General features: G+C 70.6%; 53 protein-coding genes and 1 tRNA gene (1 of these 54 only partly in view). 19 read left to right on the forward strand and 35 right to left on the reverse strand.

Features of this window, described 5'->3' with window-relative positions; translation table 11 throughout:
- On the reverse strand, window positions 1-402 hold the 5' portion of the coding sequence (gene arc / locus IE241_RS25925; protein ID WP_190024238.1) for a proteasome ATPase. The gene continues 1,365 nt to the left of window position 1, outside the view; only the first 402 of its 1,767 coding nucleotides appear in the window; its start codon is at window positions 400-402; its stop codon lies beyond the left edge, outside the window.
- A gap of 243 nt (window positions 403-645) precedes the next feature.
- Between arc and IE241_RS25930 the strand changes: the two genes are divergently transcribed.
- Complete coding sequence (locus tag IE241_RS25930; RefSeq protein ID WP_229899807.1) at window positions 646-1,005, forward strand: ferredoxin; 360 nt, start codon at window positions 646-648, stop codon at window positions 1,003-1,005.
- Between the two features lie 4 nt (window positions 1,006-1,009).
- Here IE241_RS25930 and IE241_RS25935 read toward each other — a convergent pair whose 3' ends face one another.
- The 3 genes from IE241_RS25935 to IE241_RS25945 all read right to left on the reverse strand — a co-directional run bounded on the left by IE241_RS25935 (window position 1,010) and on the right by IE241_RS25945 (window position 4,109).
- A complete protein-coding gene (locus IE241_RS25935) occupies window positions 1,010-1,555 on the reverse strand; it encodes a hypothetical protein (protein ID WP_229899809.1) in 546 nt (181 codons plus the stop codon).
- Between the two features lie 272 nt (window positions 1,556-1,827).
- Window positions 1,828-2,715, reverse strand: coding sequence for a tRNA (adenine-N1)-methyltransferase (locus IE241_RS25940; RefSeq protein WP_190024240.1), 888 nt, complete (start codon window positions 2,713-2,715; stop codon window positions 1,828-1,830).
- Between the two features lie 101 nt (window positions 2,716-2,816).
- Window positions 2,817-4,109 carry a site-2 protease family protein gene (locus IE241_RS25945; RefSeq protein WP_190024241.1) on the reverse strand — a complete coding sequence of 431 codons (1,293 nt, stop codon included), beginning with the start codon at window positions 4,107-4,109 and terminating at the stop codon, window positions 2,817-2,819.
- Window positions 4,110-4,185: 76 nt separating this feature from the next.
- Between IE241_RS25945 and IE241_RS25950 the strand changes: the two genes are divergently transcribed.
- Window positions 4,186-5,133 carry a RecB family exonuclease gene (locus tag IE241_RS25950; RefSeq protein ID WP_373300768.1) on the forward strand — a complete coding sequence of 316 codons (948 nt, stop codon included), beginning with the start codon at window positions 4,186-4,188 and terminating at the stop codon, window positions 5,131-5,133.
- Between the two features lie 13 nt (window positions 5,134-5,146).
- Window positions 5,147-5,818 carry a response regulator gene (locus tag IE241_RS25955; protein WP_190024243.1) on the forward strand — a complete coding sequence of 224 codons (672 nt, stop codon included), beginning with the start codon at window positions 5,147-5,149 and terminating at the stop codon, window positions 5,816-5,818.
- 107 nt (window positions 5,819-5,925) lie between these two features.
- Here the strand turns inward: IE241_RS25955 and IE241_RS25960 are convergent, their stop codons facing one another.
- The 9 genes from IE241_RS25960 to IE241_RS26000 form a co-directional block, all read right to left on the reverse strand.
- The gene (locus IE241_RS25960; RefSeq protein WP_190024244.1) at window positions 5,926-7,518 is read right to left on the reverse strand and encodes an ABC transporter substrate-binding protein; all 1,593 of its coding nucleotides are present in this window, start codon (window positions 7,516-7,518) and stop codon (window positions 5,926-5,928) included.
- A gap of 85 nt (window positions 7,519-7,603) precedes the next feature.
- Entirely contained in the window at window positions 7,604-9,202 is a 1,599-nt protein-coding gene (locus tag IE241_RS25965) for an ABC transporter substrate-binding protein (RefSeq protein WP_190024245.1), read from the reverse strand.
- Between the two features lie 414 nt (window positions 9,203-9,616).
- The gene (locus tag IE241_RS25970; RefSeq protein ID WP_190024246.1) at window positions 9,617-10,330 is read right to left on the reverse strand and encodes an HAD family hydrolase; all 714 of its coding nucleotides are present in this window, start codon (window positions 10,328-10,330) and stop codon (window positions 9,617-9,619) included.
- Window positions 10,331-10,503: 173 nt separating this feature from the next.
- Window positions 10,504-11,535 carry a PAC2 family protein gene (locus tag IE241_RS25975; RefSeq protein ID WP_190024247.1) on the reverse strand — a complete coding sequence of 344 codons (1,032 nt, stop codon included), beginning with the start codon at window positions 11,533-11,535 and terminating at the stop codon, window positions 10,504-10,506.
- Between the two features lie 153 nt (window positions 11,536-11,688).
- Window positions 11,689-12,753 (reverse strand): glycoside hydrolase family 18 protein, encoded by a 1,065-nt coding sequence (locus IE241_RS25980; protein WP_190024248.1) that lies wholly within the window; start codon window positions 12,751-12,753, stop codon window positions 11,689-11,691.
- A 127-nt stretch (window positions 12,754-12,880) separates the two neighbouring features.
- Window positions 12,881-14,488: a glycerol-3-phosphate dehydrogenase/oxidase gene (locus IE241_RS25985; RefSeq protein WP_179080207.1), complete on the reverse strand. Its 1,608-nt coding sequence runs from the start codon at window positions 14,486-14,488 to the stop codon at window positions 12,881-12,883.
- Window positions 14,489-14,490: 2 nt separating this feature from the next.
- Window positions 14,491-16,017 (reverse strand): glycerol kinase GlpK, encoded by a 1,527-nt coding sequence (gene glpK, locus IE241_RS25990; RefSeq protein WP_190024249.1) that lies wholly within the window; start codon window positions 16,015-16,017, stop codon window positions 14,491-14,493.
- 42 nt (window positions 16,018-16,059) lie between these two features.
- On the reverse strand, window positions 16,060-16,842 hold the full coding sequence (locus tag IE241_RS25995; RefSeq protein WP_190024250.1) for an MIP/aquaporin family protein: 783 nt from the start codon (window positions 16,840-16,842) through the stop codon (window positions 16,060-16,062).
- A 300-nt stretch (window positions 16,843-17,142) separates the two neighbouring features.
- The gene (locus IE241_RS26000) at window positions 17,143-17,907 is read right to left on the reverse strand and encodes an IclR family transcriptional regulator (protein WP_190024251.1); all 765 of its coding nucleotides are present in this window, start codon (window positions 17,905-17,907) and stop codon (window positions 17,143-17,145) included.
- Between the two features lie 262 nt (window positions 17,908-18,169).
- Here IE241_RS26000 and metH point away from each other — a divergent pair, with 262 nt between their 5' ends.
- From metH to IE241_RS26020, 4 genes are all read left to right on the forward strand, one after another.
- Window positions 18,170-21,676: a methionine synthase gene (metH, locus tag IE241_RS26005; protein ID WP_190024252.1), complete on the forward strand. Its 3,507-nt coding sequence runs from the start codon at window positions 18,170-18,172 to the stop codon at window positions 21,674-21,676.
- Window positions 21,677-21,790: 114 nt separating this feature from the next.
- Window positions 21,791-22,261, forward strand: coding sequence for a nuclear transport factor 2 family protein (locus tag IE241_RS26010; protein ID WP_190024253.1), 471 nt, complete (start codon window positions 21,791-21,793; stop codon window positions 22,259-22,261).
- Between the two features lie 67 nt (window positions 22,262-22,328).
- Window positions 22,329-22,931 (forward strand): TetR/AcrR family transcriptional regulator, encoded by a 603-nt coding sequence (locus IE241_RS26015; protein ID WP_190024254.1) that lies wholly within the window; start codon window positions 22,329-22,331, stop codon window positions 22,929-22,931.
- Window positions 22,928-23,626 carry a VC0807 family protein gene (locus tag IE241_RS26020; protein WP_190024255.1) on the forward strand — a complete coding sequence of 233 codons (699 nt, stop codon included), beginning with the start codon at window positions 22,928-22,930 and terminating at the stop codon, window positions 23,624-23,626. Before IE241_RS26015 ends, IE241_RS26020 begins: the two co-directional genes overlap by 4 nt.
- Before the next feature lie 37 nt (window positions 23,627-23,663).
- On the opposite strand, the gene IE241_RS26025 is transcribed toward IE241_RS26020, so the two are convergent.
- The 5 genes from IE241_RS26025 to IE241_RS26045 all read right to left on the reverse strand — a co-directional run bounded on the left by IE241_RS26025 (window position 23,664) and on the right by IE241_RS26045 (window position 28,386).
- Complete coding sequence (locus IE241_RS26025; protein ID WP_190024256.1) at window positions 23,664-24,644, reverse strand: NHL repeat-containing protein; 981 nt, start codon at window positions 24,642-24,644, stop codon at window positions 23,664-23,666.
- Window positions 24,645-24,799: 155 nt separating this feature from the next.
- Window positions 24,800-26,029 carry a cysteine--1-D-myo-inosityl 2-amino-2-deoxy-alpha-D-glucopyranoside ligase gene (gene mshC / locus IE241_RS26030; RefSeq protein ID WP_190024257.1) on the reverse strand — a complete coding sequence of 410 codons (1,230 nt, stop codon included), beginning with the start codon at window positions 26,027-26,029 and terminating at the stop codon, window positions 24,800-24,802.
- Window positions 26,030-26,167: 138 nt separating this feature from the next.
- Window positions 26,168-27,019 (reverse strand): SCO1664 family protein, encoded by an 852-nt coding sequence (locus tag IE241_RS26035; RefSeq protein ID WP_190024258.1) that lies wholly within the window; start codon window positions 27,017-27,019, stop codon window positions 26,168-26,170.
- Window positions 26,983-27,573, reverse strand: coding sequence for a DUF3090 domain-containing protein (locus IE241_RS26040; RefSeq protein ID WP_190024259.1), 591 nt, complete (start codon window positions 27,571-27,573; stop codon window positions 26,983-26,985). The genes IE241_RS26035 and IE241_RS26040 overlap by 37 nt, the downstream gene beginning before the upstream one ends.
- 111 nt (window positions 27,574-27,684) lie before the next feature.
- The gene (locus IE241_RS26045; protein ID WP_190024260.1) at window positions 27,685-28,386 is read right to left on the reverse strand and encodes a histidine phosphatase family protein; all 702 of its coding nucleotides are present in this window, start codon (window positions 28,384-28,386) and stop codon (window positions 27,685-27,687) included.
- Window positions 28,387-28,490: 104 nt separating this feature from the next.
- On the opposite strand from IE241_RS26045, the gene corA reads away from it, so the two are divergent.
- Entirely contained in the window at window positions 28,491-29,483 is a 993-nt protein-coding gene (gene corA, locus IE241_RS26050; RefSeq protein WP_190024261.1) for a magnesium/cobalt transporter CorA, read from the forward strand.
- Between the two features lie 63 nt (window positions 29,484-29,546).
- On the opposite strand, the gene IE241_RS26055 is transcribed toward corA, so the two are convergent.
- Entirely contained in the window at window positions 29,547-30,335 is a 789-nt protein-coding gene (locus tag IE241_RS26055) for a ferritin-like domain-containing protein (RefSeq protein ID WP_190024262.1), read from the reverse strand.
- Window positions 30,336-30,589: 254 nt separating this feature from the next.
- Window positions 30,590-31,639 carry an LLM class F420-dependent oxidoreductase gene (locus IE241_RS26060; protein WP_190024359.1) on the reverse strand — a complete coding sequence of 350 codons (1,050 nt, stop codon included), beginning with the start codon at window positions 31,637-31,639 and terminating at the stop codon, window positions 30,590-30,592.
- A gap of 195 nt (window positions 31,640-31,834) precedes the next feature.
- On the opposite strand from IE241_RS26060, the gene IE241_RS26065 reads away from it, so the two are divergent.
- Entirely contained in the window at window positions 31,835-32,818 is a 984-nt protein-coding gene (locus IE241_RS26065) for an aldo/keto reductase (RefSeq protein WP_190024263.1), read from the forward strand.
- A complete protein-coding gene (locus IE241_RS26070) occupies window positions 32,815-35,169 on the forward strand; it encodes a helix-hairpin-helix domain-containing protein (RefSeq protein ID WP_190024264.1) in 2,355 nt (784 codons plus the stop codon). The genes IE241_RS26065 and IE241_RS26070 overlap by 4 nt, the downstream gene beginning before the upstream one ends.
- 45 nt (window positions 35,170-35,214) lie before the next feature.
- Here IE241_RS26070 and IE241_RS26075 read toward each other — a convergent pair whose 3' ends face one another.
- Window positions 35,215-36,006, reverse strand: coding sequence for a hypothetical protein (locus IE241_RS26075; protein WP_190024265.1), 792 nt, complete (start codon window positions 36,004-36,006; stop codon window positions 35,215-35,217).
- Between the two features lie 47 nt (window positions 36,007-36,053).
- Here IE241_RS26075 and IE241_RS26080 point away from each other — a divergent pair, with 47 nt between their 5' ends.
- Window positions 36,054-36,242, forward strand: a complete 189-nt coding sequence (locus tag IE241_RS26080) for a DUF5703 family protein (RefSeq protein ID WP_058045136.1) — start codon at window positions 36,054-36,056, stop codon at window positions 36,240-36,242.
- A gap of 87 nt (window positions 36,243-36,329) precedes the next feature.
- Here IE241_RS26080 and IE241_RS26085 read toward each other — a convergent pair whose 3' ends face one another.
- From IE241_RS26085 to IE241_RS26095, 3 genes are all read right to left on the reverse strand, one after another.
- Window positions 36,330-37,247 (reverse strand): chaplin, encoded by a 918-nt coding sequence (locus IE241_RS26085; RefSeq protein WP_190024266.1) that lies wholly within the window; start codon window positions 37,245-37,247, stop codon window positions 36,330-36,332.
- Between the two features lie 155 nt (window positions 37,248-37,402).
- Complete coding sequence (locus tag IE241_RS26090; RefSeq protein ID WP_190024267.1) at window positions 37,403-37,636, reverse strand: chaplin; 234 nt, start codon at window positions 37,634-37,636, stop codon at window positions 37,403-37,405.
- A 140-nt stretch (window positions 37,637-37,776) separates the two neighbouring features.
- Window positions 37,777-39,120: a M20/M25/M40 family metallo-hydrolase gene (locus IE241_RS26095; RefSeq protein ID WP_179080225.1), complete on the reverse strand. Its 1,344-nt coding sequence runs from the start codon at window positions 39,118-39,120 to the stop codon at window positions 37,777-37,779.
- A gap of 238 nt (window positions 39,121-39,358) precedes the next feature.
- On the opposite strand from IE241_RS26095, the gene IE241_RS26100 reads away from it, so the two are divergent.
- Window positions 39,359-39,446, forward strand: a tRNA-Leu gene (locus tag IE241_RS26100).
- Window positions 39,447-39,534: 88 nt separating this feature from the next.
- On the opposite strand, the gene IE241_RS26105 is transcribed toward IE241_RS26100, so the two are convergent.
- Together IE241_RS26105 and IE241_RS26110 are read right to left on the reverse strand one after the other, a co-directional pair.
- Window positions 39,535-40,770: a tyrosine-type recombinase/integrase gene (locus IE241_RS26105; protein ID WP_190024268.1), complete on the reverse strand. Its 1,236-nt coding sequence runs from the start codon at window positions 40,768-40,770 to the stop codon at window positions 39,535-39,537.
- A 76-nt stretch (window positions 40,771-40,846) separates the two neighbouring features.
- The gene (locus tag IE241_RS26110) at window positions 40,847-41,413 is read right to left on the reverse strand and encodes a hypothetical protein (protein ID WP_190024269.1); all 567 of its coding nucleotides are present in this window, start codon (window positions 41,411-41,413) and stop codon (window positions 40,847-40,849) included.
- Window positions 41,414-41,556: 143 nt separating this feature from the next.
- Here IE241_RS26110 and IE241_RS26115 point away from each other — a divergent pair, with 143 nt between their 5' ends.
- Together IE241_RS26115 and IE241_RS26120 are read left to right on the forward strand one after the other, a co-directional pair.
- The gene (locus IE241_RS26115) at window positions 41,557-41,739 is read left to right on the forward strand and encodes a helix-turn-helix domain-containing protein (protein ID WP_190024270.1); all 183 of its coding nucleotides are present in this window, start codon (window positions 41,557-41,559) and stop codon (window positions 41,737-41,739) included.
- 129 nt (window positions 41,740-41,868) lie between these two features.
- Window positions 41,869-42,240 (forward strand): hypothetical protein, encoded by a 372-nt coding sequence (locus IE241_RS26120; RefSeq protein WP_190024271.1) that lies wholly within the window; start codon window positions 41,869-41,871, stop codon window positions 42,238-42,240.
- 515 nt (window positions 42,241-42,755) lie between these two features.
- Here the strand turns inward: IE241_RS26120 and IE241_RS26125 are convergent.
- On the reverse strand, window positions 42,756-44,330 hold the full coding sequence (locus IE241_RS26125; RefSeq protein WP_190024272.1) for a HEPN domain-containing protein: 1,575 nt from the start codon (window positions 44,328-44,330) through the stop codon (window positions 42,756-42,758).
- 320 nt (window positions 44,331-44,650) lie between these two features.
- Here IE241_RS26125 and IE241_RS26130 point away from each other — a divergent pair, with 320 nt between their 5' ends.
- A complete protein-coding gene (locus tag IE241_RS26130) occupies window positions 44,651-44,989 on the forward strand; it encodes a hypothetical protein (protein ID WP_190024273.1) in 339 nt (112 codons plus the stop codon).
- Between the two features lie 196 nt (window positions 44,990-45,185).
- On the opposite strand, the gene IE241_RS26135 is transcribed toward IE241_RS26130, so the two are convergent.
- Window positions 45,186-45,887 carry a TRADD-N-associated membrane domain-containing protein gene (locus IE241_RS26135; protein WP_190024274.1) on the reverse strand — a complete coding sequence of 234 codons (702 nt, stop codon included), beginning with the start codon at window positions 45,885-45,887 and terminating at the stop codon, window positions 45,186-45,188.
- Between the two features lie 302 nt (window positions 45,888-46,189).
- Here IE241_RS26135 and IE241_RS26140 point away from each other — a divergent pair, with 302 nt between their 5' ends.
- Window positions 46,190-47,023 (forward strand): recombinase family protein, encoded by an 834-nt coding sequence (locus IE241_RS26140; protein ID WP_190024275.1) that lies wholly within the window; start codon window positions 46,190-46,192, stop codon window positions 47,021-47,023.
- 68 nt (window positions 47,024-47,091) lie between these two features.
- Here the strand turns inward: IE241_RS26140 and IE241_RS26145 are convergent, their stop codons facing one another.
- The 5 genes from IE241_RS26145 to IE241_RS34675 all read right to left on the reverse strand — a co-directional run bounded on the left by IE241_RS26145 (window position 47,092) and on the right by IE241_RS34675 (window position 50,368).
- The gene (locus IE241_RS26145) at window positions 47,092-47,742 is read right to left on the reverse strand and encodes a hypothetical protein (RefSeq protein ID WP_229899813.1); all 651 of its coding nucleotides are present in this window, start codon (window positions 47,740-47,742) and stop codon (window positions 47,092-47,094) included.
- Window positions 47,743-47,926: 184 nt separating this feature from the next.
- On the reverse strand, window positions 47,927-48,799 hold the full coding sequence (locus IE241_RS26150; protein ID WP_229899815.1) for an aldo/keto reductase: 873 nt from the start codon (window positions 48,797-48,799) through the stop codon (window positions 47,927-47,929).
- Between the two features lie 29 nt (window positions 48,800-48,828).
- A complete protein-coding gene (locus IE241_RS26155; RefSeq protein ID WP_190024278.1) occupies window positions 48,829-50,016 on the reverse strand; it encodes a JmjC domain-containing protein in 1,188 nt (395 codons plus the stop codon).
- A gap of 14 nt (window positions 50,017-50,030) precedes the next feature.
- Window positions 50,031-50,168: a hypothetical protein gene (locus IE241_RS26160; protein WP_165289379.1), complete on the reverse strand. Its 138-nt coding sequence runs from the start codon at window positions 50,166-50,168 to the stop codon at window positions 50,031-50,033.
- Between the two features lie 77 nt (window positions 50,169-50,245).
- Window positions 50,246-50,368, reverse strand: coding sequence for a hypothetical protein (locus tag IE241_RS34675; RefSeq protein WP_268254429.1), 123 nt, complete (start codon window positions 50,366-50,368; stop codon window positions 50,246-50,248).
- A gap of 425 nt (window positions 50,369-50,793) precedes the next feature.
- Between IE241_RS34675 and IE241_RS26165 the strand changes: the two genes are divergently transcribed.
- The 3 genes from IE241_RS26165 to IE241_RS26175 all read left to right on the forward strand — a co-directional run bounded on the left by IE241_RS26165 (window position 50,794) and on the right by IE241_RS26175 (window position 53,127).
- Window positions 50,794-52,050, forward strand: a complete 1,257-nt coding sequence (locus IE241_RS26165; protein ID WP_190024279.1) for a helix-turn-helix transcriptional regulator — start codon at window positions 50,794-50,796, stop codon at window positions 52,048-52,050.
- A gap of 14 nt (window positions 52,051-52,064) precedes the next feature.
- Window positions 52,065-52,424 carry a hypothetical protein gene (locus tag IE241_RS26170; protein ID WP_161290195.1) on the forward strand — a complete coding sequence of 120 codons (360 nt, stop codon included), beginning with the start codon at window positions 52,065-52,067 and terminating at the stop codon, window positions 52,422-52,424.
- A gap of 292 nt (window positions 52,425-52,716) precedes the next feature.
- Window positions 52,717-53,127, forward strand: coding sequence for a (2Fe-2S) ferredoxin domain-containing protein (locus IE241_RS26175; protein WP_190024280.1), 411 nt, complete (start codon window positions 52,717-52,719; stop codon window positions 53,125-53,127).
- Between the two features lie 49 nt (window positions 53,128-53,176).
- On the opposite strand, the gene IE241_RS26180 is transcribed toward IE241_RS26175, so the two are convergent.
- Window positions 53,177-54,709, reverse strand: coding sequence for an APC family permease (locus IE241_RS26180; protein ID WP_190024281.1), 1,533 nt, complete (start codon window positions 54,707-54,709; stop codon window positions 53,177-53,179).
- Between the two features lie 68 nt (window positions 54,710-54,777).
- Entirely contained in the window at window positions 54,778-55,764 is a 987-nt protein-coding gene (locus IE241_RS26185) for a hypothetical protein (RefSeq protein WP_190024282.1), read from the reverse strand.
- Window positions 55,765-56,147: the final 383 nt, after the last annotated feature.

Consider the following 56,147-nt stretch of genomic DNA (forward strand, 5'->3'; position numbering starts at 1 on the left):
CCGCCGGAGATCCTCCGCCTCGACGCCGGGGCTGACGTTCACCCGGAGCTTGCGGCCCCCGGTGAAGATGTCGGCCGTGCCGTCGTCGTTGGCCTTGAGGAAGACTCCGAAGCCGGCCGGCGGCTGAGCGAGCCGGTCGACCTCCTCCTTGAGGGCGACGATCTGGTCGCGCGCCTCGCGGAGGGTGTTGGCGAGCCGCTCGTTCTGAGCGGACACTCCGGCCAGGTTGGTCTGGAGCTCGACGATCCGCTCTTCGAGAATCCTCGTGTGACGCGGAGAGTCGGCGAGCTTGCGCCGCAGGACGGCGATCTCCTGCTCGTAATAGGCAACCTGGCTCGCGAGGTCGTCGGACGCTCGTCCCGGCCGGATGCCGCGGTTCATGTCGTCGTCGTGGGCTGCCACGGTCCTCACCTCCTCCAAGGGGAGCTGGACGCTTCCTGACCCTACCTGGGCCGGTGCAGGTTGAAACCCCTAGATCACAAACCCGGTCGGAGTGTGTCCGATCTTCACCCTTGCGCACGTCCCCACAGCAGGGGAATACCCACCCATCAACATCGGAAAGCGGGCGGTTGTATCGTCGAGTCGGTCAACACCCGTCAGGGCTGGCTCCAATTGATTCACGTACGCAGGAAACGGCAGGGCGAGATGACCGTGCAGAACGACGACCGCGCGGAGGCGGCCGGGGCTCCGGTGGCCCTGGAGGCCCCGGCGACCGGCCCGGAGGCGGGCGGCGAGGCCCTTGAGGTCTGGATCGACCAGGACCTGTGCACGGGGGACGGGATCTGCGCCCAGTACGCGCCCGAGGTCTTCGAGCTGGACATCGACGGCCTGGCGTATGTGAAGAGCGCCGACGACGAGCTGCTGCAGGAGCCCGGCGCGACGACGCCCGTGCCGCTGCCCCTGCTCACGGATGTCCGTGACTCCGCCAAGGAGTGCCCGGGCGACTGCATTCATGTCCGCCGCATTTCGGACAAGGTGGAGATCTACGGCCCCGACGCCGAGTAACGGTTCACACACTCCCTGCGACGGGCATCGGCCGGAGGGCGAACTTGCCGTTCTTCCAGTGCCATTCGACCGTCCGGCTCATGTCGGGACAGCAACGCGGCACGCTCGGGGCGGAGTAGCCGACCAGAGTGGCCGAAACGGTGCCCTGAGTGACGGCGAGAGCGGTGACGGACATCTTCTCCCGGGGGTCCACGAGCGTGGCCAGGAGGCGGGGCCGCTCGCCCTCCTTGCGGGGCGCGGCGAGGACGTAGACGCCGCTGGGCGGAGTGCCGCCGCCGGCGCGGCAGCGCACGACGGCCACCGTCTCCGGCCGCCCGTCGGCGTCGAGGTCGCTCGTGATCTGCTGGACGACGTCGGGCCCGCCGCCGGGGCCGCAGCGCAGGGGGAAGCGGGCCGCGAGCGGGCCGGGGTCCCCGGCCGTCACGGTCGAGGTCGCGACCGGGGCGGGATCCTCGCTCGGGCCGGCGAGGGCCGCGGCCGCGACGACGGCGGCCAGGGCCACGGCGGTGGCCAGCCAGTGGCCGGGCCCGGAGCGGGTGTGTGGCTGCACGCGCGCTGACTCCTGAGGCGATGGCTGCGGGAGATGCAAGAGATGCGGAATTGATCAGCATCGTGCCACAACCCCGCGTACCGGAGAACAGCGGGCACGCCGGTGAAGGGCGTGCGAAAAAAGCCGGGCGGGTGAGCCTGCCGGCGACGTGCGAGCGCGTCCGGCGAAGACGTGCGGGGACGCCTAACGAAGAGGCGCCGCCCCCGAGTTCCCCGCGGTGCGGGGTCCCGGTGACGGCGCCTCGGCGTGCTGTGCACGCGCGCTGACGGGGGTCAGCCCTTGTTGGGGCCCTCGTAGTCGTCGCCGTAGGCGCCCTTGGCGGGGCGGCGGCGGCGCATCGGCGGCTCGACGCCGTCCGCCAGGCGGCGGGCGGTGACGAGGAAGCCGGTGTGGCCGATCATGCGGTGGTCCGGCCGGACGGCCAGGCCCTCGACGTGCCAGTTGCGGATCATCGACTCCCACGGCTGCGGCTCGGCGAAGCAGCCGATCTCGCGGATCGACTCGACGGTCCGGGCGAGCTGGGTGGTCGTCGCCACGTAGCAGCAGAGGATGCCGCCGGGGACGAGCGCCTTGGAGACGGCCTCCAGGCACTCCCAGGGGGCGAGCATGTCGAGGACGACGCGGTCGACGTCGGTGTCGGACAGGTTGTCCTGCAGGTCGCCGACCGTGAGCTGCCAGGCGGGGTGCGGGCCGCCGAAGTAGCGCTCGACGTTCGCCTGGGCGATCTCGGCGAAGTCCGCGCGGCGCTCGTAGGAGTGCAGCATGCCCTGGTCACCGATGGCGCGCAGCAGGAAGGCGCTGAGCGAGCCGGAGCCCACTCCCGCCTCGACGACGCGCGCGCCGGCGAAGATGTCGGCGAAGGCCAGGATCTGCCCCGCGTCCTTGGGGTAGACCACGGCTGCGCCGCGGGGCATGGACAGGACGTAGTCGGGGAGCAGGGGGCGCAGCGCGAGGTAGGCGACGTTTCCCGTGGTACGGACAACACTGCCTTCGGGGGCACCGATCAGCTCGTCGTGGGGGAAGGCACCCTTGTGGGTGTGGAACTGCTTCCCGGCTTCGAGCGTGAAGGTGTAGTGGCGTCCCTTGGGGTCGGTGAGCTGGACCTGATCCCCGACCTGGAAGGGGCCGCGACGGCGGGCGGCACCGGTCGGTTCGGACATGTGACCAGCCTACCCGCCATCCGGCGGGGGTACGGACACGGCGGCGCCCGCCGGGGCGCGGCGCGCGGCACCGGGCCGGCGGGGCGTGCGGCCGGGAGCGGTCAGGAGGGCGTACGGGCCATCGCGGCCACGAAGGCGCGCTCGACGTCGGTGGTGGCGAGGACGCCGTAGACCTCTCCCGTCTCCTCCACCACCAGGTACTCCGTGGCGGGCGTGGCGCGCAGGGTGTCGAGGAGCTCCTCGCCGGAGAGGTCGGCGGAGACGCGCATGCCGTCCTTGAGGTCCTGGGCCAGGGCGCTGACCGCGACCCAGGGGCGGCGGTGCTCGGGAACGCCGACGATGGCGGCTTCCCGCACGAGGGCGGTGGGGTTGCCGAGGCCGTCGACGACGACCAGGGCGCGGGCTCCGGCCTCGCCGGCGCGGCGCAGGGCCTCGGACAGGGGCGTGGCCGCCTGGACGGGGACGGCGCGGCGGGTGAGGGTGCGGGCGCGCAGGCCGGGGAGGCGTTCACGCAGGCGGGCCATGCGGAGGCTGTTGCCGGCGCCGGTCCAGATGATGGCGGCGAGGATGGCCGCGAGCAGGGCGTCGGTGAGGGAGTCGAGGCCGCCCAGGTCGTTGCCGGAGGCGCCGAGGCCGCCGGCGCGGGCGAGCAGGGGCAGGCCGATGAGGACGGCGACCGCGAGGGCGCGGCCGATCCAGGCGGCGGCGACCGTGCCGGTCATGGGCTTGCCGCTGATCTTCCAGACGACGGCGCGGAGCATGCGGCCGCCGTCGAGCGGAAGCCCGGGCAGCAGGTTGAAGGCCGCCACGAGGAGGTTGGAGACCATCAGGCCGGCGAGCAGGACGCCGGGGACGGTGCCCGGCTCGACGACGAGCATGCCGAGGTAGAACACGCCCGCGAGGACGAGCGAGAGCAGCGGGCCGACGAAGGCGAGGACGAACTCGCGGCCGGGGGTCTCGGTCTCCTTCTCGATCTCGGAGACGCCGCCGAAGAACTGCAGCTGGATGCGGCGCACGGGGAGCTTGAAGCGCAGCGCGGCGACGGTGTGGGCGAGCTCGTGGATGAGGACCGAGGCGTAGAAGGCGACGGCGAAGAAGAGGGAGACCAGGTAGCGGGCCCGGCCCAGCTCGGGCAGGACGCGGTCGAGCTGGCCGCCGAAGACCCAGGTGATGAGGGCGGCGACGAGGAACCAGCTGGGGGCCACGTAGACGGGCACGCCGAAGGGGCGCCCCATGAGGATGCCGCCGCCGCTCTCGCGGGGGCGCTTGGGGCGGTCCCCGGGCTCTTGCCGGTCACCGGCGCCCCCGCCGCCGGACCTGCTCTGCCCGCTGTTGTCCACGGTGTCCCCTCGTCGGATGCGGCCCTCGCAGGTGACCGGCGGTCTCCCGATCATGCAGTGCGAAGGGGTCTGTGGTCGATGGTATGACGCCGGCTGTCGGTGGCGGGCCTTAGGGTTTTCTGTCATGGGTATGGACAGTGGGGCCCCTGCGGGGCAGGCCGGGCCGGGCGTGGGCCGCGGGCCTGCGGAGACGGGCACGGGGGCGGTGCGGCCGAAGGCGCTCTCCCCGTCGCGGGCGGGCGATTTTATGCAGTGCCCGCTGCTGTACCGGTTCCGGGTGATCGACAAGCTGCCGGAGAAGCCGAGCGCGGCGGCCACCCGCGGCACGGTGGTGCACGCGGTGCTGGAGCGGCTCTTCGACGCTCCCGCGGCGGAGCGCACGGCGGCGCGGGCCAAGGGGCTGGTGCCGGGCGAGTGGGAGCGGCTGCTGGCCTCCCGCCCCGAGCTCGCGGAGCTCTTCCACGGTGAGGACGGCGCGCACGACCCCAAGCTGCTGGCGAAGTGGCTGGGGGATGCCGAGCGGCTGGTCGAGCGCTGGTTCACGCTGGAGGACCCCACGCGCCTGGAGCCCGCCGAGCGCGAGCTGTACGTGGAGACGGCGCTGGAGTCGGGCCCGCTGCTGCGCGGCTTCATCGACCGGGTGGACGTCGCGCCGACGGGCGACGTGCGCATCGTGGACTACAAGACGGGCAAGGCCCCGGCTCCGCGGTTCCGCTCCGAGGCCCTCTTCCAGATGACGTTCTACGCGCTGGTGCTGTGGAAGCTGCAGGGCCGGGTGCCGCGCCGGCTCCAGCTGGTCTACCTGGGCAGCGGCGACGTCCTCACCTACGACCCGGTGGAGGAGGAGCTGCGGGCCGTCGAGCGCAAGCTGCGGGCCCTGTGGGACGCGATCGTGCTGGCCACGGAGACGGGCGAGTGGCGCCCGCGGCCCACGAAGCTGTGCGGCTGGTGCGATCACCAGGCGGTCTGCCCGGAGTTCGGGGGCACTCCCCCGCCGTATCCGCTGCCCGTCGTGGCCCGGGGGGACGGCCGGGTGCCCGCCCAGGGGGCGGCTCAGGGCAGAATGGACCCGGTCTAGCGAAGGAGTTCCTGTGGCGATCCGCGTCCTACTGGTCGACGACCAGCCGCTGCTGCGCACCGGCTTCCGGATGATTCTCGAAGCGGAACAGGACCTCGCGGTGGTGGGCGAGGCGGGGGACGGTCTGCAGGCACTGGATCAGGTGCGGGCGCTGCAGCCGGATGTGGTCCTGATGGACATCCGGATGCCCCGGATGGACGGCGTGGAGGCCACGCGCCAGATCACCGGCCCGGACCGCGACGGCCCGGCGAAGGTCCTGGTGCTGACCACCTTCGACCTCGACGAGTACGTGGTGGAGGCGCTGCGCGCGGGCGCGAGCGGCTTCCTCCTCAAGGACGCGCCGGCCAATGAGCTGGTCCAGGCGATCCGGGTGGTGGCGGGCGGCGAGGCGATGCTCGCGCCGAGCATCACCCGGCGCCTGCTGGACAAGTACGCAGGTCACCTGCCGTCCGGCGAGGAGCCCCTGCCGGACACCCTGCACACGCTGACCGACCGTGAGGTCGAGGTGCTGAAGCTGGTGGCGCGCGGCCTGTCGAACGCCGAGATCGCGGCGGATCTGTTCGTCAGCGAGACCACGGTGAAGACGCACGTGGGGCACGTCCTGACGAAGCTGGGGCTGCGCGACCGCGTCCAGGCGGCGGTGTACGCGTACGAGAGCGGCCTGGTCCGCCCCGGCGCCCAGTAGAACCCGCTGGAACCCGCTGCAACCCGCGCCGGTCATCGTCATACGGCAAGTGCCCTCCTCCGAAGGCTTTCGGAGGAGGGCACTGTGTTGTGGGCACCGCCCGGGCGTCAGCCCTTCGAGGCCTTGCTGATCTCCCAGAAGCGGAAGACGGTGGAGGCGTCGAGGGACCACTGCAGACCCGAGACGCGCTCGTTGGCCACGGCGTACTGCTTGCCCTGCCACAGCGGGAGGATCGGCACGTCCTGGGCGACGGTGCTCTGCACCTTGGCGTAGTCGCCGATGGTGGAGGGCCGGCTGCCGTTGGCGGCGGTGGCCAGGATGCGGCTGGTGATCTCCTTGGACTCGTAGTTGTTGGAGAGCACGTTGTCCTCGCCGAAGAAGGGCGCGGTGAAGTTGTCCGGGTCCGGGTAGTCAGGCACCCAGCCCTTGACGTAGACGCCGTACCGGCCGGCGGCCACACCCTCCTCGTACTCCTTGAGCGGGACGGACTTCACGTCCGCCTCGAAGAGGCCGCTCTTGTTGAGCTGCTGCGCGATCGCCTGGAACTCCGGGACGGTGCCGGGGCCGTAGCGGATCGGGGTGGCGTACAGGGTCAGCTTGACCTTGTCCTTGATGCCCGCGGAGTTCAGGGCGGCGGCGGCCTTGTCGGGCTGCGGCCGGTCCCCGTAGGTGTCGTAGAACGGGGTCTTGTGACCGGTGATGCCGCTGGGGACGATCGAGTACAGCGGCTCGGCGGTGCGCTTGTAGACGTCGCGGACCAGGGCGCTGCGGTCGATCAGGTAGGCGATGGCCTTGCGGACGCCGACCTTGCCGACGACCGGGTCCTTGGTGTTGAACACCAGGTGCTGGACCTCGGCGCTGGTGCCCTCGACCACCTTGACGTTGTTCTTGCCGACGGCCGCCGAGTCGAGGCTGGCGATGTCCTTCATGGCCAGACCACGGTAGGCGAGGTCGATGTCGCCCTTCTGGACGGCGTCCCGCAGCGAGTCCTGCTCGCCGTGGAAGAACTTCATGGTCACGCCGCGGTTCTGGACGACCGCACTGCCCTTGTAGTCCTTGTTGACCGAGAACTTGGCCTGCTTCTCGTCGTACGAGTCCAGCTTGTAGACGCCGGAGCCGACCGCCTTGCCATCGGTGCGGAGCTTGTCCAGGGGGTATTCCTGGTGGTCCACGATCGAGCCGGCGCCCGAGGCGATCTTCTGCGGGAAGGTGGCGTCGGAGCGCTTGAGCTCGAAGACGACGTTCAGCTTGTCCGGCGTCCTGATGTTCTTGATCGTGGACAGCAGGGACTTGGCCGGACCCTTGTCGTCGTTGATCTTCAGGGTGCGGTTGAAGGAGTGGGCGACGTCCTCGGAGGTGAGGGCGTGGCCGTTGCTGAACTTCAGCCCCTCCTTGAGGGTGCACTGGTAGACGGTGCTGCTCTCGTCCTTGAAGCTGCACTTGTCCGCGGCGTCCGGCTGCGGGATGGTGCTCCCCTTGGGGAAGCTCATCAGCGACTGGAAGATGTTGTTGAACACCACCCAGGAGCCCGGGTCGTAACCGGATGCCGGGTCGGTCGACACGACCTCGTCGGACATCCCCATGACCACCGACTCACCGGTGCCGCCGGCGTTGCCGTCTTCCGAACCGCACCCGGTGAGCAGGGCGGCGGCGAGCCCCGCACCGAGCGGGGCGGCAAGCCACTGGTCACGTTTCCTCACGTGCACATTCCTCACAGTTTCCTTGTTCGTCTCTGAACAAATCGTGAACAGGTCGTCGGCAGAACCGGTCTGACGGCTGGGTGCCTCACACGCCGCGGGCCAGTTCCCACGGCTGCATCTCGGAGGCGGAGTTGAGCGCCCACTCGGCACCGGTCACGTTCTCCCGGGCGGCCAGGTACTGCTTGCCCTGCCACAGCGGCAGCACCGGCACCTCCTCGGCGACGATGTCCTGTGCCTGCTGGAAGTACTTCGTGGCCGCCTCGCGCTGCGCGGCCTCGCGGGAGTCCGGGATCAGCTCGTTGCTGATCTTGCTGTTGCGGTAGGGCGAGCGGAGGAAGTTGTCCCTGCCGACGAAGGGGGCGACGAAGTTGTCGGGGTCCGGGAAGTCGGGGAACCAGCCCATGCCGTAGACGGAGTACTTGCCCGCCGCGGCCTCGGGCCGGAAGTCGGCCCACTTCACGCCCTGGAGCTTGACGTTGAACAGCCCGCTGCCGTTCAGCTGCTTCTGCAGGGCCTTGAAGGACTTCTCGGTCGCCTCACCGTAGTGGTCGGTGGTGTAGGTGAGGGTCAGCGGCACCGGGGTGCTCACATTGCCGGCGCGCAGCAGGGTGCGGGCCTTCTCGGCACTGGGGTCGCCGTACTTGTTGGAGAAGGAGTTCTGGTGCCCGGTGATGCCCATGGGCACGAGCGAGTACAGCGGGTCGTTCGTGCGGCCGTAGGAGTCGCGGGCCAGCGCCGCGCGGTCGACGACCTGGGCCATCGCCTGGCGGACCGCCTTGTTCTTCACCGCCGGGTCGTCGGTGTTGAAGGCGAGGTAGCTGATCTCCTGGCCGGGGGCCTCCAGCAGGCGCACGTCCTTGCCGGCTTCCGTGCGCAGGCGGTTGACCTGCTCGGGCGACAGGGTGCGGTTCATGACGTCGATGTCCCCGGCCTTGAGGGCCTTCTCCATCGCCGTGGCGTCGTCGTAGAACCGCATCTCGACCTTGTCGTTCTTCGGCTCGACGACGCCCTGGTAGTTCTTGTTGCGGTGGAGCACGGCCTTGACGACGCGGCCGTCCTTCTCCTCGGTCTGCAGCGTGTACGGGCCGGAGCCGACGACCTTGAAGCCGTTGTCGAGCTTGTTCTTGTCGTAGGACTCGGCGTCGACGATGGCGGCGGCCGGGGTGGCGATCTTCTGCGGGAACGTCGCGTCGGGCGACTTCAGCTGGAAGACGACCTCGAGCTCGCTCGGCGTCTCCACCCGGTCGATGTTGCCGAGCAGCGAGACCGGGCCGTTCTCGAAGTTGATGGCGCGGGCGCGGTCGACGGAGAACTTGACGTCCTCGGCGGTGAGCGCGTGGCCGTTGGAGAACTCCAGGCCGCTGCGCAGGGTGCAGCGGAACTGCTCGTTCTTGCGGTCGCCCCAGGTGCACTTGGAGGCGGCGTCGGCGACCGGGCTGGTGCCGGAGCGGGGCAGGCGCAGCAGTGTCTGGAAAGTGCTGTGGAGAACGTTCCAGGCGCCGATGTCGTACGCGGCGGCGGGATCGAAGGGCGCGGGGGCGTCCGTGGTCTCCTCGAACCGGTCGGTGGTGCCGATGACGATGGCGCCGTTGCCCTTGCCGGCTCCGTCGCTCCCGCCACAGGCGACGAGCACGGGGGCCAGCAGGGCTGCCACGGTAGGCAGCACCAACGTCTTGCGGTTCATTGTGTGGGGTTCTCCCTGTGGTGCGTTCGGTTCCCGGGACCCTACCGGCGACCGGTGTGCGGGCCCACGGGCAAGCCGTGAAGTTCTCGCGAAAAGATTAGTGCCGGGGGCCACTGCCGCCGGAACACGGAGAAGTTGACGCGATATCACGCGGTGATAACAGCGGAGCGTTTCACCGATATCCGGACGCCGGAACGATTCACGCACACGATCATCAATCCGGACACAAGGGTGCTCTTCAACCCTCGGAGGGGCATCACCGGGTGACCGGTGATGCACACACCGCCGCCGGGCGCGGTGACGAAGGTCACTCGGGCGACTTCACCGCGGACTGCGGGAATTAGGTCACCGCATTCGTCACGGAAAACACTCGTTCCGGCGCCCAGAGTTCCTTGAACTTTCCGCGGGGCACGCTCAGTGCACGGGAGAGTGCATTCCCGTGATCAGTCCCCGGAGAAAACCGAGATCCACTTCCTCGAGGGAGCCCACGACCGTCCGCCCGGCGGCGGCCGGGATCGGGGCCACCGACGGCACCGCCACCACCCGGCAGCCCGCCGCCTCGGCGGCCGTCACGCCGGTCAGGGTGTCCTCCACGACCGCGCAGCGGCCCGGCTCCGCCCCGAGCCGGGCGGCCGCCAGCAGATAGGGGTCGGGGTGCGGCTTGGTGCGCTCCATCTCGTCGCCCGCGACGGTCAGGGTGAAGTTCTCCGGGCCCAGTGACAGCAGCACGCGGTCGATGATCTCCCGGTGCGAGGCCGAGACCAGCGCGGTGGGGATCTTGTACGCGGCGAGCTCGGCGAGCAGCCGCCGGGCGCCCGGCATCAGCGGCACACCGCGCCCGATCATCTCGGAGAAGCGCGTGTTCAGCAGGACGGACAGCTCCGTCACGGCGATCTTGGCGCCGGTGGCGCGGATGAGGAAGGAGGCGCTGCGCGTCATCGGGCCGCCGACGACGACCTCCCGCCACTCCTCCAGCAGCTGGTGGCCCAGCTCGGCGAAGACGGCGACCTCCACTTCCCACCAGAAGCCCTCGGTGTCGACGAGGGTGCCGTCCATGTCGAGCAGGACTGCCTGCAGGGCCGAGCCTGCGGCCGCGCGGGGCGGGGCAGCGGGAATGCTGCTGGTCATCCGGGGCACACCTCCTGAGGGACGAGAAGGCCGGCTCGCGCAGCCCCCTCGCGGGGGTGTGCGAACCGGCCTTCACCGGACCGACAAGTGTACGGCGGACGGTTGCGGACGTCTCTTCAATATCGGAGGTTCGTCACATCGGGGACCGGTGGCTCGGCGGCCTCCCGGTTCCGTCAGCTCTCGTCCTCGGGCCCCTCGGTCTCCTCCTCGGGCGCCGCCTCGTCCTTGGGCGACCGCTGCGGGCGCGTGCGCCCGCTCGTGGTGTCGCGCAGGTACGAGCCGCCCTGCCCGTCGCGGCCGTCGCCGAGGCCCGGTTCCGCGGCGTGGCCGCCGGGCTGGCCGGGGCCCGGCTGCGGGTCGCGGCGGCGCAGGTAGCGCTCGAACTCACGGGCGATGGCCTCGCCGGAGGCCTCCGGCAGATCCGCGGTGTCGCGCGCCTCCTCCAGGGACTGCACGTACTCGGCGACCTCGCTGTCCTCCGCCGCCAGCTGGTCGACGCCCAGCTGCCAGGCCCGCGCGTCCTCCGGCAGCTCGCCGAGCGGGATGCGCAGGTCGATCAGGTCCTCCAGGCGGTTCAGGAGCGCCAGGGTGGCCTTCGGGTTGGGCGGCTGGGAGACGTAGTGCGGGACGGCCGCCCACAGGCTCACCGCCGGGACGCCGGCGTGCGTGCAGGCCTCCTGGAGGATGCCGACGATCCCGGTCGGGCCCTCGTAGCGGGACTCCTCCAGATCCATGGTCCGCGCGAGGTCGGGGTCGGAGGTGACGCCGCTGACCGGGACGGGCCGCGTGTGCGGGGTGTCCCCGAGCAGCGAGCCCAGGACGACCACCAGCTCCACGCCGAGCTCGTGGGCGAAGCCCAGGATCTCGTTGCAGAACGAGCGCCAGCGCATGCTGGGCTCGATGCCGCGCACCAGGACGAGGTCGCGCGACGCCCCCTTGCCGTCGCCGCCGCCGGTGCGCACCACCGACAGCCGGGTCGTCGGCCAGGTGACCTTGCGGACCCCGCCGTCGAGCCAGACCGTGGGCCGGTTGACCTGGAAGTCGTAGTAGTCCTCGGCGTCGAGCGCGCCGAAGACCTCGCCCTTCCACTCCCGGTCCAGGTGCGCGACCGCGCTGGAGGCGGCGTCCCCCGCGTCGTTCCAGCCCTCGAAGGCACAGATCATGACCGGGTCGATCAGCTCGGGTACCCCCTCAAGCTCGATCACCCAGCGCCTCCTTCCGACCGGGGCGCGCGTGCGGCTCCGGTTTGCTGTTCCGTGCGGTTTTCTTCACTGCTCTGCTGCCTTGGTGCTCTGTTGTGCGACCCCAAGACTACGACTTCCCCGCTGCCCGGTCGCAGCCCCTGTACGGGCTCTTCCTCAGCCCCTTGCGCCCCACCCGTTCCTGTAGGCACGCCAGTCGTCGTCGGTGGCCGCGAAGTCGACGTAGAGCGCGAGCCCGAACCGCTTGCGGTCCCGGTCCTCGCGGGTCAGGCCGAGCCGGGCGCCGCGCACGGCCGCCGCGGCCGTCTCCGCGTGACCGTGGTGGCCGATGTCGTCGGTGTGGTAGAAGGGCAGGCCCATCAGCAGGTCGGTGCCCGCAGGCGTGACCTGCAGGGCGAGCTCCGTCTGACGCGCCACGTAGCCGCCGTAGAGGCTCTCGATCGGCAGCGCGGTGTCGTAGGACATCACGGCGATCTGGTCGGTGCGGCGGGCGACCTGGGCGAAGTAGCGCTGGGTCCACCACTTGGGGCTGCCCACGAAGCGCGCCGCGGCGTGCATCGCGGGCACCGGGTCGATCTGCTGGGCCGCGACCGACAGCACTCCCCCGGCGGACCGCACGGCCGGATGCAGGGCGTCCAGCAGGGCGAGGAAGTCGCGGTCGCCGGTGCGCACGGGCTCGACGTCGAGGTGGACGCCCTCGAAGCCGGCCCGCATGACCTGCCGGGCGCTCTCCACGACGGCGGCCCGTGCCTGCGCCGAGTCCAGGCGCAGGCCGCCGGATCCCTCGCCGGGGCGCACGAGCTTGTCGCCGAGCCAGGCCTGGATGCGGATGCCGGGCAGTTCGCGGTGCAGGATGCCGATCATCCTGCGGGCGTCCGGGTAGGCGGAGGCGGGCAGGGTGCCGTCGTGCTCCAGCGGTCCGGCGTGGATGTACAGGTCGCGCATGCCGGTGCCGGCGAGGTTGCGCTTGAGCGCGGCGATGTCCGCCGGGCCGCGCCGTCCGTCGAGCCAGGCGTGGCCCAGCCAGATGGCGTCCCGGCCGCGGGTGACCGCATCGGCCGCGGGCGATCCGGCGTACGACGCCCGCAGGACGCTGCCCGCGGCGACGACGGGCGCCAGGACCAGGAGGGTCAGGGCGAGCGCGACCCGTATCGCCGTCTTCCGGCCGGGGCGCCATGCGCGCACCCGGGCGGCCAGGGACCGGCCGGTCCGATTCTTCATCTCGTCCCCCTCGTTTTCTGTAGGGACGAGAAAAACAGCAGGTCAGTTGCCCTATGGCCGAAAAGACACGCGCCTCGGGGAGGGACGGTGTGCGTCCCTCCCCGAGGCTGCGGCGACTACCGGCAGGTCAGCCCTTGTCGGCCAGCATGTCCTTGACCCGGGCGCGGACGTTCTCGTCGTCCAGGCCGCGGATGGTCAGGGTCGTGCGGCGGCGCAGGACGTCGTCGACGGTCTCGGCCCACTCGTGGTCGCGGGCGTAGACGACCTGGGCCCAGATCTCCGGGCCGTCGGGGTGGATGCGCTCGCCGAGCTCGGGGTTCTCGTTGGCCAGGCGCGCGATGTCGAAGGACAGCGAGCCGTAGTGCGAGGCGAGGTGGCGGGCGGTCAGCGGGTCCATGCGGGCGCCGGGCTCACGGTCGACGAGCAGGCGGTGGGCGACCGCGTTGGGGTTCGCGACACCGGGCAGCGGGGTGCGGCGGACCAGGCTGGAGATGGGCTCCATGTCCTCGGTCAGCGGGCTGCCGGGCACCTGGGCCAGCTTCTTCATGACCGTACGGCCGATGTGGCGGTAGGTCGTCCACTTGCCGCCGGCGACGGACAGCATGCCGCCCTTGCCCTCGGAGACGACCGTCTCGCGCTTGGCCTGGGCGACGTCGCCCGGGCCGCCGGGCAGCACGCGCAAGCCCGCGAAGGCGTACGTCATCAGGTCGCGGTCGAGGTCCGCGTCCTGGATGGAGAACGCCGCCTCGTCGAGGATCTGCTGGATGTCCTCCTCGGTGGCGCGCACGTCCGCCGGGTCACCCTCGTACTGGGTGTCGGTGGTGCCCAGCAGCAGCTGGTCCTCCCACGGCAGGGCGAAGGTGATGCGGTACTTGTCGATCGGGGTGGCCATGGCGGCCTTCCACGGCGACTTGCGCTTCATCACGATGTGCGCGCCCTTGGAGAGGCGGATCGACGGCGCGGCGCCCTTGTCTTCCAGCTTCCGCAGGTGGTCCACCCACGGGCCGGTGGCGTTGAGGACGACGCGCGCGTCGATGCCGAACTCCGAACCGTCCATGCGGTCCTTGAGCTCCGCGCCGGTGACCTTGCCGTGCGTAAAGCGCAGGCCGGTCACCTCGGCGTGGTTGAGCACCACGGCACCGGACTCGACCGCCGCGCGGACCGTCATGACGGCCACGCGGGAGTCGTTCATCTGGTGGTCGTAGTAGACCGCCACGGCCTTGAGGTTGTCCGTGCGCAGACCGGGGTTGTCGGCCTTGGCCTTGGCCGGGGAGATCACCTTGCCGACGCCGTCGCCGAAGGCGGACAGCGCCGAGTAGGCGAAGACACCGGCGCCGAGCTTGGCCGCGCCGACCGGGCCGCCCTTGTACACGGGCAGGTAGAACGTGAGCGGGTTGACCAGGTGCGGGGCCACGTCCTTGGCCAGCACCCGGCGCTCGTGGTGGTTCTCCGCGACCAGCTTGACCGCGCCGGTCTGCAGGTAGCGCAGACCGCCGTGGACGAGCTTGGAGGAGGCGGAGGAGGTGGCGCCGGCGAAGTCGCCGGCGTCCACCATCGCGACCCGCAGGCCGGACTGCGCAGCGTGCCAGGCCACCGAGGTGCCCAGGATGCCGCCACCGATCACCAGGAGGTCGTACGTCGCCTTGGACAGCCGTTCCCGGGTCTCGGCGCGGCCCGGGTTGGCGCCGGCAGCCGGGTGCGTTCCCAGGGTCGGAACGCTCTGCGGGGTTGTCATGATTACTCCTCGTCCTCGATCCAGCCCATGGTCCGCTCGACGGCCTTGAGCCAGTTCTTGTACTCGCGGTCACGCGTGTCCGCGTCCATGCGGGGGGTCCACTCGGCGGCCCGGCGCCAGTTGGCGCGCAGAGCGTCGGTGTCCGGCCAGAAGCCGACGGCGAGGCCGGCGGCGTAGGCAGCGCCGAGGCAGGTCGTCTCGGCGACCATCGGGCGCACGACCGGTGCGTCCAGGAAGTCCGAGAGGGTCTGCATCAGCAAGTTGTTGGAGGTCATGCCGCCGTCGACCTTGAGTGCGGTCAGCTCGACGCCCGAGTCCTTCGTCATGGCGTCGGTGATCTCGCGGGTCTGCCAGGCGGTGGCCTCGAGCACGGCGCGGGCGATGTGCGCCTTGGTGACGTAGCGGGTCAGGCCCGCGATCACGCCGCGCGCGTCGGAGCGCCAGTAGGGGGCGAACAGGCCGGAGAAGGCCGGCACGAAGTAGGCGCCGCCGTTGTCCTCGACGGAGCTGGCGAGCGTCTCGATCTCGGCGGCGCTCTTGATCAGGCCCATCTGGTCGCGCATCCACTGCACGAGGGAGCCGGTGACGGCGATGGAGCCCTCGAGGGCGTAGACGGGCTTCTGCTCGCCGATGCGGTAGCCGACGGTGGTCAGCAGGCCGTTGTAGGAGTTGACGGGCTCGTCGCCGGTGTTCATCAGCATGAACGTGCCGGTGCCGTAGGTCGACTTGGCCTCGCCCTCGGAGAAGCAGGTCTGGCCGAAGAGGGCCGCCTGCTGGTCGCCGAGCGCGGAGGCGACGGGCACGCCGGCCAGGGCGCCGCCCTTGGCGGTGCCGTAGACCTCGGCGGAGGAGCGGATCTCCGGCAGCACGGCGGCCGGGACCTCCATCGACTCCAGGATGCGCTCGTCCCAGTCGAGGCTGCGGAGGTTCATCAGCATCGTGCGGGAGGCGTTGGTGACGTCGGTGACGTGGACGCCGCCGTCGGTGCCACCGGTGAGGTTCCAGATGACCCAGGAGTCCATGGTGCCGAAGAGGATGTCGCCGGCCTCGGCGCGCTCGCGCAGGCCCTCGACGTTGTCCAGCAGCCAGCGGACCTTCGGGCCGGAGAAGTAGGAGGCCAGCGGCAGGCCCGTCTCACGGCGGAAGCGGTCCTGGCCGACGTTGCGGCCGAGCTCCTTGCACAGGGCGTCGGTGCGGGTGTCCTGCCAGACGATGGCGTTGTAGACCGGCTCGCCCGTGTTCTTGTCCCACAGCAGCGTGGTCTCGCGCTGGTTGGTGATGCCGATGGCCTTGACGTCGGCGGCGGTGATGCCCGCCTTCTCGACGGCGCCGGCGACGACTTCCTGGACGTTGGTCCAGATCTCCGTGGCGTCGTGCTCGACCCAGCCCGGCTTCGGGAAGATCTGCTCGTGCTCCTTCTGGTCGACGGAGACGATGCGTCCGTCGCGGTCGAAGACGATGCAGCGGGAGGAGGTGGTGCCCTGGTCGATCGCCGCGATGAACGGGCCCTGGCTGTGCGCGTCGGTCATGGTGTCTCTAGCTCCTGAAGGTCTGAAGGTCTCGGCGGGTGATCAGAACGCGATCTTGTGGATGCCTGCGGCCAGGGCGGCGCCGAGGAGCGGCCCGACCACGGGGACCCAGGCGTAGCCCCAGTCTGAACCGCCCTTGTTGGGCAGCGGCAGCAGCGCGTGCACGATGCGCGGGCCGAGGTCGCGGGCGGGGTTGATGGCGTAACCGGTCGGGCCGCCGAGCGAGAGGCCGATGCCGACGACGACGAGGGCGACCATCAGGGTGCCGGTGCCGCTCGTGGCCAGGCCCTTGGTGAGACCCATGGTGAGGATGAAGAGCACCAGTGCGGCGGTGCCGATGATCTCGGTGACGAGGTTCTGCACCGCGTTGCGGATCTCGGGGCCGGTGGAGAAGATGCCGAGCACCGGGCCGGCCTGGGGCGTCGCGGTCTGGTCGACCATGCCCTCGGCGGGGTTGAGGCTCGAGACGAGCTCCGGGTCCGTCAGGTGGGCCTTGAACTGGCCGTAGTAGGCGAGCCAGACCAGCGACGCACCGATCATCGCGCCGAGCAGCTGGGAGCCGATGTAGAGCGGAACGTCGCTCCACTTGACCGCGCCGTCGAGGGCGAGGCCGAGGGTGACGGCCGGGTTGAGGTGCGCGCCGGACTTGGTGCCGATGTACGCACCGGCCAGTACGGCGAAGCCCCAGCCGAACGTGATGGCGAGCCAGCCCGCGTTCTGTGCCTTCGAACGCTTCAGGGTGACGGCGGCGCACACGCCGCCGCCGAGCAGGATCAACACTGCGGTACCGATGAGCTCACCGGTGAAGATGTCGGAGCTGGACACCCGCGACTCCTTTGTCCTTCGTCCAGGGGAAGGCGAACCCCGGGTCCCTCCGGTGGTCCGCAGCTCTCCGATGGAGAGCTTCGATCGGCCCGCGGCAGTGTCCACCATAGCGAATATTGTCGTTAGGTGTTCGACAATGCCGACCGATGAACGGCAGTTTTCTGCACTGTAAGAACTGCGTCAAGAGTCCTGTGACCGAAAACTCTCCGCCCGAGTGGCCGAAAATCGACGTATGGACACTCGGGGTTACCGACTGGTAGTACCCGGTAGTCACCACCGGGCACAACGAAGGACCGGACCTCAGAAGCGGCCCGCGCCCAGGTCGCGGGAGACGGCGCGCGCGCAGTCCCGTACGGCGGCGACCAGCTGCGCCCGCAGCTCGCCGTCGTCGCAGACCCGCTCCACCGCGCCGGTGATGCCGACGGCGCCCACCGGCATCCGGTGCCGGTCGTGGATGGGGGCGGCGACGGAGGCCACGCCCTCCCAGGTCTCCTCGACGTCCGCCGCCCAGCCGCGGGCGCGGGTCAGGTCCAGCACGCCCTCCAGGTCGGGCAGGGCCGTGACGGTCTGCACGGTGAACGCCTCGCGCTCGGCCTCCAGCAGCTGACTGTGCGCCACAGGGTCGTAGGCGCACAGCACCTTGCCCAGGGCCGTGCTGTGCAGCGGCTGCATCGCGCCGACCTCCAGCACCTGGCGGCTGTCGTCGGGCCGGAAGACGTGGTGGACGATCAGCACGCCCTGCTGGTGGAGGACGCCCAGGTAGACGCTCTCCCCGCTGGAGCGGGCCAGGTCGTCCGCCCACAGCAGGGCGCGGGCGCGCAGCTCGTGTACGTCCAGGTAGCTGTTGCCCAGGCGCAGCAGCTCGGCGCCGAGCTGGTAGCGGCCCGACGCGGGGTCCTGCTCGACGAAGCCCTCCTGCTGCAGGGTGCGCAGAATGCCGTGTGCGGTGCCCTTGGCCAGCCCGAGTGCGGAGGCCACATCGGACAGACCCAGCCGTCGTTCGCCCCCCGCGAGCAGCCGTAGCATCGCCGCCGCCCGTTCGAGCGACTGGATGGTCCGTGCCATCGCTCAACCTCCTCCGAAATGCCCGTTCGGCATTGCTGAACACTATCGGCCGATGCCGACCAGGAGATAGCTGACCGGCGGCGGGACCATGATCGCCGAGATGCCCCGGGCGCCGCGCACGGGCCCGTCCGCCGCGTATCCGTCGCGTATCCGAGGCGTGGGACACCCGCCCGAATCCCGGTTCCGGCGGTTACGCTGACGGCGTGCGTCTTCTTCCGGAAGACGCAAAGCCGACAGCCGTCGCAACCCCGGGAGCACTTCCATGGCCTCGTTCACGCCATCGACCGCAAGCACCGCCCGAGCCTCCGAACTGCGGGAGGCGCTCGCCTCCCGGGTCGTGGTGGCCGACGGAGCCATGGGCACGATGCTCCAGGCACAAGACCCCAGCATGGAGGACTTCGAGCAGCTGGAAGGCTGCAACGAGGTCCTGAACGTGACGCGCCCCGACATCGTCCGCTCGGTCCACGAGGCCTACTTCTCCGTGGGCGTGGACTGCGTGGAGACCAACACCTTCGGCGCGAACCTCGCCGCCCTCGGCGAGTACGACATCGCGCACCGCGTCTTCGAGCTCTCCGAGGCGGGAGCGCGCGTCGCCCGCGAGACCGCCGACGACTTCACCGCCCGCGACGGCCGCACGCGCTGGGTCCTGGGCTCGGTCGGCCCCGGCACGAAGCTGCCGACACTCGGCCACGCCCCCTACACCGCCCTGCGCGACGCCTACCAGAGCAACGTCGAGGGCCTCGTCACGGGCGGGGCCGACGCGGTCCTGGTGGAGACCACCCAGGACCTGCTCCAGACCAAGGCCTCGGTCATCGGCGCCCGCCGCGCCCTGGAGGCCCTCGGCGCCGACCTGCCGCTGCTGGTGCAGGTCACGGTGGAGACCACCGGCACGATGCTCCTCGGCTCCGAGATCGGTGCCGCGCTGACCGCCCTGGAGCCGCTCGGCATCGACATGATCGGCCTGAACTGCGCGACCGGCCCGGCCGAGATGAGCGAGCACCTGCGCTACCTCTCCCGGCACGCCCGTACGCGCGTCTCGGCCATGCCCAACGCCGGCCTCCCCGTCCTCGGCAAGGACGGCGCGCACTACCCGCTGACCCCGGCCGAGCTGGCGGACGCCCACGAGACCTTCGTACGGGAGTACGGACTGTCCCTGGTGGGCGGCTGCTGCGGCACGACCCCCGAGCACCTGCGGCAGGTCGTCGAGCGCGTCCGCGACATGCAGCCCACCGAGCGGCGGCCGCGCCCCGAGCCGGGCGCCGCGTCCCTCTACCAGACCGTCCCCTTCCGCCAGGACACCGCCTACCTCGCGATCGGCGAGCGGACGAACGCCAACGGTTCGAAGAAGTTCCGCGAGGCCATGCTGGAGGGCCGCTGGGACGACTGCGTGGAGATGGCCCGCGACCAGATCCGCGAGGGCGCCCACCTGCTGGACCTGTGCGTGGACTACGTGGGCCGTGACGGCGTCGCCGACATGGCCGAGATCGCCGGCCGCTTCGCCACCGCCTCCACCCTGCCCATCGTCCTCGACTCCACCGAACCGGCCGTCATCCAGGCCGGCCTGGAGAAGCTCGGCGGCCGGGCCGTCATCAACTCCGTCAACTACGAGGACGGCGACGGCCCCGGCTCCCGCTTCGCGAAGATCACCCGGCTGGCGGTCGAGCACGGCGCCGCCCTGATCGCGCTCACCATCGACGAGGAGGGCCAGGCCCGCACCGTCGAGAAGAAGGTCGAGATCGCCGAACGGCTGATCGACGACCTCACGGGCAACTGGGGCGTGCAGGAGTCGGACATCCTCATCGACTGCCTCACCTTCACCATCTGCACCGGGCAGGAGGAGTCCCGCAAGGACGGCATCGCCACCATCGAGGCGATCCGCGAGCTCAAGCGGCGCCACCCCGACGTCCAGACCACGCTCGGCCTGTCCAACATCTCCTTCGGCCTCAACCCGGCCGCCCGGATGGTGCTGAACTCCGTCTTCCTGGACGAGTGCGTGAAGGCCGGCCTGGACTCGGCCATCGTCCACGCCTCGAAGATCCTGCCGATCGCCCGCCTGGAAGAGGAGCAGGTCAAGGCCGCCCACGACCTGATCTACGACCGGCGCCGGGAGGGCTACGACCCCCTGCAGCACCTGCTGGAGCTCTTCGAGGGCGTCGACACCAAGTCCATGAAGGCCGGCAAGGCCGAGGAGCTCCTCGCGCTGCCGCTCGACGAGCGGCTCCAGCGCCGCATCATCGACGGCGAGAAGAACGGCCTGGAGGCGGATCTGGACGAGGCCCTCACCGGGCGCCCGGCCCTCGACATCGTCAACGACACGCTGCTGGAGGGCATGAAGGTCGTCGGTGAGCTGTTCGGGTCGGGGCAGATGCAGCTGCCGTTCGTGCTGCAGTCGGCCGAGGTGATGAAGACGGCGGTGGCCTACCTGGAGCCGCACATGGAGAAGTCGGACGCGGAGGGCAAGGGCACGATCGTGCTGGCCACCGTCCGCGGCGACGTCCACGACATCGGCAAGAACCTGGTCGACATCATCCTGTCCAACAACGGCTACAACGTCGTCAACCTGGGCATCAAGCAGCCGGTCTCGGCGATCCTGGAGGCGGCGGAGGAGCACCGTGCCGATGTGATCGGGATGTCGGGGCTGCTGGTGAAGTCCACGGTGATCATGAAGGAGAACCTGGAGGAGCTCAACCAGCGCAAGCTGGCCGCCCAGTACCCCGTCATCCTCGGCGGCGCCGCCCTGACCCGGGCGTACGTCGAGCAGGACCTGCACGAGATCTACGAGGGCGAAGTCCGCTACGCACGCGACGCCTTCGAGGGCCTGCGGCTGATGGACGCACTGATCGCGGTCAAGCGGGGCGTGCCGGGCGCGGCGCTGCCGGAGCTGAAGCAGCGCCGCGTGCCGAAGAGGGAGACCGCCGTCCTGGAGGTCGAGGAGCCGGAGGGTTCCGTCCGCTCGGATGTCGCCACCGACAACCGCGTGCCCGAGCCGCCGTTCTGGGGCACGCGCGTGATCAAGGGCATCGGGCTGAAGGACTACGCGTCCTGGCTGGACGAGGGCGCGCTGTTCAAGGGCCAGTGGGGCCTGAAGCAGGCCCGCGCCGGAGGCCCCACCTACGAGGAGCTCGTCGAGACCGAGGGCCGCCCCCGCCTGCGCGGCTGGCTGGACAAGCTCCACACGGAGAACCTGCTGGAAGCGGCGGTCGTCTACGGCTACTTCCCCTGCTACTCCAAGGGCGACGACCTCATCCTCCTGAACGAGGACGGCACCGAGCGCACCCGCTTCACCTTCCCGCGGCAGCGCCGTGGGCGCCGGCTGTGCCTGGCGGACTACTTCCGCCCGGAGGAGTCGGGCGAGAAGGACGTCGTGGGCCTGCAGGTCGTCACCGTCGGCTCCCGTATCGGGGAGGCCACGGCCGAACTCTTCGCCGCCGACGCCTACCGCGACTACCTCGAACTCCACGGCCTGTCCGTCCAGCTCGCCGAGGCCCTCGCCGAGTACTGGCACGCCCGCGTCCGCGCCGAACTCGGCTTCGCCGGCGAGGACCCGGCCGACGTCGAGGACATGTTCGCGCTGAAGTACCGCGGCGCCCGTTTCTCCCTCGGCTACGGGGCCTGCCCGAACCTGGAGGACCGCGGCAAGATCGCCGACCTGCTGCAGCCCGAGCGCATCGGCGTCCACCTCTCCGAGGAGTTCCAGCTCCACCCCGAGCAGTCGACCGACGCCATCGTCATCCACCACCCGGAGGCGAAGTACTTCAACGCGCGCTGAGCGCAGGCAGTAGGAGGGGTCAAGGGAACGGGCACGCACCGTGCGACGGTGCGTGCCCGTTCCCTTTCTCACGGGGCTTGACCTCAAGCTTGGTTGAGGGAAGAAGCTTTGGCCATGGACCTGAACCAGATGCACGAACAGCTCCGCGCCCTCACCGACCGCGCCGCCGTGGAAAACCTCGTCACCCGCTACCTCCGCTCGCTCGACGAGGGCCCGTTCGACAGCGCGTGGGCCCGTACCTTCTTCACCGACGACGCGTGCAGCGAGACGCCCGTCGGCGTGCACGAGGGCATCGACGCCCAGCAGTCGTCGACCGGTGCGGCCATGGCGCTCTTCGAGCGGACGGTGCACTTCGGGACGAACCTCGACGCCGAGCTGGACGGCGACCGCGCCACCCTGCGCTGGAACCAGCTGAGCACGCACGTCCTGAAGGAGGACGGCGAGCCGCAAGGGGAACGGCTCTTCCTCTCCGGCGGGCACTGCGAGGCCGAGGCCGTCAGGACCCCCGAGGGCGACTGGCGCTTCCGGAAGCTGGCGCTGCGCATCAAGTGGACCCAGGGCCGGCCGCCGGTGCTGCCCGCCTGACGGGCACACGGACCGAATCCCCGACGGGCTCTTGCTTACGTAAGCAAGAGCCCGCTATTTTTTGCTCATGGAAGCAAATTCTGGTTCATCCGCGCGGCGTGCGCAGATCGTGGCCGCCGCGATCGAGGTCATCGCCGACGCCGGGTACGCAAAGGCGTCGTTCGCGAGGATCGCCCGGCAGGCCGGGCTGAGCAGCACGGGGATGATCTCGTACCACTTCGCCGGCAAGGACGACCTCATGCGCGAGGTCGTCGCCGAGGTCGCCCGGGTCGCCGAGGCGTATGTGAGGCCGCGCATCGAGGCGCAGGGGACGCCCTCCGGCCGGCTGCGGGCCTTCATCGAGGCGAGCGTCGAGGTGATCGCCGCATACCCCAAGCACATGCCCGCCCTGGTGGAGGTGCTCACCCATCTCCGGGACGACGACCCGTCGCGGCACGATCTCGTCAGCACGCAGGTGGCGGCCATGGACGTGCAGGTGGAGCGCATGCGGGAGGCTCAGCAGGCCGGGGCGTTCCGGGAGTTCGACCCGCGGGTGATGGTCACCGCGATCCGGGGAGCCATCGACTCGGCGGTCGTGCGCGCCGCCAAGGATCCGGACTTCGACGCGGTGGCCTGGGGCCGTGAGCTGGCCGACACCTTCGACCTCGCCACGCGGAGGGCGGACCGGTGACCGCGCCCGCGCAGGCGGAGACGCCGGACAGGACGGAACGCCAGAAGACGGAACATCAGGAGACGGGACGTCAGAAGAACGCCTCCGTACGGAGGTTTCTGCTCCTGCAGCTGTTATTCGACCTGGTCCTGCCCCTGGGCAGCTACTACGGCCTGCGGGCCCTGGGGACGAGCCAGTGGTGGGCCCTGACACTCGGCACGGCGCTGGGGCTGCTGTCGGTCGTCTACGGCATCGTCAAGCGCCGCAAGATCGAGGTCATGGCGCTGTTCACGCTGAGCCTCATGACCGTCGGCACGGTGCTGTCCCTGGTGACCGGGGACCCCCGGACCCTGCTCATCAGGGACAGCTGGCTCACCGCCGTGATCGGCCTGTGGATCCTCGGCACCGTGCCGACGCGCCGCCCCTACATGCTCACCGCGCTGCGCACCATCGTCCTCGCCAAGGCCGGGGAGGCCGCGCTGGCCGCCTGGGAGGCCCGGTGGCGGGACGACCACGCCTTCCGCCGGAGCCTGCGCGTGCTGACCGCGATCTGGGGAGCGGCGTTCACACTGGACGCGGGCGTACGGGTGGCCTTCGCCGCCACCCTGCCCGTCGACGCGGTCCCGACCGTGAACACCGTGCAGTGGCTGGTGGTCCTCGTGGGGCTGCTGGTCTTCCACAAGCGGTACATCACCCGGCACGGGCTGAAGGCCTGACCGCACCTCCTGACGGCCCGACCACGCCCCGCGCGCCTCAGTGCACCTGCCGCACCGCCACCGCGTTGTACTGCGTCGTCGGCGTCGGCTGCTCCGTGAAGCGGGAGTTGGGCAGGTACAGCCGGTCGCCGTACGCGGCGACCGTCGTCGGGATCCGGAAGCGCGGGTCCGTGATCCGTGCGACCGCCGTGCCACGCAGACCCGTGGCGTCCATGTGGAAGACGTCCACGGCGTTCTGGACCTGCTGGACGACGTAGAGCGTGCGGCCGAGCAGCAGGGCGCCGTCCCCGTCCGGGATCCTGGCCGCGCCGAGGTCCACGCGGCGCGCGTCGCCGCTGCGGGGGTCGACGCGGTAGAGGCTCCCGCCGTTCGCGTAGACGTTGATGACCAGCAGCCCCCGGCCGTCGGGGGTGCTTTCCAGCCCGTTGGTGGTGAAGCCCTCGGCGGGGGCCTCCGCCCATTCGCCCTTCAGCGGCAGGGTCACGACGTCGCGCGGGTCCGGCAGCTCGCCGCGCGGGCCGAGCGGCAGGCCGTAGAGCTGCGGCTGGGTGGAGTCGGTGAACCAGGCGGCGCCGGGCGTGAGCACCACGTCGTTGACCACGGTGGCGGGCCTGCCGACCTCGTAGGCGGCGAGGATCCTCCCGCTGCGGCCCTCGACGACGCGCAGCTGACGGCTTGCTCCGCCCGCGATGAAGAGCCGGCCGTGCCGGTCGGACTTCAGGCCGACGGACATGGCGTCCGTCCCCGTGGGGACGACCTCGCCGCGGCCCGTCGCCAGGCTCGCCCGGTAGAGCGAGCCCCCGCCGAGCGAGCCGAACCAGGCGTACGGGCCCGGGCCGGTCGCGATGCCCTCGGGCCGGAAGCCGTCGGGGAGGGGGAATTCGGTGGGCCAGAGGGCGGCCGCCGGTTCGGCGCGGGCCGCCGTCGCGAGCGGCCCTGCGGCGGCCAGGGCGCCGAGCGCGGCGCCCGCTCCGAGGAGTCTTCGGCGGGAGAGGCGGTCAGAGGGGCGTTCTGCCATGGCGTACGTCCTTCCGTGATGCTGGTCGGCCGACCGGCATACGGAACCACAGCCCGCGCGGCACCACACCGCACACGCGGGGATCTCCACACATGAGTGGGGGCGCTCCCATGTCGGGAGCGCCCCCTGTGTTGCTGTCGTGCGGTGTCAGCGCGTCAGAGCGCCACTCCGAGCAGTGCGTCGACGGCCCGGGAGACGACGCCGGGCGCGCCTTCCTCGGTGCCGCCGTCGGCGGCCTGGGCGGCGGCCCAGCGGTCGACGGCCACGAGGGCGCGCGGCGAGTCGAGGTCGTCCGCGAGGGCCTCGCGGATCTCCTCCACCAGTGCGTCGGCGGACGGGCCGTCGGGGCGCGAGACGGCGGCGCGCCAGCGGCCGAGGCGCTCCACGGCCTCGTGCAGGACGGCGTCGGTCCACTCCCAGTCGGCGCGGTAGTGGTGCGCGAGGAGCGCGAGCCGGATCGCGGCCGGGTCGACGCCGTCGCGGCGGAGCGCCGAGACGAAGACGAGGTTGCCCTTGGATTTGGACATCTTCTCGCCGTGGAGCGCGACCATGCCCGCGTGGACGTAGGTCTTGGCGTAGGGGTGCTCGCCGGTGAGCACCTGGGCGTGCGAGGCGCCCATCTCGTGGTGCGGGAAGACGAGGTCGGAGCCTCCGCCCTGCACGTCGAAGCCCATGCCGAAGTACTCCAGGGCGATGGCGACGCACTCGATGTGCCAGCCGGGGCGGCCGGGGCCGAGCGAGGCGCCGTCCCAGCTGGGCTCGCCCGGGCGGGCGGCCATCCACAGCATGGGGTCCAGGGGGTTCTTCTTGCCGGGGCGCTCGGGGTCGCCGCCGCGCTCGGCGGACAGCAGGCGCATGGCCTCCGCGTCGAGGCCGGAGATCTGGCCGAAGTGCGTGTCGGACTCGACGGAGAAGTAGACGTCGCCGTCGAGCTCGTAGGCGGCGCCGGCGTCGCGCAGCCGCTCCACCAGGGGGACGATCTTCGGTATCGATTCGACGGCGCCGATGTAGTGCTGCGGCGGGAGCATCCGCAGCGCGGTCATGTCCTCGCGGAAGAGGGCGGTCTCGCGCTCGGCGAGCTCGGTCCAGTCGTCACCGTTGGCGACGGCGCGCTCGAGCAGCGGGTCGTCGATGTCGGTGACGTTCTGGACGTAGTGAACCTGCCGCTTGGTGTCGAGCCACACGCGCTGAACGAGGTCGAACGCGTTGTAGGTCGCCGCGTGTCCCATGTGGGTGGCGTCGTAGGGCGTGATGCCGCAGACGTAGATACGGGCGACGGGGCCGGGGGCGAGGGTCACTCGTCCGCCGGTCGCGGTGTCGTGGATCCGGAGGTCGCGGCCACTGCCGGGCAGGGCGGGAACCTCAGAAGCGGGCCAGGCATGCATGCCACGAGCGTAACCGGACGCATGTTCCGGATACGAACCGGATCCGGCTGTTGGCCGAACAGACACTCTTGCGTGGGCACGCCGCGCTGTGCTTGCGCCCGGCCACGGCGAGGCCCTTCGCCGTTCGGGAGGCCTCGCTCACACCGGCGGCCACGGGATCGCCGGCCACTGCCCGCTGGGCTCACGGTGCCGCCCCGTCCGCAGCAGATCCGCCACACGCCCGCGCAGCGCCTCGATCTCGCCGGCCGTAAGGAGCTCGGCGAGCCGCGCCGCCAAGGGGCTCCCGTCAGCCAGATTGGCCGAAAGTCGCCGCAGCGCCTCCGTCGCCTCCTCCGTCAGCGGTTCCCCCGCCCAGCCCCACAGGAGCGTGCGCAGTTTGTCGTCCGCGTTGAAGGTCACACCGTGGTCGATGGCGTACAGCCGGCCGTCCGCGGAGGGCAGCAGGTGCCCGCCCTTGCGGTCGCCGTTGTTGATCACGGCGTCGAGGACGGCCAGCCGCCGCAGCCGCTCGTCGTCGGCGTGCACGAGCAGCGCGGTGCGGTCCCCGCCCACGTCGGCGAGGCCCACGGCCTTCCAGCCCGGGCCCGGCTCCGCGCCCTCGACCAGCGCCAGGAGCCGCTCCGCGCCCTCCTCCGCGTCCTCGGGGGCGTCGATCCACATCTGGCACATGCCCTCGCCGTAGGGCCCGTCACGCAGCACCGTGGGCGGGATCAGGCCCCACCCCATGGCCTCGGAGAGCTCGTACGCGGCGACCTCGCGCTGGGCCAGGGTGCCGTCGGGGAAGTCCCACAGGGGCCGCTCCCCCGCTACGGGCTTGTAGACGCAGGCGGCGCTCACGCCCGCGTACTCGACCGTGCAGTACAGCACCGCGTTGGACGCCTCGGCGACCCGGCCGCGCACCGTCAGCTCGCCCTTGGCCAGCAGTTCATGCGGCGTCACGGTCGGAGGCGGCGTCACGCCCCGCGGCGGTATCCGTTCTGGCGCGGACATACGTGTCCCTCCGGGTCGAGCGGCAGGCTGCACAGCGGGCACGGCGGGCGGCCGGCGTTGACGACCTCCAGGGCGCGCTTGGCGAAGGCACGGGCCATGGTGCCGGTGATCCGCACGCGCAGCATCGGCGGACCGTTCGCCTCGTCCTGCAGGAGGCGCTCCTCGGCCTCGGCGAGGTCCTCGTCGGTGTCGGCGTCCAGCTCGACGAGGGCCTGCGCCTCGACGATCATGCGCTGGTGATCGCCGTCCCAGGCCAGGGCCATGGTGCCGACGCGGAACTCCTCCTCGACGGGGGTCTCCAGCGGGGCCGTGTCGGTGAGCTCGGCGGGGGCCATGGCCGGCACCGGGGCGCTGCCGCCGGTGCGCCGCACGACCTCGTCGAGCAGCTCGTCGATGCGCTCGGCGAGCGCTTCGACCTGGGCCTTCTCCAGTGCGACGCTCGTGGTACGGCCGGCCGCGGTGGCCTGCAGGAAGAAGGTGCGGCGGCCAGGCAGCCCGACCGTACCGGCGACGAAACGGTCCGGCGGGTCGTAGAGGAACACCTGACGGGACAACGTCCTGCTCCATGTGGTTCGGGCGGTTCGGGCGGTCGGGATTTCTCCGGGTGCCGGGTCAACGGTGGAGAGGCGGACTCTGCCGCGCCACCACCCTACTGCGCGGCGCGATCACGGTGCCCCCGCCCCGCCCCCCACGACGCCGTCCGCCTCGGGACCCGCCTGTGCGGTCGCCTCCTCGGGCGGCACGAGGCCGCGGAGGTCTCCGGTGTCGCCGAGGCGCACCAGGAAGGGGCGCAGCCGGGTGTAGCGGATGGCCGTGACCGAGCAGGGGTCGACGGCGATGCGCTGGAAGAGGTCCAGGTGCAGGCCGAGGGCGTCGGCGACGAGGGACTTGATGATGTCGCCGTGCGTGCACACGACGTAGCAGGCGTCGTGCCCGTGCTCGGCCTCCACCCGCTCGTTCCAGTCGCGGACGGCGTCGACGGCGCGGGCCTGCATGGCCCGGACGGACTCGCCGCCGGGGAAGGCGGCCGAGGAGGGGTGGCGCTGGACGACCTCCCAGAGCGGTTCGCCCGTGAGCTCGGCGATGGTGCGGCCGGACCAGTCGCCGTAGTGGCACTCGCCGACGCGCTCGTCGGTGTGCAGCGGCAGTCCGGGGCGCGCGGCGAGGAGGGGCGCCAGGGTCTCGCGGCACCGCTGCAGGGGGCTCGTGACGGCCGCGGCGAGCGGCACCTGCGCGAGGCGGTCCGGGAGGGCGGCCGCCTGGGCGGTGCCGTGCTCGTCCAGGGCGATGCCGGGGGTCCATCCCGCGAGCACTCCCCCGGTGTTGGCGGTGGACCGGCCGTGCCGGACGAGGATCAGCGTAGGCATGGCGCCCAGCCTAATCCGCTGCCCGCCGCGGCCGTCCGGCCCCGCGGGGCGAATCCGCGCCGCTCCCGCCGGGTGTCGTGTGTGAAAGCGCGATCAACGGCAAAATGCCCTGCGTGATCGTGGACTGCGCTATCTACCGGGACGGACGCCGCACCGAGGGCCCCGCCGACTTCTCCGACGCGCTCGACGAGGCGCGCGCCGCGGGCGACTCCTTCCTGTGGGTCGGGCTGCACGAGCCGACGGAGGAGGAGTTCGACCTCATCACCAGCGAGTTCAACCTGCACCCGCTGGCGGTGGAGGACGCCCTCAAGGCTCACCAGCGGCCCAAGCTGGAGATCTACAACGGTTCGCTGTTCCTGGTGCTCAAGCCCGTCACGTACGACGACGACGCGGACACCGTCACGACGGGCGAGCTGATGCTGTTCGTCGGCGACTCCTTCGTGGTGACCGTGCGGCACGGCGAGGGCAGCCCGCTCGCCCAGGTGCGGCAACGGCTGGAGCAGGAGCGGGAGGTGCTGCGGCACGGGCCCACGTCGGTGCTGTACGCGGTGTGCGACGCGGTCGTGGACCACTACATCGAGGTGGCGGGTGAGCTCCAGATGGACCTGGAGGAGCTGGAGGCGGAGGTGTTCGCCCCGCTGGGCGGGGACACCCGGAACACCGCCTCGCGGATCTACTCCTTCAAGCGCCAGGTGCTGGAGTTCCGGCGGGCCACGGCCCCGCTGGCCGAGCCGATGACGCGGCTGGCGGGCGCGGGCGTGCCGTTCGTCCCCGAGCGCTCGCAGCCCTTCTTCCGCGACGTGAACGACCACCTGATGCGGGCGAACGAGTCGGTCGAGGGGCTGGACCGGCTGCTGTCGGACATACTGTCCGCTCACCTCGCGCAGATGGGCGTCCAGCAGAACGACGACATGCGCAAGATCTCGGCGTGGGCGGCGATGGCCGCGGTCCCGACGATGATCGCCGGGGTCTACGGGATGAACTTCGACCACATGCCGGAGCTGCGGCAGCCGTGGGGCTATCCGGCGGTCGTCGTGGTGATGGTGGCGCTGGTGTTCTGGCTGCACCGGATGTTCAAGCGGCGCGGCTGGCTGTGAGGGCACGGCCCGGGGGCCGGTGCCGGCAGGAGGCGGGAGGCGGGAGGCGGGAGCGGCTGCGCCTCAGGCGAACTCGGGTGCCGTCTCCGCCGGTCCGCCGAGTGCGTCGCGGCGCTGCGGCATGCGCAGGGTCACCATCCGCCGCCAGCCGACGAGCTGCTCGTAGCGGTGGACCGCCCGGATGCCGAGCGACAGCACGAGGGCCTTCGGCCGGGACCAGCCCAGGAGGGCTCCCATGCGCTCCATGACGGCCAGGCTCACGTCCCGGTAGACGCGCGTCTCGGCGCGGGCGCTCTCCCGCAGCACCGACCGGATGGTCCGGCGGTGCCCGGCGCGCGCCAGCCGCAGCAGCTCCTCGTGGCAGTACGCGAGGTGGTTGTCCTCGTCGTGGGCGACCATCCGGATCGCCTTGCCGACTTCGGGGTGGTCGCCGAAGTGCGTGGTGAGCATCCGCATCTGGTCGGCGGCGCGCTGTTCGGTGACGCGGCTGTGCGCGAGGTAGGTGACGATGTCCTCCTCGGTCAGCGGCCGCTCGCCGCGGAGCAGGACGTGGGGCAGGCCGATGCCGCGGCGTTCGAGGAGCATCGTGTAGTCGGTCCCGGCCGGCACCGGGACCGGGGTGAGGCCGCGTCTGCGCAGCAGGGCCTCGAAGATGCGCCCGTGCTTGTCCTCGTCGGCGCCGTGCCGGGCGATCTTCGGTGCGAGCGCCCGCTGTCCCTCGGGGACGAGGGCGGCGATCCGGCCGTTCTCCCAGCCGCCCTGTGTCTCGCCCGCGGCGGCGATGGAGCAGAACAGCCGGTAGGCCTCGTCGTGGTCGAGGATCTCCTGGAACAGGCTTCTGGCCGAGAGCATGACGGACACACCTCCGTTCACGGCGCATTTCGCGTATGTCCCGTGAAACCCGAGTCAAGTGCCATGCCGGGGAGGCGGCAATCGGGGGCGGCGTCCACTCGGCCGAATGCGCGACGGCGAAGGCGGTGCCGGGGCGCGTAACCCGGCGCCCGTACGGGCGTTGTCCTCTGTACCGGCCGTGGCGGGGAAGACACCCCGAGCCCCCACCACGGCCGCTGGGTTGCCCTCCCCCGTTACGCCGGGCCGGTCCCCTGTCACGCCAGGCCGGCGCGCTCCAGGGCCTCGACGCCCGCCCGCAGGCTCGCGATCCGCTCGTCCAGGGTGAAGCCCGCCGGAGCGAGCGACAGGGTGGTCACACCGGCGGCGGCGTAGGCCTGCATACGGTCGGCGATGCGCTCCACGGAGCCGATGAGGGTGGTGGAGTCGATCAGGTCGCGCGGGACGGCCGCGGCCGCGCCCGCCTTGTCGCCCGAGAGGTACTTCTCCTGGATCTCGGCGGCGGCCTTCTCGTAGCCCATGCGCTGCGCGAGCTTGTTGTAGAAGTTCTGCTTGGCGCTGCCCATGCCGCCGACGTAGAGGGCGGTGTACGGGCGGAAGAGGTCGGCCAGGCCGTCGACGTCGTCACCCACGGCCATGGGGACGGTCGGGACGACGTCGAAGCCCTCCAGCTCCTTGCCCGCCTTCGCGCGGCCGGCGCGCAGCGCGCCGAGCGTGGTCTCCTCGGCGTGCTCGGGGGCGAAGAAGACGAGGAGGGCGCCGTCGGCGATCTCACCGGTCTGCTCCAGGTTCTTCGGCCCGATGGCGGCGATGTACAGCGGGATGTGCTCGCGGACGGGGTGGACGGTGAGCTTGATGGGCTTGCCCGGGCCGCCGGGGAGCGGCAGGGTCCAGTTCTCCCCCTCGTGGGTGAGGCGCTCGCGGGACATGGCCTTGCGGATGATCTCGACGTACTCGCGGGTGCGGGCCAGCGGCTTGTCGAAGCGCACGCCGTACCAGCCCTCGGAGACCTGCGGGCCGGAGACGCCGAGGCCCAGCCGGAAGCGGCCGCCGGAGAGCGAGTCGAGGGTCGCCGCGGTCATCGCCGTCATGGTGGGCGTGCGGGCGGGGATCTGGAAGATGCCCGAGCCGACGTCGATGCGCTCGGTCTGCGCGGCGACCCAGGACAGGACGGTGGCCGCGTCGGAGCCGTAGGCCTCGGCGGCCCAGCAGACCGAGTAGCCCAGCCGGTCGGCCTCGCGGGCGACGGCGAGGTTGTCGGCGTCCATGCCGGCGCCCCAGTAACCGAGGTTGATCCCCAGCCTCATTCCACTCATGGCGGGCTCCCCTTACCGATCAGTAACGTCGTTGTTGCCGGGACTGTAGCGCGCAGACGCGGGGTACGTCACCGGCCGGCCGCCGTCCCCCACCGGAGTGGGTCCGCGGCGCGCGGTCCACGGGGGCCGCGGGGCGTTGTCCACAGGCGGCCACGGCGCGGGCCGCGGCCAGTAATCTCAGCGCTCATGGAACTAAGGCATCTCGGCCGCACGGGTCTGCGGGTATCCCGGATCGGGCTCGGCACGCTCACCTGGGGCCGGGACACCGACGAGAACGGCGCCGCGGAGCAGTTGAAGACGTTCTGGGAGGCCGGCGGCACCCTGGTCGACACCGCGGACGTCTATGCCGACGGCGCCGCCGAGTATCTGCTCGGGCAGCTGATGGAGGATCTCGTGCCGCGGCGCGACCTGGTCATCGCGACCAAGTCCGGCAGCGTCCCCGACCCCGACCGGCGCTTCGACGGCTCGCGCGGCCATCTCCTCTCCGCGCTCGACGCCTCCCTGGAACGGCTCGGCACGGACCACGTGGATCTGTGGCAGATCCACGCCTTCGACCCCCACACGCCCGTCGAGGAGACCCTGCAGGCCGTCGACATCGCCGTCACCAGCGGCCGCGCGCGCTACGCCGGGGTGTCCAACTTCTGCGGCTGGCAGCTCGCCAGGGCCGCCACGTGGCAGCTCGCCGCCCCCGGCGTGCGGACGCGGCTGGCCGGCACCCAGATGGAGTACTCCCTGCTGCAGCGCGGCATCGAGCGCGAGGTGCTGCCCGCCGCGCTCGACCTCGGGATCGGGGTGCTGCCCTCCTCCCCGCTGGGCCGCGGCGTGCTCACCGGCAAGTACCGCCACGCGACGCCCGCCGACTCCCGGGGGGCCTCCGAGCACCTGGCCCCCTTCGTCGCCCCGTATCTGGACGAGACGGCCCGCCGCGTGGTCGACGCCGTCGCCACCGCCGCGGACGGCCTCGCCACGACGGCCCTGAAGGTCGCCCTCGCCTGGGTCCGCGACCGCCCCGGCGTCGTCGCCCCGATCGTCGGCGCGCGCACGGCGCAGCAGCTCAGGGCCGCGCTGTCAGTGGAGAGCCTTACGCTTCCCGACGAGATCTGCCGTGCGCTGGACGATGTCTCGGCGCCCGTGCACCGCTATCCCGATCAGGACTGGAGCACCCTGTGAACACCGATCGCCGCGACGGCGACCCCGCGCCCACGGAAGACCCGGCGGCCGGCGCCGGGAGTGGCGACACGGCCGACGGCGCATCGGAACCGGACCCCGCCGCGGGGCAGGAGCCGGGCGCCGCACCCGGGCAGGAGCCGGCTTCCCCTGCGCGCGACGCCGAGCCGACCGGCGCCGGCGACACGCCGGAGGCCCCCGCCCCTGTCCCGGGGCAGCCCCTGGCCCCTCTCGCAGCCGGCAACACCCGGACGCAAGACGGCGACCCCGCCACCCCCTCGCGCGGCGGCGCCGGTCACCCCGACGCACCGCAGGCCGCGCAGACGGTGCCGGGCCCGGACGCGGGCAGCACCGGCGCGCAGCCCGAAGACACCGCCTCGGGCGAAGAGCCGACCGCCCCGCGCCGCGGCGCCGAGCACCCCACCGCCCCGCAAGCCGCGCGCAGCGCACCCGGTTCCCCGACGAACGCCGTTGCCGAAGCGCTCGCCGCGGCCGTGCGGGCCGTGGAGAGCGGAGAGCGCTCCGCGGCGTCCTTCTTCACGGAGGCTCCGCGCCCCGCGCGCAAGGCCGCGCCCGCGCGACCGCCCCGCCAGGCGGCCCCCGCGCCCACCCCCGCCGCAGCCCCCCGTATCGACGCCGAAGGCCTCGCCGGCGTGCGTGAGGTCCTCGCCGCCGGGGGCGCCCCCGAGTCGCTGGCCGTCCCCGTCGCCGAGGCACTGGGCGAGCAGGCCGCCGAGGCCCTGCGCGAGGATCCCTGGCAGCTGCTGGCCGTCCCGGGCGTGCGGCCCGAGCAGGCGGACGGGTTCGCCCGCGCCCTGCTGGGCCCGGAGGCGGGCCCCGGTGACGAGCGCCGGGCCCGGGCCCTGACCGGCCGGGTGCTGGAGCGCGCCGCGCTCGAAGGCCATACGGTCCTGGAGGCCCCGGCCCTGCGCGCGGCCCTGGCCCGCCACTCCGTGCCGGATCCGGACGAGGCGCTGCAGGCCGCCATCGCCGAGGGCACGGTGCTGGTGTTCCAGGAGGCCGTGGAGCCCGGGCCGGGCGGGCCGGCCGCCCCCGCCCCCCAGGGCGAGGACGAGGAGGTCCCGGTCCGGCTGCTCCTGGGTCTGGACCGCTGCGCGATGGCCGAGGAGAGCCTCGCCGACGGCCTGGGCCGGCTCATCAGCACCTTCACGGCCGGGCCCGAGGAGTGGGAGCCCGCGGCGGCCGCCGCCCCGTCGGCCTCCGCCGCCGAGCTGATCCGCGCCGCTGCCGCAGCGGGCCTCGTCACGCACAGCGGCGGCGAGGCGGCCCGCGCCGAGCCGGCCGCCCTCGTGGCCGCGGCCCGCGCCCTCGGCCTGCGTGCCTGCGCCGCCGTGCACACCGAGGACGGCCGCCGGCGCCTGGCGGAGTCGGGCGATCCGGAAGCGGTGACCGTGGCCGGCCTGCTGTCCGGCGCGGAGGGCCCCGGCCGGGACGAGGACGGCGCCCTCGCCCTGGACCTGCTGGCCGTCCTGGACGCCCCCCAGCTCGACGTCGAGACCGCCGCGATGCTCGTGGAGTCGCTCGCCGACGGCACCCGTCTGGTGCTGAGCGGCGATCCGGCCGTCCTGTGGTCTGCGGGCCCGGGCCGGGTGTTCGCCGACGTGGTGGCGGCCCGCGCCTGCCCGGCGGTCGTCTCCCGCACGCCGGACGAAGGTCCCATCGGCGAGCTGGTGTCGGGCATCGGAGTCGGCGAGCTGTCGCAGCCCGCGGCCCCCGGCAAGGAGGTCGTGATCGTCCCGGTGCGGGATCCCGGCGAGGCGGTGCACCGCACGGTGCAGCTCGTGGCGGATTCCATCCCGCGCGCCTTCGGGGTGTCCGCCGAGCACACCCAGGTGATCACCCCCGGCCACGGCGGCCCCGCCGGCACCCGCGCGCTCAACGCGGCGCTGAAGGAGCGGCTGAACCCCGGCCCCGGCCGGTTCGGCGGCTTCGACCCGGGCGACAGGGTGGCATACGTTCCGGCGCCGGGCCGGATGCTCCCCGGCACGGTGACCGGCGCGGAGCAGGAAGGGCTCCGGCTGGACTGCGAGGGCTCCCCCGTCCTCGTCCCCCGGGAGCGCGTGGCCGAGACGGTGCGCCACGGCTGGGCCGTCACCGCCCACCAGGCGGCCGGCCGCCGCTGGCCGGCGGCCGTGGTCGTCCTCCCGGGCGATGCCGCCTCCGGGCTGACCCGCTCGTGGATCTACACGGCGTTCGGCCGGGCCGAGCGGCACCTGTCCGTCGTGCACGGTGTGGAGCAGGCGCTGCCGCGCGCCGTCGCGGAGGTCCCGGCCAAGGAGCGGACGACCCGGCTGCGGGGCCTGCTGCAGGCCCAGGGCCGTCCGTCCGAGTGAGACCGCCCTGCTCCGGGCCCGGTCATCCGCCGGGCCCGGGGCGGGTCAGTGCTTCGTCGGCGAGGGCGGCCCGCCGCCGTCGCCCCGGCTCCCCGGGGCGCCGTCGGCAGCGTCCTCGTCCATGACGTCGTCGTCGATGCCGTCGATACCGTCGTCGCCATCGTCTTCATCGGCGTCGTCGTCATCGCTGTCGTCATCGCCGTCCAAGTCCTCGTCGAAGACCGCACTGACGTCGAAACGGCAGATCACCCGCTGCGGATCGGCCTGCTCGAAGGGCGCCGACAGCCACTCCCCCGGCTCGGCGGGATCGTCCGACGCGGTGACCCAGAGCGTGGAGTCGCCTTCCTCCAGGCCGAATTCCTTGTGCCGCGAGGCGATCTCGTCCGGCTCGTACTCACCGAAGATCACTCCGAGTGCGGCGTGCACGCTGCCGCCCACATTGCCCACGGCGGCCGCCCCGGCGGGGCCGGGCGGGGTGTCGACGTCGGGATCGAGGTCGGCGACGCGCTGGGCCTGGGCGAGGAGCCGCTGCGGCTCGACCACCGCATAGTCGCGGCGGATCAGCAGGCTGAGTGCGCTCGGCTCCTCCGGCCCCGCGTAGGCGGGCAGGGTGTCGTCCCCGGGGATCTCGAAGGGGGTCACCTCGTCGTAGGCGTCGTACAGCAGCTCGTCGTACGCCTCGGCTGTCGCGGCCAGGTCGTTGAACGCGGCGTAGACGGCCGGGTCGTCCTCCCCCGACCGGCGTTCGACGGCGTCGAGGTGGCGGTCCAGAGCGGCTTTGACCGCCTCGGCGGCGGCGCGTACCTCGGCAGCGGATGGCTGCGCAGCATCAGACATAGTGCAGACGCTATCCGCACCGGGCCCGTTCCCGCACAATAGATGCGATGCCGGAATACGAATTCTGTGATGTGTATGTGCCACGGGGGGTCTCCCGGGGTGCCGCCACACGCCTGCTGACCGACCACGCCGAGTACGGACACTGGGAGTTGGACCGACTTCGCCTCTACCCCGACGGCAGCCGCAAGGTGCGGCTGCGCCGCAGGATCATCCGCCAGGTGCGCGCCACCTGGTGACACACGGACGGAGCGGGCCCCGCATCGCGGGACCCGCTCCGTGTTCGTACGAACCGCTCCGGATGATCCGGGTCAGTGCGCTCCGGGTCAGTTCTGCCCGGCACGCGCCCGGCGGTAGATGACCGCACCGCCGAGCAGCAGACCGGCGCTGGCGGCGCCGGCCATGCCCAGCTGGCCCGCGCCGGTGTGCGCGAGCTCAACGGCCTTGGCCGCCGGACCGGTGGCCGCGGAGACGGCGGGGGCCGCCTTGTGCTCGGCCTTCACCTCGGGGGCGGGGGTGTGCGCGGCGTCCGTCCGCACGGGCTTGTGCCCGGCGGGGGTGTGGTCGGCCGGCTTGTCCTTGCCCGGGGTGTGACCGCCCGGCGTGTGGTGGTCCGACGACTGGTCCGTCGGCGGCTTGTGGCCGTGGTCCCCACCGGGCGGGTTGTGGTGCGGCGGCTTGTGAGTGCCGTCGTGCCCGCCGGGGTGGCCCGGGTGACCGGGGTGGTTGGGGTGACCCGGGTGACCGGGGTGGCCCGGCCATCCGGGACCGTCGCCCTCGTCCACGTTGGCGCACTTGTTGCCCGTGGTGTGGTTGCCGACGCCGACGACGTTGACGCTGTTGCCGCAGGCGTTGACCGGCACCTCGACCGGCACCTGGATGGTGTTGCCCGAGGCCACACCGGGCGAGTCGGTGCTGGCGCCGTGGGCGCCGGAACCGCCGTGCCCGTGGTTGCCACCGCCGGGGCCGCCCTTGCCGCCGTGGCCGCCACCGTGGTGCCCGCCGTTGACACACGTGTTGCCCGAGGCCGGGTTGAGCGCCCCGATGACGTTCACGGTGTTGCCGCAGGCGTTGACCGGCACGTGGACCGGGACCTGGACGGTGTTGCCCGAGGCCACACCGGGCGAGTTCGCCGCGTGGCCACCGGCCCCGGACGACGCCTGGGCGTAGCTGCCGGTCACGGCGGCGAGTACGCCACTCGCCGCCGCTGCAGTGATCAGGCCCTTCTTGGTGACCTGTCGCATGAGTCCTGCCTCTCTGCTTGCGCTATACGGATACACGCCAGCAATAAGGACAAAGTGCCCACATGCTCGCGCATCGAAAGCCCGGGCGGCCCCGGAGTGCACACATGTCACTCCGGAGCCGCCCTTGTCAGACCCTTACGGGTTGAGGCACGACGTCAGTCGTTGACGCAAGTGTTGCCGAACGTGGGGTTGAGCAGCCCGACGACGTTGATCGAGTTGCCGCACACGTTGACCGGAACCTGAACCGGCACCTGGACCACGTTGCCGGAGACCACACCGGGCGAGTTCACGGCGGCCCCCTGGGCGCCGGAGTCCGCCGCGGCAAGGCCAGCACCCGCGAGCACGAGACCACCGGTAACGGCCGCGGAAGCGACGACCTTCTTGATCATTGTTCCTCCTTGTTGGCAATGCGGTCCCAGCCGCGGACCGCACACCTGTAACGACGAGGAGGTAATCGGGCTACGCAACCCTCAGATCATTCACTCGTTACGGTTAACTCGGCACAAACTTACGGAGTTTAGACCCGAATTCAGCACTGATCGAGGAACCGGTCGAGAACGCGTGCGCCGAACTTCAGACCCTCCAGGGGCACTCGTTCGTCAACACCGTGGAACATGCCCGCGAAGTCCAGCTCCGGCGGCAGCTGCAGCGGCGCGAAACCGAAGCACCGGATGCCCAGGTCGTCGAACGACTTCGCGTCCGTACCGCCCGAGAGCATGTACGGCACGGCGCGCGCGATCGGGTCCTCCGCCTTCAGGGCCGACTGCATGGCATCGACGAGCTTGCCGTCGAAGCTCGTCTCCAGCGCCTTGTCCGCGTGCACGTCCTCGCGCCTGACCCGCGGGCCGAGGATGCGGTCGAGGTCGGCGAGGAACTCCTCCTCGTACCCCGGCAGGAACCTTCCGTCCACGTGCGCCGTGGCCTGCCCCGGGATCACGTTGACCTTGTATCCCGCGCCCAGCATGGTCGGGGCGGCGGTGTTGCGCAGCGTGGTGCCGATCATCTTGGCGATGCCGCCGAGCTTGGCGAGCGTCGTCTCCATGTCCTCGGGGTCGAGCGGGGTGCCGAGGGCGTCGGAGAGCTCGTCGAGGAAGGACCGCACGGTCTTGGTCATCCGCACCGGGAACTCGTGCCGCCCGAGCCGGCCGACCGCCTCGCACAGCTCCGTGATCGCGTTGTCCTTGTTCGTCATCGAGCCGTGGCCGGCGGTGCCGTCGACCGTGAGCCGCATCCAGTGCATGCCCTTCTGGGCCGTCTCGATCAGATAGAGCCGCAGGTTCTCGTTGACCGTGAAGGAGAAGCCGCCGACCTCCCCGATCGCCTCGGTCACGCCCTCGAAGAGCCCGGGGTGCTTGTCCACCAGGTGGCGGGCGCCGTAGACGCCGCCGGCCTCCTCGTCCGCGAGGAAGGCGAGCACCACGTCGCGCGGGGGCTTGCGGCCCGTGCGCATGCGGTCGCGGACGACCGCGAGGGTCATCGCGTCCATGTCCTTCATGTCCACCGCGCCACGGCCCCACAGGCACCCGTCCGCGATCTCGCCCGCGAAGGGGTGGTGGGTCCAGTCGGCGGCGTTGGCCGGGACGACGTCGGTGTGGCCGTGGATCAACAGCGCCGGACGGGAGGGGTCCTCGCCCTCGATCCGCGCCACCGTCGAGGCGCGCCCCTTGTGGGACTCGAAGATCTGCGGTTCGAGCCCGACCTCGGCGAGCTTCTCCGCCACGTACTCGGCGGCGGCACGCTCGCCCGGCCCGGAGTGGTCGCCGTAGTTGCTGGTGTCGATCCGGATCAGATCGCGGCAGAGGTCGACGACCTCGTCCTCGCCGCCCCCGCCGCCCTTGCCCGCCCCGGCCCCGGCCGGCTTCGACTCGCTCACGCTGCCTCCTCCTGGTTCGCTGCCGCGGGCCGCCGGCGAGGGCGGCCCACGGCGTGGGTCCTCGGCCATCCTCTCTCTCCGCCCGCTCCAGCCCAAGGCCGCAATGCTGCCGACATCCGCCCGCCACACTCGCCGGAGCCGCCGGAGCCGCCGCACCGGGCACGTGATCGAGCACCCCCAGATCTTTGGTATTGTTTTCCTCGTCGGAAGGGCAACGGCCCGGAAGACAAAACACCCGGTCCGGGTGGCGGAATGGCAGACGCGCTAGCTTGAGGTGCTAGTGCCCTTTATCGGGCGTGGGGGTTCAAGTCCCCCCTCGGACACCAGCTGAGACCCCACTTCACGTGGGGTTTTCTGCTTTTCTGGGCAGTGGCGTGACCAACCACGTGACCAACGGCCCAGAGATTCCCCAGGTCAGACCAGGGATGACAGGCCCAGTCGGCCCGCACCGGAGGCGGCGAGCTTCCGCGCTCCGTCCTTACGTGAGTGCCCGTACCGGGCCATCGTGTAGCCCGGCGAGTGGTGCCGGACGTTCGCGGAGACCTCTACAGGGTTCTCCCCGGCCTCCAGATCGTTCGTGACCTTGCTGTGCCGCCAGTCGTGAATGCGGAAGCCCTCCGGCAGGTGCAGCCGGGTGCGCATGGTGCGCCATCGTGCGGACACCTTCTCGGGGTCCTGCGGGCCACCTGCCTCCCCTCGATAGAGCTTGAAGCCGTCGCGGGCGAACACCAGGTCGTGATCAACCCAGCCGCCCCCGAGCCGTGCCCGCTCCGCGTCCTGCCGTTGTTTCTGCCACTTCAGGACGTTCATCACGGACTGATCCACGTAGATCCGCGCATTGTCGTCACCGTCCTTGGTGAGCTTGCGAAGCCGGTAGGTGTTGCCCTCCTCAACCACGACCCAGCCGAGCTCGATGGACCCCTCATCCCAGTTCACGAGGGACCACTTCATGCCCAGCGCCTCGCTGCGGCGCACTTCGGTAGCGGCGTAGACGGTCCACAGTGGGGCGTCACGGAGGCAGTGATGAGCCAGGCCGCCGTCGCAGGCCCGGTTGCCGCACGGCTCCCACACGGACGCCAGGAAGCGCGCCGTCTGGCCATCGTCCACGGTCGGGTACTTCTGTTCCTGTGCCCGGATCTGCCGCGCGGTGGGCGGGTGTGCGGTCGCAGCTGGGTTGGCGGGTATCAGCCTGGGCACTGCCGCGCCAAGTGCGCCAGAGAGGATGTTGTGGACGTGCCGGACGCTCTTCACTCCCAGCGGCTTGCCGTGGTTCGTGCGGCACGGGGCGGTTTCCAGTAGCCGGTACAGGTCGTCAAGGGTGTCGTCGGTGACTTCGCACAGCTTCACGCTGCCGATGTGCGGCTTGATGTGCAGACGGATCTTCGTCTCGTACCCGGCCACGGTGGTTCCCTCCTTCCTGTGATTCGACAGCCACTTGTCGAGCCAGTCGCCCAACTTCATGTCCGAGCGGGCCGCGACCTTGCCCGCCTCGTAGTCGGTCGTCCACTGCCGGAGCGCCTTCTCCGCTGCGGTCTTGTTCTTGAACTCCCGGCCTATCCAGAAGCGATCCCGCTTCCCCGTCGCCTTGTTGAAGTGCTCAGGAGTACGGACACCCCAGGTGTCCGCCCGCCCCTTGCGAGGGATGAGCACCGGAGTGCCTCCCATCCCGTTGCCACGCTTGGCCACCTACCGTTCCCCCCTTGCTCTATTCCAGCCCCTACGGCTGTCACACGCCGTCAGCTCCATCGGCAAGCTTGATCCCCTTCAACGTCTCGACGGCCTTGTCCGTGAGCTGGCCGCCCGCCTTGCCCTCGACCTTGGTCAGGAAGCCCCTCTGACGTGCCGCCCGCAGGTGCCCCTTCAGCGTGGCCTGCTTCGATCCCGTCCAGAGCTCAAGGTCCTGGGCGGGTGCGCGCCGTCCGGCGTTCACGAAGCGCACGTACAGGGCGGAGAGCACCGCGAGGTACTCGTCAGACACCCCCTTGGGCAGGCCAGCCAGCTCTCGCCGGAAGTTCTCCACTGCCTGTCGGCCAGCGTGAGCCAGCTCGGCCAATGGCTCCACCTCTTCCGCGAACGCGGCCGTGTCGATCTGCCGCAGGACCGTGCTGGTGATGCCGCGCGCTACCTCTTGCGGGTCGGCTTCCTCGTCCGGCTCGATCCGGATTTCTCGGGGATTGCCCGAGGTGGAGTCGAGCGGAAGCCACATGGTGACCTTCCACGCCCCGATGCGCTGCACCTGTTCGACGCCCGCACGGGACGGAGCGCCGCCCTCGTGATCAGCAGATTTCGTCATGGCGCCACCGTACGGAGCTCAACCACCCTAGGCAAGTCAGGCTGTGACGCATCCGGCTTTGACTGAACCAGACTGATAGCGCAGGATGGGCCATCCCCGGGGGGGGGGGCAACCCCCACCGCAGCACCAGAGGAGTCAGCCCGTTGCAAAACGCCCGCCTGATGAGCGTCGCCGACCTTGCCGAGTACCTGGGCGTCACGCCCGCGTGGGTCTACAACAACCATCGAGCACTCAACATCCCCGCCCGCAAGATCGGCGGACATCTCCGCTTCCGACCCTCCGACGTGGACCGCTGGATCGAGCGAGAGTGCCCGGCTGTCGCCTGACCAGGACCGCTCAAGCCCTCGCCGCCAAGCCGGCCGGACTGCTGACCGTGCCTACCAGAAGGGGGTACATGTCCCCGCCCAGTCGGGGTTGCAAGGCGCTCGCTGAACGTCCAGAAGGGATTCACCACAGTGAGGCGTACGTCATTCCAGTTTGAAGGCGACTTCGCCGCCGTGTTGCAGGAGGAGTACAAGCAGCGGGCCAGAGACCCGCGCTACGAGTATCGCCACCGCGTCGAATATGCGGCCATGGGATGGGCAAACCGCATCGGGCATGCCGAGTTTCCTCCGGGCGAGCTGAACAAGATCCTCGTGGACAAGCACGGGGTAGTGCCGAGTAAGGACGCCGTGAACCACGTGCGCCGGACGAAGGAGTGGGGCCTCATTGAGTCGGAATCGAACCGCCGATGCCTTGTCCTGCCGGAGTACCGGTTTCAGAAGGGCATCGGTGACGTGACCTGCGACGACCACGGCATACGCCCAGCCAAGCGCTTCAGGCCATAGCGGACACGCGGGGCGTGTTGGTTAGTGGGGGTACCGACACACGGGATCTGTCGATGCCGAGCTGGAAGACATACGCCTTGTGTCGCTGCAACCGCTTGACCTGGGGCGATGCGCCGCCCCGTCTCTATCTCTCTTGGTAAGCCTCGCGGGATGGCAAGGCAAGGCGCAAAGGGGCCAGCGCAAGGGGCGGCCCCAGGCCGCCACAGCGCGAAACCGTTTGCGTCCGGGCGGCCCCACGGGGGCCGATAGGGCGAAGCCACTTACTTACGTGGGCAGCGGCGAAGGGAAGCAGGGGCGCGACAGCGCCCCACCTGACGAGGAGGCAGCGGCGAAAGGCTAGGGAACAGGGAGCGGCCAGAGGCCGCCACAGACCGAAGCCGGCTTCGACGGTGCGGCCCCGCAGGGGCCGACATCAGTGGAGCTGGCCAAGTGGGGCGCTCCACGCCCGAAAGCAGACACCTACACAAGTGGCCCGGTGGTGCCGCGCCGGCCAGGCGCACATGGGCGAAGGGCGTCTACTCAAGCATGATGTGCTCGCTCCGCTTGCCGCTGTCAGCAAATGCCAAGAGGTCCGGCCGCTCCTGCAACACAGCGCGGAGTGCCGCGATTGCTACCTGCACGGCTACATCGCGGGACTCGCTGATCTTCTCCATCTTGACGTCGCTGGCCCCGTGAACGATCTTGCTTCGCATGGTGTAGACACCCTTGGCCTTCTTCATGAAGACGAGGCGTTCTTCGAGCGTGTGGCAGAGAAGTCGTGCCAGCGAGGCGCAGACACGGAAGGTGATCTCACTGTGCGTGCCGAAGATGGATTCCCAGACGATGACAGCGTCCACGAGGGCGTCGACGGGGTCCTGACGTTCCGTGATCGCGCGAAGCAGCCGCTGCGACGCGTGGCCGAGATTCTCAAGTGCGAGTCCGTCCAGTACTGCAATCCATCGTTCCCACTCTTCGGCCTGCTCGACTGACAGGCGCGTCGGTGTCCTCTGACGCAGCCTGGCGATCTCTGTCATCGTGTAACCCGTAACATCCGCGATGGGGTTATCGATTTTTGCCCAAGTCGGCAGTAGCGGTGGCAAGTGCGGGTTGTCCATGGCTAGGGCGAAGGCCAGTCGGACATCTTGAACCCGGCGCTCAAGGTGGCTGTAGCTACTCGACGAGATGGCAGAGGGGAACTCGCTCTCGGCAGGCTGCTGAGCAAACTCCGAGACCCACGGAACCGTCGTTTCTACGGTCAGATCTCCTGTGCCTCGACTCACGAGTTGCGACCCATCGGGAAGCGACATGCTAGTGAGATCACGAAGGCTGTCGACGAGTCGATTATCGGTTTCGAGAGCTATGCGCACCCTGCCCCAGGGAGCGGTGAGTTCTGGCTTCCCCTCGGGTAGGAGGACTCCGGACAGCCCCGCTAGGCCTAGCGTTTGGACAGCCTTCCCCGCATAGAGCGCCCGTGCGGTGTTGAGCGCTGCGGGAAGGTCAGTGAGCAGGTCATCCAATTCCGGTGTTGCCGCGCACCGCGCAGAGGCGCGGCGGAACGCTGCCGCGACGATGCCCGGTCCAAGCATTGCGAGCTGGAGGCCGCCAGCACTGCCGGCACTGGTGACGTGGAGGAGCCCGTCCGTAGGTGCAGATTCGATGGTGAACGGCAAGGCCGGGTCCTCAGCGATGGCCCGAGTCATGCGCTCCCTGGCTTGGCCTCCCCATCCGAGGGAGAATCCGCCTTCCCCTAGAAGGAGGCCTCCAAAGTTCTCGGCTGCCCATACGTGCAGAGCTGCCAGCACGTTGTCATCCGGTGGTTCAGGGAGTACCAGCTCCGTACCACCTGACGCCAGCCGGAGTTCGTTAAGCAAGGTCTTGCCAGTGTCAGGGTTGATCATCCCAAGGTGGCTGATCCGGAGATAGGCAGGGACTGGCGCCCCTTCCGGTACCACTCCCTGCGATGCCCGGTGAACGAGTGTCGCAACCGAGAGTTGTTCGGGTGTCCGCGTGGGTTGGCCATCGACGGCGAGGACCCAGTCGACGAAACCGTCTCCGAAGATACGGCGAATCGCCACCTCGTCCGCTGCTGGGTCTTCTTGGGGAGGAGTCACCTTCCTGACGATATAGACCCGCCCACAGCTGCACACGCGAGTTTGCCGAGTCACGCTGCGGCCACCGAGCCGCGGTAGACCGCGACCGGCTCTCGATTCTCTTGAGACGAGTCGCGCAGCGGGTTGGCCGACGCGTGCCATCTGCGAGAATGCGACTCCTGAGGGGGAGGGGCAGCATGGGACTCTTTGGTGGATGGTCAACTGGCCGTGGGCTGTACGGGGGTTACCGGGTCGGCGGTCCCATGCGACGTCGACGGGCCATGGGCTCTCATGCCTTTCAATCGACCTCCACGCCAGCGAATAGCGCCAGCGCCAACGACGTGCCGACCTGGCTCACGCTCTGTCTCACCCTGCCGGGAATCGTCCTGCCGATAGCCGGGGCCGTCTGGCTGGGTGTCTGGGCGTGGCAGGCGGTACACGAGGGGATGTTCTCCAACGCGATGTGGGTGGTGCTGAGTGTTGGCTGCATCCTGATCGCCGCGGCAGTCGGCGCGCTTGCCGGCGTACTTCTCGCCCTGCCCGTAACTGTTGTCCTGCCGCTGATAGCTGGTGTGCTCATCGGTATCGTGAGGGCCTTCCGGTGGATGAAATCCCGCGTTCTCCCCAGGGCGCCTCGGACTTCGGAACCCTCAGATCAGACCGTTGACCTGGGCAAATGATCGCTGATCGCCAACCAGCAGCCGCCTGATCGCCCCTGGAACCGTGGCGGAATCCGAGCTGCTAAGACATGGCGGTCGGCGATTAGAGCTAAGGGGGGCATACCCCACCCTTGACGTCGCAGTCGCGCGTCGTGACTATCTGCTCCGCCGCCGTTGTGGTGGGTGTCAGGCCCTACCCCTCCCGCTGCGGTCGGCGTTAGCGAGGGGAACCACCCGACTCGATTTCGCCAGGCTGACGGAACCCTTGCTCAGGCAGAAGGCGGTCAACCATCACGTCAGGGCTCGACTGCATGTCCAGTGCCTTCATCGCCGCAGCCGCATTGAGGCGATCCCGTGCTACCGGATCTTCAACCCTGTCAATCAGCGTGGTGGCTGTCTCTAGCTTGTGATCAAGGTCGATCTTGACGTCCATGCGGTCGGCCTGCTCCGTGACGTGGGCACGAGCGCGGCGAGCGTGGACGGCCAGCGCGCCACCGCCGACCGTAATCAGGGCACCCGTCAAGCTCGTCACGATCGGTAGGTAGCTGAGGTCGGGATTCCCCGCGTGCACCAGCGCTAGCACTCCGCCAGCCAGGATGACAGCCGCGCCACCAGACATGAACCAAACGCTCAACCGGAACGTCCACTCCGCTTGCTTAAGGGAGTGCTTCAAGAAGTCGAAGAAGAAGCGTTGGCGCTGCTCGGCGAGGGTTTCGCGGTCTCGCCCCTGACTAACGTCCTGCCCTGCATCCGACTGAACGTTTGCGTGGTTGTCGCCGATGAATACGTTGCTTTGCCCACTTACGTGGATGGCTCCACTCACCGCACCAAAGTGAACAGCCGGCCCTTCCGCTTGCCCGCCGACAGGCTCCACCTTGCCCTGCTCCTTGTCGGGAGATCCGCCCTTACCAGCCGTCACGTTGTCCCCCCCGGAAGCTACTAGCGCCACGTCAACTCCACTCAGATTAGCGGTAGTCGATCGCGCAGCACCCCGTCATGGTGATGTGCGGGCCATGGGGAAGGTGGGGTCTGGCCGCCTCCGCCCCTCGGGGGGAGAGGGGCGGCTACCGGAAGCCGCCGTCTCGAAAACCTTCGTTATCGGGACGGTTGGGCCAAGCTCGAGGCGTATCCGTTTCGCCCCCGCTCGGATGTCTCGCAACCCGTCCCGAAACATCACCCCTCAGGCTAGCTTTCGGGACACGTTTATGGGACTGTCTCGTCATGTCCACGAATACCCCGGCCGCACAGGTCGAACGTCACGCCTGCCCGAAGTGCGATGCCCCTGCCGGTAGCCCCTGCCGTACGACCACGGGCAAGGTGGCGGCGAGCTACCACACGGGGCGCTTCGCACTGGTGCCCGCGCTCAAGGCGGAACTGACCGTGAAGACTCCGGCAGACCGCAACCCCGGCAAGGCATGGACGGCAGGCGCTCCCGTTCCGCAGGTACCCGACGCGATACCGGGCGCAGTTATCCGACTCGGCTACGCCCGTTGCTCCACGGTCGGGCAGGAACTCCAGTCTCAGTTGGACATGCTGGCCCGTGCCGACTGCACCCGCGTGTTCTCGGAGAAGATCAGCACCCGCGTGAAGGAGCGGCCGGAGCTTGAGAAGGCGCTCACGCTGGCACGGGAGATCAAGGCAGCCGCACCGAATCAGCCCGTCGTCCTGACCGTGGTCGAGATGAAGCGGCTTGCCCGCAGTGCGGCGGAGCTGATGACTCTGTCTTCCACCCTTCAGGCGGACGGCATCCAACTGGAACTCCTGTCCGGTCCCCTTCAGGGCGTGTACGACCCGAACGGGGCAGGTGCCATCGTGTTCGCCGTGCTCGCCGTGAGTGCCGAGGTGGAGCGGGAAGGCATTCGGGAGAAGACGTTGGAAGGGCTGGACGCTGCGGCCCGCAACGGCAACGTCGGTGGGCGTCCGTCCGTCGTGGACGACGACAAGCTAGCCGTCGCCCGTGCCCGGCACGCCAAGGGAGAGAGCGTCACGTCCATCGCTAAGACCCTGGGAATCGGTCGTGCCACCTTGTACCGCCACCTCGGAGAGAGCGCCTGAGACAGGCGCACACGGACACAGGCGGGCCCCCGGCATCACGTCGGGGGCCGCTGTCATGCACGGGCCTGTCAGGCGCTGACCTCCGAGTGCACCGGGACCGGTGGCCGAACGCCCGTGAGCGATTCCGCGCGAGCGAGTAGGCGCGGGGCCAGGTCCGGATACCAGCCACGGGCGACGGCTTGCAGCATCTCTGCCAGGGCCGCGAGTTCTCCGACTCGGCCGACTGGGGTGTCCAGGACCGAAGCGAACTCCAGCCGGATACGGTCCGCCACGTCGGGAACGAGCAGGCTGTTGGCGTGGAGAAGACCCGCGTCGTAGCCGTAGGGCACCAGACCCCACCGCTCCCAGTCCAGCAGGGTCAGGGGCATGGTCGTGAGGTTGCCCCAGTGCAGGTCACCATGACCGGTCGCCCGCTCCACCTTGGCCGGGGCAGGGATGCCGAGAAACTGAGGGAAGGCGCGTTCGATCCACCCATCCCGGACAGTGACCTTCACTCCCTCCGCTCCAGCGAGCAGGGCCAGAGCTCGGCGCAGGTCGGCCCACCACTCGGCAGGCAAGCCGGGGTCGCGGTCCAGGTCGGCCCGCTCCGGGGACACGACGGGGTGCGTCACGTAATCGAGGACTTCGGCCTCGAAGGCCCACTCCCCGTCAGTCCAGTCGTGCACCTCGTACAGGCGCGGGCGCGGGACCGCGTCAGGCACCAGCAGGGAAGCCCCCACGATGCCCTCCCCCTGCTTCCTGCCCGCGTTCCTCCTGGCCGTCCGGCCTACCCGTAGCCACCGCTCCCCTGCCTGCCGACCGAGGGTCACACCTTGGAACCCCCAGGCCAGCGGACCCGTACACATGAGACCCAGAGCCTTCGCCGCCCTGTCGTGCGCGGCCTCCATCAGGGTCTGTACGTCCTCACTCGGCGGCGAGTTCATCGGTCACCCTCCTCAGTTCATCGGCCGTCAGGGGTGCAGCCAGAGCCTTCGCCGCATCGTCCCAGTGTTCGCGGGTGCTCGCGGAAGTCAGGACGACATCGAGGCCGGGGCACGATCCAGCAGCCAGCAGGGCAGCGGCTGCGGCCGACAGACCAGGGCGGATGAAGTTCACCAGTTCAGGCGTCATGGCATCCAGCAGTTCGCCGCCGTGCAGAGGTGCGGAGCCGAACGTGATCAGCCCCGCGTCCTTCGCCTGCACCAGCGGTCCGCCGCCGTCGAGCGCCTGTCTGATCAGGTCGTCCATGATCAGGCTGACGGGCATCTGCAACGCCGTGAAGTGGTGCTCGGCGGAGCCCGCCGCCTGTCGCGCGAGCGCGAGCAACTCGGGAACCGTGAATGCTTCGGAGGTCAGGCCCGTCCAGGTGGCGACCCCGTACCCGCCGATCTTGCCCGCATGAGCGAATTCTTCCAACGCCGTGAAGGCTTCCCGTACACGCCAGTGCAGAGCGGCACGGTCAAGGCCATGCCCGTGGTGCTCGGGGTTGTGCACGAACACCAGGTCCACGCGGCCGAGTGAGCCTAACGAACGCTTCGTCTGCCAGCGAACGAAGCCCGGTTCAAGGCTGTGCCGGCTGGCCATCTCTTCCCTGGTGAGCACGCCCTCAGCCAGGGCGGTGCGGCCTTGCTCTTCCGTGAAGAACCCCGTCTTCGTAGCTACCCGCACGCTCGGGTACTCCCCGAGAACCGGGCGCAGCTCCTCATGCGCCCGACCGTGGGCGTAGTTGGGTGCTGTGTCCACCCAGGCGCTACCGGCAGCCAGGGCGGTGCGTGCCGCCTGACTGACGGCACGCACGCGGTACGTCCCTAGCGAGAGAGCGGCGGTCACAGCGCGGTCCCCACGACTGCGACGGCATGGCCCTCGATTAGGGCGGATACCAGTTCGGCCACGTCCTTGATCTCCAGTCCGGTGGAGTCGGCCATCTCTCCGAGCGTGGTCGGCTGACCGGTCAGCAGCGTGCCCAGTACGGGCGCGGCCGACTCGGCGAAGTCCCAGGCGGTACCGGCCGCCGAGAACGTGACCGTGCTGTGGGCGGGGTTCGCTGTCAGACGGCCCCGAGGGGCGGTCAGCTTGACCGTGATTTCCGGCCGTGCGGGCAGCCCGTCCACGTAGGGCAGCGAGGGAATCGCGTGCCCCAGGTCGGTCGTGTCGATGGACTGCGCCCACCGTTCCACCAACCGGGGGTCCGCCATCATGCCCAGCACCTCACGGCGCACGGCCTCGATGAAGTCCGACTGCTCCACCAGGGAAGCGAACCGCGGGATGTCCTTGCGCAGTGCGAGGGACGACCGGAGCTGATCCACGACCCAGAGCATGAGGTCCGCGCCCGTGTGCGGGACCATGCCGAACGTCAGGTGCAGCGACTCCGTCCCCTGGTCAGCCGTGACCGCGTGCCACCAGCCGCGCGGCAGGTAGAGCACATCACCGGGGGCGAGAACGATGTCCGCCACCGGGCCACCCTTGGGCCTCTCCGGTGACTCCACGTCCCGGAAGGTCGGAGCCTCACGGGTGGAGCCGTACAAGCGCCACCGCTTCGAGCCGTGAACCTGCACCACGACCACGTCGTGGTCGTCCCAGTGCAGGCCGAAGCCCTCCCTATCGGTCCAGGATGCGTACGCGTTGGCCTGCACGGGCGTGCCAAGGAACCGTTCAAGACCTTCGGCAGCCGCACCCACCGCCGGGTGGATCTTCTCGACCGCATCGAGGACCAGCGACGCCCCGTCCTTGAGCTGGGCGTGGAAATCGGCCGGCTGGATGCGCGACCAGGTGACCGCCCGGCGGTTCGTGGTCGGGATCGCGTAGCGGTGAAGGGGGACCATCTCGCCGTCGGCCGACAGGCGCAGCCGGGGCGGCTCCAGTCGCTGCGTGGCGATGATCCGGTTGAGGTCGTCCCAGGAGAACAGGCCCGCCGTGTTGGCGGTGCCGGGAAAGTGCGCGTAGGAGCGGTGGTACGTCTGGGCGAGGAACGTGTCCCCGCCCAGACGCCCCGCCCACGAGGCTGCATCAAGCATCGTGGGCAGCCCCGTTAGTCGTTGCCGTCGGAACGGCCGCTACTGACGTCGGACTCCTGCTCGGCGCGGGTGCGCGCGGCGACGATCTTCCGCTTCGCGACGAGCAGGCCACCACCCTCGGGGGCCGCCGAACCGGTGTTCTCTTCCACCATCGGACTTACCTCTCTACTCGGAAACCCCCGCCGGGAATCCGGCGGGAGGAACGGGAGGGCAGCAGCCTTCGAGGCGGCTACCGCGTCGCAAGGGCTCCGGCGAGGAACACAGCCGAGCCGCCGAGGATCATGGCCAGGTAGAGCGGACCTGCGTACCGGCCGAAGCGGCGCAGCACCCAGTTCCGTAAGCCAGACCTCACGCCGTCCTCGGCTCGATGTCAGCCGGGCGGAGCGACGTGGCGGACAGCGACTGGTGGCCCGTGCAGCGGGCACACCCGCAGGGCGGGTATCGCCCCGGATCGGACAGGATGACGAACGCGTCACCCTCCTGGACGCTGGTGCTCTGCTGCCAGGTGCGACCCGAGTCGCGGGATACCCGAAGGGTCATGAGAACGCGGCGGTCAGCTCCGAGGCCCCGAGACTGGGCGGAACCGAAACCATCGCGAGCCATGCCGTTCTCCGTTGCCATGTCCGCACCCTTCCGCAGGTTTGCCCCCGTGCCCGTTTGCGACAACACCAAGGAAAGCGCGGGGAGTCCGAGCCCTCCACGGCATCAATGCGGCACTCTTGAAGCACATCCGTGCACGGGAACGCCGTGGGTTCAGGTCATGGGAAGAGGGGCGACATGGGACTGGCGGAACGGCGCAAGACCCTGGGTTACAGTCAGGAGAAATTGGCCGAGTTACTTGGCGTGGACCGCACAACGGTCGGACGCTGGGAGAGCGGCAAGATCGCACCGCAGCCGCCTCAGCGGCCAGGCTTGGCAGCCGCCCTCGAAGTGAGCCTTCAAGAGCTGGATGCCCTTCTGACACAGCCACGAGCCGTAAGCCGGACGACCAGATGCCAGCAGCCCAGTGACCACCCGAGTGTGGGAGACCCAGACGAAGTGATCCGCCGCGAATTCCTCCGCATCCTCACCGTCAGCGGGGCGCTGACCGCCTTGCCGCTGGACGAGGCGGAAGCCCTCTCCGATGGGGTCCTCAGGGGCGCACCCGGCGACTTCACGCGGATGAACGGCCACCTCTGGCAGGTCTACCAACTGGCCCGGTCCAAGGGGTCCGTTTACCCCATCGTCCGCGACCAACTGACCACCCTGAACGAAGCCCTCGCGGCCGACACCCGAGGCAACTCCCGCCCGCTCCTGAGCGCGGCAGCCGACCTCTTCCAACTGGCCGGGGAAGTTGCGTTCGACGCGAGCCGGTACACCGACGCGGCTGCCTCCTACGCCCTCGCAGCATCCGTTAGCAGGGACGCCGGAGCCTACGATCTGTGGGCGTGCGCACTCGTCCGGCACGCCTACGTAGACATGTCGGAGCAGCGCTACCGGCAGGCGGCACAAGTCCTGGGAGCCGCTGAGCGGCTGGCCGGGCGAGGTGACAGCAACCTCGCCACGCGGCACTGGGTCGCCGCCGTCCAGGCAGAGGCGTACGCCGGCCTGGGCGACCTCCCCGCATGCGAGCGCGCCTTGGACCAGGCGGAGCACGTCATGGACCTGAGCGCGGGCAGCACCAACGGCGGGTGGCTGCGGTTCGACGGGACGCGGCTGGCCGAAGAACGGGGAGCCCGCTACGTCCAGCTCGGACGGCTCGACCTGGCGGAGGAAGCACTGAGGCGGGCACTGGAGCAGACCGCCCTTGCCTCCGGGCAGTCCTACCGACGGCGCGGCGCCGTCCTGACCGACCTCGCCGCCATCGGCGCCAAGCGGCGAGACCCCGAACACGTCGTCGCGTACGGCTGGGAAGCCCTCCTCCTGGCCCAAGCCTCTTCCTCCGGATACGTCGCCCGTAGACTCCAGACCCTGTGCGACGAGTTCGGCCCCCTGAGCAGGGACCACCGTGTAGCGGAGCTGGGGGCGGAGATCGCCGCGCTCAGCACGCCATGACGAGAGGGGTTGGCATGTCGCAGACCGAAGGTGCACGAGTGTTCCGGGAAGCCTGGATCGCGGGAGTGCACCAGCACTTCCCCGGGGAGCCGAAGGCCGGGTACGTGACGCCTTGGGACGACACCCCGCAGTGGGAGCGCGAGGCCGCAGGCTCGGTCTACGACCAGGTCCGGCAGTTCATCGAGATCAGCGGCGGGCACGCATCGAGGCTGTCTCGCGAGCAGAAGAGTCGGTTCGTCGCGACGTGCTGGACCGCTCAGATGTTCAAGCACTTCGAGGACCCCAAGCCGGGCTACGTGGCCGACTGGCCCGACCTGCCGAAGTGGCAGCAGGAGACCGACGCCGACATCTTCGAGGCCATCGAGAAAGCCTGACCGAGCGGGCGAGATCGCCCGTCCTGGCCAGGTAGGTTGGGCACGTGACCAACGGGTGACCAACAGCGTCCTGAGGCGGCCTGAAGCAGCAGGAAAAGACAGGAAGAGCAGGACTGTCGAACCCCTACCGCGACAGGCGATCCCGCAGGTCAGAGCGCCTATGGGCTGGTGCCCGAGTGGAGAGTTCAAGTCCCCCCTCGGACACATACGGAAAGCGCCGGTCTCATCGACCGGCGCTTTCGTGTTGTCCGCGGCGGCCGGGCCGGGCGGGCCCGTGCGTATCATCTGGCTGATGATCACCAACCCTTCCCGCCGCCCGAGGCCGGCAGCCGCCTCCGCCCCCTGTCGCGTCACCGTCTGCCGCGGCTGCTGCTGCGGCGATCCGCGGAAGGTGCCGGGGGTCGATCACGCCGGGCAGATCCCGCGGCTGCGGAAGGCGTTGGGCGATGCCGCCCAGGTGCGGGCCTCCGAGTGCCTGGACGTGTGCGACCAGGCGAACGTGGTGGTCGTACAGCCGTCGGCGGCGGGGCGGGCGGCCGGCGGGCGGCCCGTGTGGCTGGGGCTCGTCAACGACGACGACGTGCTCGCCGACATAGCTGACTGGATACGGGCGGGCGGGCCGGGGCTGGCGGAGCCGCCCGGGGTGCTGGACCTTTACACGTTCACGGTGTCGCGACGGGTGGGCAAGGGCGTGGAGGAGTAGGCCCGCGGGCCGCTCCCTCTTCCGCCCCGCCCTTCGTTTCAGTCGCCGCTCAGTCGCCGCGCGGAGCGGCCGCCGCGGCCGCCTTCTCCAGCTGGAACGCCTCGTTGCCGAGGCCGATGCTGCCGTGCACCCCGGGGCGCAGGTACTTCAGGACGATGCCGTAGCCGATGCCGGCGACGACGGCCGCGCCGATGGTGCCGGGCAGGATCCAGCGCAGGGGCGATCCGGGGTCGGCGCCGAGCAGGACGTCGAAGTCCTTGACCGCGTACACGGCGATGACCACGAGGGCGACCCCGGCGACGCCGGAGGCGATCAGGCGCGGCGCCTGCGTCCGCGCGGCCCCGCGCCGGACGAAGAAGGCGATCACGGCGGCGGACGCGGCCGCCATCAGCACGATGACGCCGAGGGCGCCGACGTTGCCGCTCCAGGTGAACAGGCGCAGGACGGGCGCGGTGGGGTCGTCGTGCGGGCGGCCGTCGGTCACGGCGAAGAGGAGGACGGCGATCAGCGACACGGCGCTCTGCAGCAGGGAGCCGTAGGCCGGGGCGCCGCTCGCGCGGGAGGTGCGGCCGACGGCGGCGGGCAGCAGGCCCTCGCGGCCCATGGCGAAGGCGTAGCGGGCGACGACGTTGTGGAAGCTGAGCATCGCGGCGAACATGCCGGTCACGTAGAAGACGTGCATGACGTCGGTGAAGGTGCCGCCGAGCCGGTCCTCGGTGAGGCCGAAGAGGAGGTTAGGCCCCTGCTCCTGGGCGAGGCCGACGATGCTGCCGGGCCCGGCGGCGACGCTGAGGGCCCACGAGCTGACGGCGAAGAAGAGCGCGACGAAGCCGACGGCGAGGAAGGTGACGCGGGCGACGACGACGTTGGGGCGGCTGGTCTCCTCGGCGTAGACGGCGGCCTGTTCGAAGCCGACGAAGGCGGCGATGGTGAAACAGAGGGCGGTGCCGAGGCCGCCGCCGCCGAGGGTGGCGGGGTCGAAGGCGTGGAAGGAGACGCCCTGCGGGCCGGGGTCGGCGACGCCGGCGATGTCGAAGACCACGACCATCACGCACTCGATGAGCAGCAGGACGCCCAAGACCTTGGCGCTGAGGTCTATCTTCAGCCAGCCGAGGACGCCGACGACGAGGACGGCGGCGAGGGCGGGGACCCACCAGGCGACGGCGAGGCCCAGGTGCTTGTCGAGCAGGCCGGAGAGCTCGTAGCCGAAGATGCCGTATATCCCGAACTGCATGGGGCTGTAGGCGACGAGGGCGACGACGGAGGCGGCGGCGCCGGCCGTGCCGCCGAGGCCGCGCGCGATGTAGGCGTAGAAGGCGCCGGCGTTGTGGACGTGGCGGCTCATTTCGGCGTAGCCGAAGCTGAAGAGGGTCAGCACGACGCCGAGGATGACGAAGAGCAGGGGCTGGCCGACGATGGCCATCGTCCCGTAGGTGGTGGGCATGACGCCCGCCGTCACCATCAGGGGCGCGCTCGCGGCGACGACCGACAGGAGCAGACCGGCGAGGCCTATGCGGTCGGCGCGCAGGCGTCTGTCCTGACCCTTGAACGTGCTGATCTCGCTCGTCGTGCCCGTCGTCATGGCGGGGTGGTCCTTCCCATGGGGTGAGCGGGGGGTGATCGGAGGGGGGTACGCGCGGCCGGGCGGCGTCAGGCCGAGCCGAGGGCGGCGCGGCGTGCGTCCTGGAAGGCCTTCCCGGGGTCCCGGTCGGGGTAGCACCAGGGGGCGGGGGTGGCGTGCGGTCCTATACGGGTGAGCAGGGCCGCGGCCTCGGCGAGCCGGCCTTCGTGGAGCTTGGCGTGGGCGAGGTAGTTCAGGTCGACCTTGCGCCGGGGGTGGGCGGTGCCGTCGGTGTTGTCGTCGACGTCCCATTCGAGCCACCAGTCGAAGGCGGCCTTCATCACCTGGCGGGCGCGGCGGCTGGTCCAGTGGCCGGAGCGGGCGGGGTCGCCGGGCTCGACGCCGGAGCGGGCGAGGACGCGGTAGCGCTCGGCGTGGGCGACGACGGGGAGCACGGCCAAGGGCGAGTCCGCGGGGGCCTGTTCGGCGGCCCAGGCGGCGAAGTCGTAGACCTCGTGCAGGGGGTCGTCGCGGTCGCCGGTCTGGTGCTCGGCCAGGCACGCGGCCATGAGGTGGTGGGCGTGGTGGTGGTCGCGGTGGCGGGCGCGGACCTGGTCGAAGGCGCGGACGCGCTCGTCGTCGGTGCCGGTGCGGCGGGCGAGGATGAGGACGGCGAGCCAGGGCGAGGGGTCGGTGGGGGCCATCCTGGCGGCCACCAGGCAGGCTGCGCGCGCCGTCTCGGGGCTGTCCTTGCCGCTCACGGCGCGGAAGACGGTGGCGCAGGCGAGGAGGGCGGCGGCGTCCGGGCTGTCGGGCTCGGCGAGCTGCCACTCGCGGGCCCAGGCGACGCTGGAGGGGCCTTCGGCGAGGACGACGAGGCGGTGGCCCCGGCGGTCCCAGTCGTCGCCGGTCTCGGCGAGCAGGTTGCGGGCCTCGGTCCAGCGGCCGCGCGCCAGGGCGTCACGGACGGTGGCCAGTTCGGCGTCGTCGAGGGCGGGGTCGAAGGCCGCTCCGTCCTTGTTCCGGGGGCGGGAAGCAGCCCGGGCCGCCTTCCCAAGGGGTCGCGGGGGCGTCATCTGCGGGCTTCCTCCACGGCGTACGTCCCCTCCGGCCGCCGGGTCGGGGCGTCCGCATTCATCCACGTCAGTCACGCACAGCAAAGCGGTAGTCACGGCTCCGAGTCAAGACCCGATCTTGAGGCTGACACATCATCAACTCACATACCGTCAGTTCCGGTTACCGCCATTCACTCCCCCGCATCCCGGAGGCCACTTCAGCCCCTCCGCGCACCTGCACCCCCTTCCGTCACGCCGACCTGTGGGCAGCCCGGAGGCGCCGCGGAGGGCGACACTCAGCCAGTCGGTCACCTTGTCGACGAACGACTGTTCGAGCCATAGGGGGGCACTCCCGGCCGGTGTCGACCGTTGGAGGGGATGGCCGCCCGAAAGAGGGGTACTCG

The sequence above is a fragment of the Streptomyces hiroshimensis genome (assembly GCF_014650335.1).
Classification (GTDB): domain Bacteria; phylum Actinomycetota; class Actinomycetes; order Streptomycetales; family Streptomycetaceae; genus Streptomyces; species Streptomyces hiroshimensis.

Coding starts and splice junctions, on each gene's coding strand:
- IE241_RS25930 (WP_229899807.1), top strand. CDS start 646: ATGACCGTGCAGAACGACGACCGCGCGGAGGCGGCCGGGGCTCCGGTG.
- IE241_RS25940 (WP_190024240.1), bottom strand. CDS start 2,715: ATGTCCGAACCGACCGGTGCCGCCCGCCGTCGCGGCCCCTTCCAGGTC.
- IE241_RS25945 (WP_190024241.1), bottom strand. CDS start 4,109: ATGATCGGGAGACCGCCGGTCACCTGCGAGGGCCGCATCCGACGAGGG.
- IE241_RS25950 (WP_373300768.1), top strand. CDS start 4,186: ATGGACAGTGGGGCCCCTGCGGGGCAGGCCGGGCCGGGCGTGGGCCGC.
- IE241_RS25965 (WP_190024245.1), bottom strand. CDS start 9,202: ATGAACCGCAAGACGTTGGTGCTGCCTACCGTGGCAGCCCTGCTGGCC.
- IE241_RS25970 (WP_190024246.1), bottom strand. CDS start 10,330: ATGACCAGCAGCATTCCCGCTGCCCCGCCCCGCGCGGCCGCAGGCTCG.
- IE241_RS25980 (WP_190024248.1), bottom strand. CDS start 12,753: ATGAAGAATCGGACCGGCCGGTCCCTGGCCGCCCGGGTGCGCGCATGG.
- IE241_RS25985 (WP_179080207.1), bottom strand. CDS start 14,488: ATGACAACCCCGCAGAGCGTTCCGACCCTGGGAACGCACCCGGCTGCC.
- glpK (WP_190024249.1), bottom strand. CDS start 16,017: ATGACCGACGCGCACAGCCAGGGCCCGTTCATCGCGGCGATCGACCAG.
- IE241_RS26000 (WP_190024251.1), bottom strand. CDS start 17,907: ATGGCACGGACCATCCAGTCGCTCGAACGGGCGGCGGCGATGCTACGG.
- metH (WP_190024252.1), top strand. CDS start 18,170: ATGGCCTCGTTCACGCCATCGACCGCAAGCACCGCCCGAGCCTCCGAA.
- IE241_RS26010 (WP_190024253.1), top strand. CDS start 21,791: ATGGACCTGAACCAGATGCACGAACAGCTCCGCGCCCTCACCGACCGC.
- IE241_RS26015 (WP_190024254.1), top strand. CDS start 22,329: ATGGAAGCAAATTCTGGTTCATCCGCGCGGCGTGCGCAGATCGTGGCC.
- IE241_RS26025 (WP_190024256.1), bottom strand. CDS start 24,644: ATGGCAGAACGCCCCTCTGACCGCCTCTCCCGCCGAAGACTCCTCGGA.
- mshC (WP_190024257.1), bottom strand. CDS start 26,029: ATGCATGCCTGGCCCGCTTCTGAGGTTCCCGCCCTGCCCGGCAGTGGC.
- IE241_RS26035 (WP_190024258.1), bottom strand. CDS start 27,019: ATGTCCGCGCCAGAACGGATACCGCCGCGGGGCGTGACGCCGCCTCCG.
- IE241_RS26045 (WP_190024260.1), bottom strand. CDS start 28,386: ATGCCTACGCTGATCCTCGTCCGGCACGGCCGGTCCACCGCCAACACC.
- corA (WP_190024261.1), top strand. CDS start 28,491: ATGCCCTGCGTGATCGTGGACTGCGCTATCTACCGGGACGGACGCCGC.
- IE241_RS26055 (WP_190024262.1), bottom strand. CDS start 30,335: ATGCTCTCGGCCAGAAGCCTGTTCCAGGAGATCCTCGACCACGACGAG.
- IE241_RS26060 (WP_190024359.1), bottom strand. CDS start 31,639: ATGAGGCTGGGGATCAACCTCGGTTACTGGGGCGCCGGCATGGACGCC.
- IE241_RS26065 (WP_190024263.1), top strand. CDS start 31,835: ATGGAACTAAGGCATCTCGGCCGCACGGGTCTGCGGGTATCCCGGATC.
- IE241_RS26075 (WP_190024265.1), bottom strand. CDS start 36,006: ATGTCTGATGCTGCGCAGCCATCCGCTGCCGAGGTACGCGCCGCCGCC.
- IE241_RS26080 (WP_058045136.1), top strand. CDS start 36,054: ATGCCGGAATACGAATTCTGTGATGTGTATGTGCCACGGGGGGTCTCC.
- IE241_RS26085 (WP_190024266.1), bottom strand. CDS start 37,247: ATGCGACAGGTCACCAAGAAGGGCCTGATCACTGCAGCGGCGGCGAGT.
- IE241_RS26090 (WP_190024267.1), bottom strand. CDS start 37,636: ATGATCAAGAAGGTCGTCGCTTCCGCGGCCGTTACCGGTGGTCTCGTG.
- IE241_RS26110 (WP_190024269.1), bottom strand. CDS start 41,413: ATGACGAAATCTGCTGATCACGAGGGCGGCGCTCCGTCCCGTGCGGGC.
- IE241_RS26140 (WP_190024275.1), top strand. CDS start 46,190: ATGTCCACGAATACCCCGGCCGCACAGGTCGAACGTCACGCCTGCCCG.
- IE241_RS26155 (WP_190024278.1), bottom strand. CDS start 50,016: ATGCTTGATGCAGCCTCGTGGGCGGGGCGTCTGGGCGGGGACACGTTC.
- IE241_RS26160 (WP_165289379.1), bottom strand. CDS start 50,168: ATGGTGGAAGAGAACACCGGTTCGGCGGCCCCCGAGGGTGGTGGCCTG.
- IE241_RS26165 (WP_190024279.1), top strand. CDS start 50,794: ATGGGACTGGCGGAACGGCGCAAGACCCTGGGTTACAGTCAGGAGAAA.
- IE241_RS26170 (WP_161290195.1), top strand. CDS start 52,065: ATGTCGCAGACCGAAGGTGCACGAGTGTTCCGGGAAGCCTGGATCGCG.
- IE241_RS26175 (WP_190024280.1), top strand. CDS start 52,717: ATGATCACCAACCCTTCCCGCCGCCCGAGGCCGGCAGCCGCCTCCGCC.
- IE241_RS26180 (WP_190024281.1), bottom strand. CDS start 54,709: ATGACGACGGGCACGACGAGCGAGATCAGCACGTTCAAGGGTCAGGAC.
- IE241_RS26185 (WP_190024282.1), bottom strand. CDS start 55,764: ATGACGCCCCCGCGACCCCTTGGGAAGGCGGCCCGGGCTGCTTCCCGC.